Genomic DNA, 56,057 nt, shown 5'->3' with positions numbered 1-56,057 from the left:
GCTGCGCCACCGCGGTGCCGATCGGTCCGGTGGAGGCCCCGATCACGGCTGTGGCCTTGCGGGCGATCACGTTCTCGCCGTGCGGCCGGCTCGCCCAGTCGATCGCGTTCTTCAGCGCGCCCGGGATGGAACGGTTGTACTCCGGCGTGATGAACAGCAGCGCCTGCTGCGCCGCGATCGTCGCCTTGAACGCGCGGGCGACCTCCGGGAAGTCGCCGTCGTAGTCGCGGCTGTAGAGCGGGAGGTCCGCGATCCCGATCTCGGTGAAGACCAGCTCGTCCGGCGCGAGCTTCAGGAGGGCCTTCGACAGCCTGCGGTTAATGGACCCCGACGAGATGCTGCCGACGATGTAGCCGACCCGGTAAGGCGGTTGGAGCTCGTTGACCGTTGCCATGCCGCCAGCTTGCCCCCGGGCCGTGCGCCCTGTCGAGCCCTGCCGCCGAGCCCCGCGCGCCCGCATCTGAGTCCTACGGACACCGGAATAGGGCATCTTCCCGATGTGGGAGGGGGGCCTTAGCGACGAGTCTGAGGTCATCGCAAGAAGCAGTACGACGAAGGGTGTGGGGATCATGATGCTGTCCGAGGAGTTCGTGGCGTCACGGGTGTACGCGGGGGATGTCCGGCGGGCCGAGCACGACCGGGAGCTGGTGCGCCGGCACCGCGAGGAGCGTGCGGAGCGCCGGGCGGAGCGCGCGGCCGGGCGCCGTGCGCAGCGCGAGGCGCGGGCGATCCCGGAGGCCGCGGAGCCGGTCGCGGCGCCGCGCACGACCGCGTTCGGGCAGGCCTCGGAGCCCGTGCCGGAGGTCGCCGGCGACCAGCGGCGGGAGCTCGCCCACGCCGGGCGGTGACCCCGGTTCTGCCGTCGGCGAAGCGGGTCGGGCGGGGGGTCCGGATGTCGGTGGTCCATGGCACGATGAGGCCATGCGATCACCGGCGTCGAGCCCCACGATGATCGGGCGCGAGTCCGATCTCGAGGCGCTGCGCGACGAGCTGCAGGGGGTCCGTCTCGACGGCGGACTCCGCGCCGTCGTGATCGGCGGCGAGGCGGGCATCGGCAAGTCCCGGCTGCTCGCCGAGTTCCTCGCCGAGGCAGAGGAGTCGGCGACGGTCCTGCTCGGCCGGTGCGTCGACTTCGGCAATGACGGCGTGCCGTATGCGCCGTTCGCCGCCATCCTGCGCCGGCTCATCGAGGTGCGCGGGCTGGATGCCGTGCTCGAGGCGGCGGGCCACGGCGCAGGGGTGCTCTCGGTGCTGCTGCCGGAGCTGGCCGACGACTCGGCGGTCCCCGCGCGCACCGGCGCGGAACGCCTGTACGAGCTCGTCACGGTGCTGTTCGAGACGCTCTCCGCCGACCGGCCGATCGTGCTGGCGGTGGAGGACCTCCACTGGGCCGACACCGCGACGCTCGAATTGCTGCGCTTCGTCGTGCGCATGGCCGAGCGCGGCCACATCCTCGTGCTCCTCAGCTACCGCAGCGATGAGGTCACGCGCGGGCATCCGCTGCGGGCCTATCTCGCGGAGCTGGAGCGCACCCGGCGGGTCACCCGCTGGGAGCTCGCCCGGCTCGGCCGAGGTCAAGTGGAGGCGCTCATCGCCCGGCTGCTCGGCTGCGAGCCCGACGCCGCGACGGTCGACCGTGTCTACGAGATGAGCGAGGGTGTCCCGTTCTTCGTCGAGGAACTCATCGGCATCGACGGCCTCGCCACGGGGGAGGACCTGCCCGAGACCCTGCGCGAACTGCTGCTCGCGCGGTTCGAGAAGCTCAGCGATCCGGCCCAGCGGCTGCTGCGCCTGGTCTCCGCCGGCGGGGTCTGCGTCGACCACGAGCTGCTCAGCGCGGTGTACGACGGCACGCCGGAGGAGCTCGACGCGGCGGCGCGGGAGGCCGTGGTCGCCAACGTCCTGGTCGCCGACTCCACCGAGTACACCTTCCGGCACGCGCTCGTCCGCGAAGCCATCCACGCCGACCTGCTGCCGGGGGAGCGCACCCGCTTCCACATGCGCTTCGCGGAGGCGCTGGAGGCGAGCCCGCAGCGCTCGGCCACCCAGCTCTCCACGCACTGGCTGGCCGCCCACGACGTGCGGCGAGCCTTCACGGCCTCCTTGGAGGCGATGAGCGAGGCGCGGATGTCGTACGCCTACGCGACCGCCGCCGCGATGGGCGACCGCGCCCTGGAGCTGTGGGACAGCGTGCCGGACGCCGACGAGCTGAGCGCGCGGTGGCTGAAGTCGGGCGGCCGCACCGAGCTGCTGGCGCGCACCGCGTCGGCCCTGCGCAACGCGGGCGACAACGAGCGCGCGCTCGCCCTTGTCAACGTGGCGCTCGAGACGGCGCGTGACGTGGCGCCTGCACGGCAGGCGCGGCTGCTGCGCGACAAGGCGCAGTACCTCCAGAACCTCAACCGCATGGGCGTGCTGGAGCTGCTGCAGAGCGCCCTGGACACGGTTCCGCCCGGCACGCTGCCGGACGGGGACGGCCTCCGGCGGCAACTGCTCGCCGAGCTCGCCGCCCGGTACATGCTGGCCGCCCGGTTCGACGAGGCGGTGACCGTGGCGACCCAGGCGATCCAGGAGGCCGGCGAGGCCGCGGACGCGCTCCGCTCGGTGGCGCACAACATCCTCGGTAGCTCGCTGGTGTCCATGGGTGCGGTGGACCGCGGGCTGGCGGAGCTGGACGAGGCGCGCCGCCTCGCCGAGCACGACACCGCCGCGGAGCTGCGCTACGCGGTCAACGCCTCCGACGCGATGAACAACCTCGGCCGCTACGCGGAGGCGGTGCGGCTCGCCGAGTCCGGCGTCCGCGAGGCGCGGGAGCGCGGAGTCGAGCGCACGTCCGGCGTGATCCTGTCCTCCAACACCGTGGAGCCGCTCCTGGCCCTCGGCGAGCTCGACCGGGCCGAGGCGCTCCTCGACCCGGCCCTCGCCCTGGACCCGCCGCCGAGCTTCCGCGCGCACCTGCAGCGCATGAAGCTGTGGATCACGCTGTGGCGCGGCGACCTCGAGACGACGGAGGCCCTGCTGCGTCGCTGGCACGGCGGGCTACGCACTCTGGGCGAGCTGGAGGTGCAGTCGGAGCTCGGCGTCGCCCGGCTGACCGCCGAGGTGGCGATCGCCCGCGGCGACGCGTTCGACGCGTGGGAGCACACCGCCCCCGTGCGCGCAGCGACCCACCGGCCGCTCCCGGCCTACGACCTGCCGGTCCTCGCGGCGGCGGCGCGCGCCCTCGCGGACGTGGCCTTCCGGCCGCCGCAGGAGCGCGAGGAGCGCGATGCCCCTGTCGACGTCTCCGTGGAGGCGATCCGTCTCGACGCCGCGCTCTCCGCGATCGAGGCGTGGCCGACCGCTGTCGCGTGGGGCCCGCTCATCCGCGCCGAGCTGGCGACCGCGTTGGCCGCTGCCGGGGTGCCGAGCGACGACGGCGCGGGGGCATCCGCCGACGCGTCCGCACCCGACCGTTTCGACGGCGCCCGCACCGCTTGGGATGCCGCGGTCGAGGCGACCGCGTCACCGCTCGCGCCTGCGCACCTGCACCCGTACGCCCTTGTCCGCGCCGCCCGCGTCGCACGCGCCGCAGGCGACCGCCCCACCGCGGAACGCTTGGCTGTCGCGGCCCGCGACGAGGCCGACCGCACCGGCTTCGGCCTCCTCGCCGACGCGGCGTCGGCCCTCGTGTCGTCGCGCGCCAACCGCGCGGTCGGCGGCCCGCCCGCCCTCGGCCCCGGCGCCCCGCTCACCGACCGCGAGGAGCAGGTCCTCGCCCTCATCGAGCAGGGCCTGAGCAACAAGCAGATCGGCGAGGCCCTCTTCATCTCCGCCAAGACCGCAAGCGTCCACGTCTCGAGCATCCTCCGCAAGGTCGGCGCCGCAAGCCGCACGGAGGCCGTCTACCGGGCGTCCCGCGCCCCGCGGTGAGGGGGCGGGTGGGCGCTCAGCGCTCCGCCGCCACCGCGCACACGATGCACAGCTCCGTCGTCGGGCGCGCCTCCAGCCGTTGAACGCCGATCGCACGGCCGCAGGTCGCGCACGTGCCGTAGCGTCCCAGCCGGATCCGTTCGCGCGCGGCGTCCACCGCCGCGATGTCCGCGGCGGTCTCCGAGCGGAGCGCCTGGAGCCGGCTCCACTCCGAGCTCAGCGTCGACCCTTCCGGGTCGTGCTCGTCGTCGGCGGTCGACTCCGACCGCGACGACAGCAGCGAGCCGAGCGCCTCGGCGAGCCGTTGCGATTCGGCGACGTCCCCTTGGCGTCGCTCGTCCAGCATCCTGGCGAAGCCGTCCAGCTCATCCGTGGTCAGTCCGACGTCCTGGATGATGTACAGCTCTCGTGTCTCCGGTGATTCGGTGTGCATCCACGCACCCCCTTCCGATCCCGCCGTGTCAGCGTACGCCTGGGTTCCGGTATCCGACGTAGGCTCGGCGCGTGCCTTCGTTTCGTGTGATCATCCCCGTCGGGCGGCTGCGGCCCGACGTCGCGCCGGCCGATGTGGAGCCTGCAGCTGCGGCCGCCGTCGCCACGCTGACCACGGTCGAGGCGACGAGCGTCGACATCGTCAGCCGGGAGGCCCGCCTCACCGTGCGCTTCACCGCCGACGGCGCACACGACGCGTTGCGTGTCGCCGAGCATGCCGTTGCGGCCGTCGGAGCGCTGGCGCAGACCGGCGACTGGCGACTCACCGAACGGGTGGGCGGCCGCTGGTTCCGCCGGGCCTGACCCGCGCGGCTCACACCGTCGCGGGCAGCGATGCCTCGATCAGTCCGACGATCCGCGGGTCGTCCGGCTCCATCTGCGGGCGGAAACGGTGCACCGCGCCATCCGGCGTGATGACGAACTTCTCGAAGTTCCACTTCACTTTGCCGGCCTTCCCGTCCTCGTCCGGGTGCGTGGTCAGCTCCGTGTAGAGCGGGTGGGCGTTGCGGCCGTTCAGCCGCACCTTCTCCATCATCGGGAACGTGACGCCCCACGTCGTCGAGCAGTACTCCTTGATCGCGTCCGTCGAGCTGAGCTCCTGGAGGAACTGGTTGCTCGGGAAGCCGATCACGGTGAACCCGCGGTCGCCGTAGGTCTTCTGCAGCGTCTCGAGCTTCTCGTACTGCGGAGCGAGTCCGCAGCGGGAGGCGACGTTGACGACGAGGACGACCTTGCCCGCGTAGGCGGCGAGGCTGGTCGGAACTCCGTCGATGGTGTGGAACGGGATGTCCATCAGGGTCATGCTCCGAGCCTACGTCCCGCCGCGGACGCGAATCGACCGATGCGGCGAAGACCCAGCTACGGGCGGGCCGCTCACAGAGAGATCGGACGTACGCCCGGGTTCGCCGTGCTCAGACGCTCGCGAGCGGCGCGGCCGGATCGGACGCCCACTCGTTGAGCGACCCGTCGTAGACGGTCACGTCGTCCCGGCCGAGCAGCGCCAGAGCGAGGGCATCGGCGGCCGCCGCGATCCCGCCGCCGCAGTAGGCGACGATCGGCTCGGGCGTGGCGAGCACGTCGGCGAACAGGGCGTGCAGCGCCGCGCGCTGAAGGAACGCGTTCGTCTCGCGGTCCACGAGTCGAACGGCTGGCGCGCTCACGCTGCCCGGGATGTGCCGGGCGGCGAAGTCCTTCGGCGGCGTGCCGCATACGAGCGTCCCCGGCCGGTCGCCGGCGAGCACTGCAGCGACGTCGTCGCGGTCGCTCCAGAAACCGGGCCGCTCGCGGGGGACGAAGCGGTCCGCGGGTTCGGGCGTCACCGTTCCCGATTCGATCGGCCTGCCCTCCTCGCGCCACTTCGTCACGCCGCCGTCGAGGACCGCGACGCGCTCGTGCCCGAACGAGCGGAACAACCACCACAGCCGCGAGGCCCATTGGCCCACCGCGCCGTCGTAGACGACCACGGTGCTGTCCGCGTCCACCCCCAGCGCGGACGCGGCGGCGGCGAACGCCTCGGCACCCGGGCGCGTGAACGGGAACGGCGCGGTCGGGTCGCTGAACACATCGAGCAGGTCGGCGAACACCGCTCCAGGGAGGTGCCCCTGCTGGTGCCGCTCGTTCCCGCTGACGTAGCCCGTGCGACCGTCGGCGTCGGTGACCGCGACCACGGAGGCGTCGATCACGATGAGACCGTCCGCTCCGAGGTGATCGCAGAGCCACTGGGTGGACACCAGCGGCCCGGCGAGCGCGGCGCCCAGCGCTGTAGTGCGCACCTCGCCGTTCCCGTGGGCACGGCGGGAGTCGTCGCGGCGGGCGGCGTCGGTGAGGGCGCTCCGATCGGGGACGTTCGGCTCGTCGGATCGCTCGGTCGTGAGGGTCATGCGACCCACGCTAACGGGGGCCTCCGACGCCGCCCTAGGACGCGCGCAACCGTGCGTAACGGGCGAGCCGGTTTGTTACGTCGCCGGTCAGCACTCGATGACGTTGACCGCGAGGCCGCCCTCGCTGGTCTCCTTGTACTTGGTCGACATGTCGAGGCCGGTTTGGCGCATCGTCTCGATCACGGTGTCGAGCGAGACGAGGTGGGATCCGTCGCCGTGCAGGGCCAGCCGCGCGGCGGAGACCGCCGTGGAGGACGCGATCGCGTTCCGCTCGATGCACGGGATCTGGACGAGCCCGCCGACCGGGTCGCAGGTGAGGCCGAGGTGATGTTCCATCGCGATCTCGGCCGCGTTCTCGACCTGGGCGGGAGTCCCGCCGAGCACCGCGCAGAGCGCGCCCGCCGCCATCGCGCAGGCCGAGCCGACCTCCGCCTGGCAGCCGCCCTCGGCTCCGGAGATCGACGCGTTCGCCTTGAACAGCGAGCCGATCGCGGTCGCCGTCAGGAGGTACTTGCGGATGCCGTCGACCGAGGCGCCCGGCACGAACCTCAGGTAGTAGTGCGCGACCGCGGGCACGATCCCGGCTGCACCGTTCGTCGGCGCGGTGACGACGCGGCCTCCCGAGGCGTTCTCCTCATTGACGGCCAGCGCGAAGGCGTGCAGCCACTCCAGCGACGTCGCGCGGCCCGGCTCGTCCTGGACCCGCTCCAGGTGCTCCCGCATCGCGGCCGCCCGGCGCTTGACGCCGAGCCCGCCCGGGAGGGTGCCGTCGCCGGCGAGGCCGCGCGCGACGCATTCGGCCATGGCCTCCCAGATCAGGTCGAGGCGCGCGTCGGTGGCCTCCGCGCCGTGCAGGGCGACCTCGTTGCGACGGGCGACCTCGCAGATCGGGATGTCCAGCCGGGCGCAGATCGCCATGAGCTCCTCGGCCGAGTCGTACGGCAGCGGGTGCGCTGCGCGCGCGGCCAGGTCCGCCTCCTCGCCGTCACGGCGGATGAAGCCGCCGCCGATCGAGTAGTACGTCTCCTCGAGCAGGGGGAGCGGCTCGCGCGTGCCGTCCGCGCTGCGGCCCCAGGCGCGCAGGGTGAGCGCGTTCGGGTGACCGGGCAGGCGGGTGCGCGGTTCGAAGTCGATGTCGTCCTTGGCGAGCGGGATGTCGCGCACGCCGGCCAGTCGCAATGTCGCGCTGTCGCCGATCCCGGACCAGGCCCCGCGGACGTCCTCGGGGCGGCAGTTCTCCGGCTCGTTGCCGCGGAGACCCGCGATCACCGCGTCCGGCGTTCCGTGCCCGATCCCGGTGGAGCCGAGGGAGCCGTACAGGGTGCATGTCACCTGGTCGACGCGGTCCACGAGCCCGTCGGCGACGAGGCGGTCGGCGAACGCCTTCGCCGCCCGGAGGGGTCCGACGGTGTGCGAACTCGAGGGCCCGATGCCGATCGAGAACAGGTCGAAGGCGGAGACGTACGCTGTCACTTCACCAGTGTACGTCGCCGTTCGCGCGGGATTCCCGCGTGAACGTGCACATCGGCGCAGGATTCTCGCGCAGAACTCAGGTATCGCGAACGTGCACCCGAGGGTCTCCCGGCGGGCACCAGGTGGTCTCCAGGCCGCCCTCGACGGGCGTGTACTCGACGAGGAACTGGCCGCCCTCGTCCGGTCCCTCCACCACGACGCCCGGGCGGTCCCCGAGCCAGACGGTCGTTCCGACGCCGATGTCCATAGCGGTCACACTACTCGCGTGCGCCGGGCCTGAAGCAACTTAAGTTGACAAATCGAATTAAGCAACTAAAGTTGCCTCCATGAACCCTCCCACCTCGGCTCCGGACCCGCTCGGCGGGGTCGCCGACGGCCTCGCCGCCGTCGTCGCCCTGCGCGAGCTGGCCGACCGGCTCGAAGACGCGGAGGTCGAACACGCCCTCCGCGACGGCTGGAGTTGGACCCAGATCGCCGACGCGCTCGGCGTCACCCGCCAGGCCGTGCACAAGAAGCACCTGCGCCGCGTCGCCGCTGCAGGCATCGCCCTGAGGAGACGAAATGTCTGACATCCCACCCGGAACCGCCAACAACGCGCCGGGCCAGCCCCTCTCCAAGGCCCTCCGCACCGTCGTGCTCGCCTCGGTGACCGAGGCGCAGCGCCGCAACGCGACCCTCGTGGAGGCGGAGCATCTGCTGCTCGCGCTGTCCCGCGACGGCAGCGGAACGGTCCGCGACGTCCTCGCGTCGGCCGGCCTCGACCCTGCGGGCCTGGAGTCCGCCCTGCTCGCCGAGCGGGAGGCCAGCCTCCGCGTGGCCGGAGTCACGCCGCCCCCGGAGGAGCGGCTCGTCGCCTCGCCCCGCGTCGCCCGTCCGCGCTGGGGCGCATCGGCACGGGAGGCGCTCACCCGCGCCCACCGCGTCGCGTCGGCCCACCGCCGCCAGCGCTCGGGAGAGGCCGACCTCGTGACCGCGATCTTCGGACTCGAACTCGGCACGGTCCCTCGGGCGCTGACGTTGGCCGGCGTGGACCGGCCTGCGGTCGTCGCGGCGCTCCGCGGGATGGCCTGAGCCATCCCGTTGTAAGCGCCGCGTAAGCGGCCGGTAAGCGCCGTGCAAGCGGCCTCGGCGACCATCGACTCATCCACCTCATCAGGAAGGACCACCATGACTCGCAGCACCGAGTGGGCCGTCGAGGCCCACGGGCTCGTCAAGGTCTTCGGCGACAACCGGGCGGTCGACGGCGTCGATCTCACCGTCCGCGCCGGCACCGTCTACGGCGTCCTCGGCCCGAACGGCGCCGGGAAGACCACCACTATCTCCATGCTCGCCACCCTGCTCCGCCCGGACGGCGGCGACGCGTTCATCTTCGGTCACGACATCCGCAAGGAGCAGCAGGTCGTCCGCCAGCTCCTCGGCGTGACCGCCCAGTTCGCCTCCGTCGACGAAACGCTCTCCGCCAACGAGAACCTCATGATCTTCGCCCGCCTGCTCGGGCTGAGCGGCCGGGAGGCCAAGGCCAAGACCGCCGAGCTCCTCGAGGAGTTCGGGCTCTCCGACGCGGCCAAGCGACCGCTCAAGAAGTTCTCCGGCGGCATGCGCCGGCGTCTCGACCTGGCGGCCAGCCTCATCGCCCAGCCGCCGCTCATCTTCCTCGACGAGCCGACCACCGGCCTCGACCCGCGGACCCGTGCCCAGATGTGGGACACCATCCGCCGCCTGGTCGCCACCGGCTCCACCGTGCTGCTCACCACGCAGTACCTCGACGAGGCCGACCAGCTCGCCGACCGGATCGCGGTCATCGACCGCGGCCGTGTGGTCGCCGAGGGCACCGCCGACGAGCTCAAGGCGTCGGTGGGGGAGTCGTCCCTGCAGCTGCGCCTGGCCGACCCCGCCGACATCGAGGACGCCCGACGCGCCATCGCCACCGTGCTCGGCGTGGAGGCCGTCGTCTCGCCCGAGGGCTCCCGGCTCACCGCGCCGATGCGCGACGCCGACGCCGTCACCGACCTGTTCGTCACGTTCCGCGAGGCCGGGATCCACCTCCAGGAGATGTCCGTTCAGAAGCCGACGCTCGACGAGGTGTTCCTCACGCTGACCGGCCACGGCGTCGAAGAGGAGACCGCCACGGACGAGGAGTCCGCCGAGGCCGAGCAGGCCGCCACGTCAGAAGGAGTCAGGGCATGAGCGCCATCGCCACCATCACCCCACCCGCCGAGCGGAACCTGAAGAACCACGTCAGCCTCAGCCAGACCCTGGCCAACACGGTCACGATGGCCCACCGCGGCCTCCTCAAAATCAAGCGGACGCCCGAGCAGCTGTTCGATGTGACGCTGCAGCCGATCATCTTCACGATCATGTTCGCGCTGCTGTTCGGCGGCGCGATCACCGGGAGCGTCTCGGGCTACCTGCCCTACCTCATCCCCGGGATCCTCGCCCAGACCGTCATCACGACGTCCGTCGTGACCGGCGTGCAGCTCCGGGAGGACATGGACAAGGGCGTCTTCGACCGCTTCAAGTCCATGCCGATCGCGCGCATCGCACCCCTGTCGGGCGCGCTGCTGGCCGACACGCTGCGCTACGCGATCGCGACCACGATCACCTTCGTCACCGGGTTCTTCATGGGCTACCGGCCCGCGGCCGGCCTCGGCTTCGTGATCCTCGCCGGCCTGCTCGTCATCGTCTGCGCCTGGGCGATCAGCTGGATCTTCGCGTTCTTCGGCGTGATCGCGCGCACGGCCGGTTCGGTCCAGGGCATCTCGTTCCTGGTGCTGTTCCCGCTGACGTTCTTCTCGAACGCCTTCGTGCCGGTGAACACGCTGCCGCAGTGGCTGCAGTGGTTCGTCAACATCAACCCGGTCTCGCACCTGGTGACCGCGGTGCGCGACCTCGCGAACAGCGGCACCTTCGGCGTGGACGGCTGGTGGGCGCTGCTCGGCGCGGCGGTCATCGTCGCCGTCTTCGCCCCGCTCACGGTGCGCGCCTACATGCGGAAGGCGTAAGCCTCCCGACCCGGACAGCGGCCGTCGCACCCTGCGGAGGGGTGCGGCGGCCGCTTTTATGCGTGGGTGTCTCGCGGTGCCCCCGCCCCGACCTCAGGGCCGCACAGCCCCCAGCACCGCAAGCCCGCGCACCGCCGCCGCATCCCGCCCGATCGCCGCCCAGGTGCAGACGAGCGGGATCCGACGCTAGTGAGAGCAGATTCTCGGTCTCCGGTCGTAGGTGGAGGCATCGGTTCACCAGTGTGCGCTTGGTCAGATCGACGAGCTCGTCGCGCAGCTGCGAGGGTGCGCCGATCATCACGCCGAACAGGGCGTTGAAAGCCTGGGTGCGTGCTTTGACCGCGCCAGAGCGCGCGACCCGCAGGGTGCGGATCACCTCGATCGCGCCGGACTTGCCCTTGGGGACAGCGGTGGAGGTCTCGCCGAGCACCGCGCGGGCGATCTGCTCCGCGTCCAGGCGATCGGACTTGCCGTCCATGCGCCTTGCGATCCGATTCGGGCGGTTCACCTCGATGACGTGTTCACCGCTTCGCGTCAGTTCGCGGGCGAGCGCGGCGCCGAACGAGCCGGTGCTTTCCACTCCGATGGAGGTCAGGCTGCCGTAGCTGCGCATCCAGGACCGAAGAGCGTCGTAGCCGGGTCCGGTGGCGGGGAACTCGTGGTGGCCGAGCAGCCGACCGTGGTCGTCGATCGCTGCTGCGTAGTGGGTGTGCTTGTGGGTGTCGACTCCGCCGATGACCGTGACATCGGTCAATTCAATTGTCATGCTGAAGGTGCTCCTTCCGTGCGCGCTCGTTGAACGGACAGGGCGAGCCGGTCGGGCGGGTCGACAGAACTGTGATGGGGCTTCTAGTCCAAGCTCCTATCAGGTCAGATCCGGTCGGCCGGCGCGCTCCTTGAGACTGCAGCGGCCCCGGTCGACAAATCGAACGAAGGACACCATGGTCAGTTCTTGGCCTGAGTCAGACCGAAACCGTCGCAGCCCCATGACAAGTCTTCACAGATCTTGCCGTTGGTCTGAGGGCGTCGTGGGCGCGTGAATTTGGGTCGGATGCCGAGCTCGCTGCAGGCGCGCCGCCAGGCGTGTGAGCGGTAAGCGGGGCCGTTGTCCGAAAGCACGCGTTCGACGATAACCTCGCGGTCGGCGAACCAGGACACGGCCCGGCGGAGCACTTCGGTTGCGGTGGCAGCGGTCTCGTCGTCGTGGATCTCGGCGTAGGCGACGCGGGAGTGGTCATCGATGACGGTATGGACGAACGCGTGCCGCATCTTCGGGTTGTAGTGCTGGTTGCGTTCCTTGCCCGGTGTCGCGGCGCGGTTCCGGTCGCCCTGGGCTCGGCCGACGAACCGCCAGCCGCCGCCGTCGGGGATGTTGCCGAGCTTCTTCACATCGACATGAGTCAGCCGGTTCAATCTGCATCGGACCAGCACCGCGTGAACCGTCGACGCCGGCATGTTCAGCCGGCCGGCGATCTGCACCGGCCCCAGGCGCTTCTTGATCCGCAAATGCACGATCTTCTTCACCAGCAGCTGCGGCGTCCGGTTCGGATGCGCATGCGGGCGCGAAGACCGATCGGCCATTCCGTCCGGGCCGAGCTCGACATACCGGCGCGCCCATTTCGCCGCCGTCGGCCACGAAACACGGAAGTAGTCAGCCGCCGCAGCAACCGTCCACCCGTCGTCGATGATCAACCGCGCAACACGCAGCCTTTGGCGTGGCGTCAAAGCCGCATTACCGTGAGACACGAGAACCTCCTGGTCTTCGAGTGAGTGTCTAAGCAACTCCCACTCTGGCCCGGAGGTTCTCGCTATGTCACGGGTGCCAAATCAAACAACGTCCCTGGGCACTACAGCTAGACGCGGCTGTTCTCCACCGCGGGCTGAGCCCGGCCGCCGAGCCAGGTGGGCACGGCGATGTTCTTGAGACGCAGGGCCCTCGACTCGACCAGATACCAGGACGCCGTGGCCAGGCCCGCGGTCACCACCAGGACGATAGACAGGTATACGGGGAGCCCCAGGGCGTTCAGCCCGAAGAACGACGCCAGCTGCAGCACCGGCCACCCGTAGACGTACATTCCGTACGACAGGTCCCGCTTGGTTCCGACGTTCGTGAGCGGGAGCCGCGCGCCCGCCCAGATGATGACGTACGCGAACGCCAGGACGCCGATCTGACGGAATCCGACCGTCGAGTAGGTCACCCCGGCGACCACGAGGCAGACGCCGAACAGCCACCATGACAGTCGGCGGCTCAGCAGCACGTCGCGCCAGAGGTAGATCAGCGAGCCCAGCAGGAAACACACGGTCAGGGTGGGCTGGCGGGGCTCCGTCATCCCGAGCAGGTTGAACAAGACCACCTGCTGCCACACCCAGGCGGCGACGAAGAGCACGGTCACCACACGGCGGTTGAGTACGCGCATCGCCGCGAGAGCCATGATGATCAGGTAGCAGGCGAACTCGTACGTCAACGTGTAGAGGGGGCCGTCCCAGAGCGTCGGGTAGGGGTTCGACGCGAGAGTGTCGCCGATCTGCACCTGGTTGTTCGCCAGCAGGAGGTTGTTGACGAAGAACCCGATCGGGTTCGGCGTCGTCCACGGATACTCGGTGAGCCCGTGGGACGCGCGCCAGACGATCGGTGCGAACACCACGACGATGAGGGCGAGACAGATCCAGTACGCGGGCATGATCCGGAGCAGGCGGTGCCAGAGGAATCGTCCGGAGGAGAGCCGCTCGCCGCTTCGCGTGATGAGGAATCCGGAGAGCGCGAAGAAGCCCTCGACGGCCAGGAAGCCGAGGTTGTTCGATGTGCGCCCCGGATCGTGACCGAAGCCGCCGAGTGGCCACGCGTGCGAGACGATCACAGCGGTCGCCAGAGCAAGGCGCATGAAGCCGATGCTGTTTCGGCGCGGATCGAAAATCGTCACGGTGCACGATTCTCGCACAGGTCGGCCGAGACACGCTTGCCCGGGGGTCCCTGACTCAGGGCCGCACAGCCCCCAGCACCGCAAGCCCGCGCACCGCCGCCGCATCCCGCCCGATCGCCGCCGCTGCGGCCTCCGCCGCCGCGAGCCGGTCCTCGCCCCAGGTGCGCCGCACCCGCTCGGTCAGCGGCCGGCGGTGGAGGCTCTCGATGTCCTGCCGTGAGTTGGCCCGCGCCGCCAGGGCGAACAGCTCCAGGCCGGCGTCGACCCAGTCGGTCCCGCGTTCGGCGCCCACCTCCGCGTCCAGCATCCAGATCGCGAAGCCGAGCAGACCGGTGCCGATCACCGGCTTGTCGAGGTACGGCGGGCTCAGCCGGGCGTTCACCAGGACGCGCACGCGCAGCCGGCGGGCCGCCTCGGCGGTCTCCGCGCGGCTGAGCGGGTCCGCGCCCTCCGGATCCGCCGCCTCCGCCTCGTGCGCGCGCAGCCGGGCGGCGATGAGCGCCGCGCCCAGGATCGTCAGCCACGGGTTGGTCACGGCGTCGCGTTCCACGGTCGTGTCGTCCGAGTAGACGCCGATCGCCTCGTCGTAGAGGCGCACCGCCCGCGCGTGGTCGCCCTCCGCGAGCGCGATCTCCGCCATCCCGGCGAAGCCGATCCCGTAGTAGTCGACGTAATCGAAGCCCGTGCGGTCGACCTCCTCGTTCAGATAGCTCTCGAGGAGCTCACGGCCGCGCTCCACGTCGCCCGCGGAGATCGAGTTGACCGCGATCAGCCAGTCCAGCTGACGGAGGTCGCCCGCGGCGCGCAGGGTGGCGAGGCCCTGATGGGCGCTCTCGGCCCAGGCGAGCGCCTCCTGCGGGTGAGCGAGCTGGCTGTGCAGCTGGGCGAGGGCCTGCGCGGCCGTCGCCCGCGACCAGGTGTCCTGCGCCTCGATCGCCTTCTCGTGCGCGCGGGTCGCCGTCGCCAGTGCGTCGTCGAGCTCGCCGGCGTTCTCCTGGAGCTGCGCGGTCAGGAGGGCGCCCATCGCGGCGAGTTCGGGGTCGGCGGAACGGCTGAACTCGGCCAGCAGCCGCATCCCGGGCTCGACGTGCCCGGCGGCGAGAACGAGCCCGGCGATCGCGCTGAGGCGTGGATCGGCGAAGGGCGCCTCCCGGCGGAGCCTGCGCAGTCGAGAGATCGCGCGGACGGCGGTGCGCAGGCCCGCGTACAGGAAGGTGGCGCCGATCAGCGTGTAGCAGGCGGCGGCGGCCTCCCGGTCGTCGCCCTCCGGCTCCCACTTCGCGAGCGCGTCCAGCACGGCGGGCCCGAAGCCCAGCACCTCGCTGTGCGCGCTGCGCAGCGACCAGTAGTACGCCAGCAGTGCGAACACGCCGGCCGTGGTGGCCGGCCGGTCGCCGTCGAGCGCCGAGCGCAGCACCGCGACCAGGTTGTCCTGCTCGGCGGTCACGCGCGCGAAGGTGGGCACCTGCTCCGCGCCGTGCATGCGCACGAACGTGTCGCGCGCGAACGCGACCGCCCAGGCGTCCACCCCGGCCTGCACCGCCTCGGCCTCGCCCGCCGCGGTCAGCTCCAGGTCGCCGAACTCGCGGACGGTCTCCAGCATCCGGTAGCGCAGGATGCCGGTGTCCGGGTCCTCCGCGACGTTCACCAGGGACTGCGCGACGAGAGCGTCGAGGTCGTCGAGCACCGAGGTGGACTGGGCTCCCGCGACCGCCTCTGCCGCCTCGGCGCTGAACCCGTCGGGGAACGTCGAGAGCCGGCGCATGAGCGTCTGCTCCGAGCCCGCCAACAGGTTCCAGCTCCAGTCGATGACGGCGAACAGCGTGCGGTGGCGCTCCGGCGCCGTGCGCTCGCCGCCGGTCAGCAGCGCGAACCGGTTCTCCAGCCGGCGCTCGATCTCCTCGACCGCGAGCGAGCGCGTGCGGGCGGCTGCCAGCTCGATGGCGAGCGGGAGGCCGTCGAGCCTGGCGCACAGGCGGGCCACGGTCTCCGGCGGCAGCACGACCCCGGGACGGGCGGCCCTGGCGCGCTCGCGGAACAGCTCGACCGCGGGGCCGTCATCGTCGGAGGGCAGCGGGCCGAGCGCGTAGACCCGTTCGGCGCCGATCGCGAGCGGGGCCCGGCTCGTCGCCAGCACCCGCACGGTCGGCGTCGCCGAGAGGATGTCCTCGACGTAGGCGGCGGCCGCGTCCACGATGTGCTCGCAGTTGTCGACGATGAGGAGGGTCTCCCGCTCGGAGAGCAATCCGAGGATGCGCGATCGCAGGTCGAGCTGGGCTCCCGGCTCGGCGAGGCGCGCAGTCCTGGCCTCCCGGATCCCGAGGGTGGAGGCGAACGCCAGCTCGATGTCGTCGCCCGAGCGCACGCTGGCGAGCTCGACGAGGACCACCGCGGGCGTGTGGATGGCGCGGTGCCCGACCTCGTGCGCCAGCCGGGTCTTGCCGAGGCCGCCGGCGCCGAGGATGGTCGTCAGGCGGGAGGTGGCGACCAGGTCCTCCACGGCCTCCAGGTCGTATTCGCGTCCCACCAGGGCGTTCGGCGCTGTGCGCAACCCGATGCGGACCCGGCGCGGCGCGGCCGGCTCGCGCTCGTCGTCCTCGGCGAGCAGGCGGGCGTTGAGGGAGACGAGTTCGGCGCCGGGACGCGTCCCCAGCCGGTCGAGCAGCGCCTCCTTGAGCTCGGCGAAGGCGAGCAGGGCGTCGCTGCGCCGGCCCGCATCGGCGAGCGCGCGGATCCGCTCGGCGTGCAGGGACTCGTCCATCGGACGCATCCGCAGCAGCTCCTGCAGGTCGGCGAGCGCGGTCGTGGGGTCCCCGCTCCGCCGGGCCGCGCGGGCGCGGACGATCAGCAGCTCGGTGCGCAGCTCGTCGGCCGTGCGGGCGAGCTCCTCGCCGAGCCGGGAGCCCGCGAGCTCCAGCCCCGGTTCGCCGCGCCAGAGCGCCAGACCCGCGTTCGCCTCGCGGAGGGCGTCGACGGGAGCGTCGGCGGCGAGGGCGTCCCTGGCCCGGTCGAGGCGGTGCGCGGCGAGGCCCAGGTCCGTTCCGTGCGCGCCGACGGCCAGCGCGTAGCCGCTCGGCGTGGACTCAAGGAGGCCGTCGGCGCTGGCCGTGCGCACCCGCGAGACCAGCGTCTGGAGGGCCGCGCGCTCCTGCCGCGGGGGAGCGTCGTCCCAGAGGTCCTCCACGAGCGCGGGGACGGAGAGGCCGCCGCGGGCCAGCACGAGGGCGACGATGAGGCTCTTGCCGCGGGTGCCGGCCGGCTCGGCGAGCGCGCCCGCCCGGTCCTCGACGAGCACCGGGCCGAGCACGGCGACGCGGGGACTGGCTGGCGCGGATTCCACTCGCCGATTTTAGCCACCACGGGGCCTTCCGCGTCGCGCCGCGCGTAGGCTCTGGCCATGGCGTTCGACTGGTCGCAGTTCTACGAGAAGCAGGGCGGACGCGGGGTGCGGCCGACATTCGAGTCGGCGGTCGCGGCCTGGGACGGTCCCGCGGGTACCGCGGTCGACCTGGGCTGCGGCGACGGGGTCGAGTCGCGGGAGCTCGCCGAGCGCGGCTGGCAGGTGCTCGCCATCGACTCGGATCCCTCGGTGGACGAGCGCGTCCGCGCCGGGCTGTCCCCGGACGCCTCCGGCCGTGTCTCGACGCGCTGCGCCACCTTCGAATCGCTCGGCGAGCTCCCGCGCGCCGATCTCGTCTATGCCGGATTCGCGCTGCCGTTCTGCGATCCCACGCGGTTTCCGTACCTGTGGGCCGACATCCGGGACGCGATCGAGCCGGGCGGAGTGTTCGCCGGCGAGCTGTTCGGGCCGCACGACGAGTGGTTCGGGCGGCCGGGCATGAACTTCCACGACCGCGCGGGCGTGGAGGCCATGCTGACCGGGCTGGACGTGCTGCAGCTGGTCGAGGACGACCGGCGCGGGATGTCGTTCGAGGGGCCGAAGCACTGGCACGTGTTCCACATCGTGGCGCGGGCGTGAGGGTCTTGCACCCGGTTTTCCTCCACAGCCTCTGACTCCCGTCGACCTCTCCGCAGATTCCGTCGAGGCCGCTCCCGAGCGTCTCCACCCGGCCAGCATGGATGCATCAGCCAACCCACACAGAAAGGACCACATGCAAAATGCATCCACAACCGCTAAACTGCATGCATGCCCATTTCAATCACCATCCGCTCCGTTCCGGACGAGGTCCGCGACGAGCTCGCGGCGCGTGCGGCGCGTTCGGGGCGCTCACTTCAGGAGTATCTCGTGCATGAACTCACCCGAATCGCCGGCAAGCGAACGGTCGACGACGTCCTCGACAGCATCCGGAGGCGCGCGGAACACTTCCCGCCGCTCGACCGCGATGCCGTGTCCGACATGATCGCCCGGAGCCGCGAATGAGCGCGGCGGCGGCGGTGCAGCGCCCGCGCGCCCACGCCGCGTATCCCTCGGCTTCACCGGGCGATCCGCTCCCGGGCGACTTCGGTCTGCCGGAGACAGTCGTCGTCGACACGTGCGCCGTGATCGACCTCCTCGTCGATCCCGGCGAGAACGGCCGGGCCGTGGCCGAGCGTCTGCGCGGCCGCGACCTGGCCGCGCCCGATCTGATGTTCGCCGAGGCGGCCAACGTCCTGCGAAAACTTCGGCTGCGTGGCGCGCTGAGCGACGCGGAGGCCTCGATGGCCTACGCGGAACTCCTCGAGCTGCCGATCGAGCCCTGGCCGTTCGAGACCGTCGAGCAGCGGGTGTGGGATCTGCGCGCGACCATGAGCGCCTTCGACGCGACCTTCGTCGCACTGTCCGAGCTCCTCGCGGCCCCGCTCGTCACGGGCGACCGGCGGCTCGCGCGGGCGATGGACGCGGCTCCCGCGCCGGGTGCCCGGCGCGTGGAGGTGGTGGAGTGAGTCAGCGGGGAGCCATCACCGCAGGGTCTTGCGCGCGGTGATTTGGCCGGTGTCGAAGCCGAGGAGGTGGAGTCCGCCGTGGAAGCGGGCGTGCTCGATCTTGATGCAGCGGTCCATGACCATGGTCAGGCCGAGCGATTCTCCGTACTCGGCGGCTTCCTGGTTCCAGATGCCGAGCTGCACCCAGACGGTCGGGGCGCCGACCGCCACAGCCTCGTCGATCACGCTCGGGATGTCGCTCGCGCGACGGAACACGTCGACGATGTCCGGCACCTCGGGGAGGGAGGCGAGGTCGGGGTAGGCCTTCTGGCCCAGGATGGTGTCCGCGTTCGGGTTGACGAAGTACACGCGGAAGTCGCTGGACTGCAGCAGGTACGTCGCGACGAAGTAGCTCGATCGTGCCGGGTTGGCGGACGCTCCGACGATCGCGACCGACTTCGCGCCGCGCAGGATTCGGAGGCGCTCCTTGGCGTCCGGGCCGGTCCAGGTGCGCTGCGACTTCAGGAGCTTGGCCAGCGGCGAGTCGGCAGGGAGGGAGCAGCTCAGGCCGTTGACGAGCTGGACCTCGGTCGTGGTCGCGTCCGCCGTGGTCGGATCCCCGGTCGGATCCTGGGTCGTGGACGAGTGGTCGATCGTCGTGGTGGTCATGCCGCCGCCTCCTTCACCGCCGCGCTGAGCGCCTGATCCAGATCGTAGATGATGTCGTCCACGTCCTCGATGCCGACGCTGATGCGCACGACGCCGGGGAGGACGCCCGCGTCGATGAGCTGCTGCTCGGTGAGCTGGGCGTGCGTGGTGGAGGCGGGGTGGATGACGAGCGTCTTCGCGTCGCCGATGTTCGCCAGGTGGCTCGCGAGGTTCAGCGACTCGATCAGTCGCTGGCCGACCTCGCGCCCGCCCTTGACGACGAACGAGAACACGCTGCCCGGCCCCTGCGGGAGGTACTTCAGCGCCCGGTCGTGGTGCGGGTGCGCGGGCAGACCGGCCCAGAAGACCTTCTCGATCCGCGGGTCCTCATCCAGCCACTCGGCGACGGCGCGGGCGTTGTCGACGTGCGCCTGGATCCGGTACGGCAGGGTCTCGACGCCCTGCGCCAGCAGGAACGCCGAGTGCGGCGCGAGCGACGGGCCGATGTCCCGGAGCTGTTCGGCGCGCAGGCGGGTGAGGAAGGCGTACTCGCCGAAGTTCCCCGACCACTGCAGGCCGCCGTACGACGGCACCGGCTGGCTGAACAGCGGGAACTTGTCGGTGTGCCAGTCGAAGCGGCCGCTCTCCACGACGACACCGCCAAGGGTCGTGCCGTGGCCGCCGAGGAACTTGGTCGCCGAGTGGATCACGACGTCGGCGCCCCACTCGATCGGGCGGTTGAGGTACGGCGTGGCGATGGTGGAGTCGATGATGAGCGGGATGCCGGCCGCGTGGGCGACCTCCGCCAGGCCTTCGATGTCGGCGATCTCACCGGACGGGTTGGCGATCGTCTCGGCGAAGACGAGCTTCGTGCGGTCGGTGATCGCAGCCGCGTAGTCGGCGGGGTCGGAGCTCTGCACGAAGGTCGTGTCGACTCCGAAGCGGCGCAGCGTGACGTCGAGCTGGGTGATCGAGCCGCCGTAGAGGTTGGCGGACGCGACGATGTGGTCGCCCGCGCCGGCCAGGGACGCGAAGGTGATGTACTGCGCGCTCAGGCCGCTCGCAGTCGCGACGGCGCCGATGCCGCCCTCCAGGCTCGCGACGCGCTCCTCGAACGCGGCCACGGTCGGGTTCTCCAGGCGCGAGTAGATGTTGCCGTACTTCTGCAGGGCGAAGCGCGCCGCGGCGTCGGCCGTGTCGTCGAACACGAACGCGCTCGTCTGGTAGATCGGGAGGGCGCGGGCTCCCGTCACCGGGTCGGGGATGTTGCCCGCGTGGATCGCACGCGTCTTGAAGCCATATTCGCGATCAGCCATGCGGCCACGCTACCCGAGGTCGCCGGAGGGCGTTCGGCGGGCTCCGTAACACGCGGTCATCGGCTGACGGCCCTGCACGGGACCTGCTCAGGCCGCCTCGCTAGGTTGGGCTGAGATCGCGACAGCGATCCCGGACGACGGTTCAGTACCCGGCACGCGACAAGACTGGCCAGGGAGTCGTCATCGTGTCGTGGATCGTCCTCATCCTCTCCGGCGTGCTCGAAGCGGTCTGGGCCACGGCCCTCGGGAAGTCGGCCGGTTTCACCCGCCTCGTACCCAGTCTCGTCTTCGTCGTCGGCCTGCTCGCCTCGATGGCGGGCCTCGCGTACGCGATGCGCGCGATCCCGACCGGAACGGCCTACGCCGTCTGGGTCGGCATCGGCGCGGCGCTCACTGTGCTCTACGCGATGGTGTTCGGCGACGACGGCTTCTCGATCGTGAAACTGCTCCTCGTCCTCGGCGTCGTCGGCTGCGTGGTCGGACTGAAGCTCGTGCACTAGAGAGGGATCGTGGGCCCGTCCGCCCGTGCTCACGCGGAGATCCACACCGCCCCGAGGGCCAGCGCGGCGATCAGCGCCCACGACAGGATGCCGGTGGCGAGCGCGCGCCAGCCCGTCCCGAGGAGGGTGCGCAGCCGGACCGCCGTCCCGAGGCCGAAGAGCGCCATCGCCAGCAGGATCGTCTGCAGCGTGTCCGCGCCGTCGGTCACGCCCGGGGGCAACGGCACGAATGAACGGATCAGCACGGCGACGATGAACCCTGCCACGAACAGCGGGACGATCGGCGGCCGCCGGACGCTCGGGTCGCCCTCCACCAGCCGGCGGCGCTCGACGATCGCCGCGATGGCCACGGTCGGCGCGAGCATAAGCACGCGGGTGAGCTTGACCACGATCGCCACGGCCAGGGCGGCGGGGCCGGCGATCTGCGCGGTCGCGACGACCTGCCCGACGTCGTGGACGCCGCCGCCGACCCAGTGGCCGAACTGCAGTCCGGAAAGGCCGAGCGGATGCCACAGCAACGGGAGCACGAAGATCGCAAGTGTCCCGCACAGGGTCACCAGCGCCACGGGCGTGGCCGCCTCCTCGTCCTTCGGCTTGACCACGCCGCTCATCGCGCCGATCGCCGAGGCCCCGCAGATCGAGAAGCCGGTCGCGATCAGCAGAGGCTGGTGGCCCGGCAGCCGGAAGAGCCGGCCGATCAGGAAAGTCCCGGCGAAGCTGAGGCCCACGATGCCGACGGTCGTCAGGATCGCGAGCCAGCCGAGACCGGCGATGTCACCCAGGCTGAGCTTGAGGCCCAGCAGGACCACGCCGATCCGCATCAGCCGCTTCGCGCTCACCGCGAGCCCCGGCGCCAGCACCCCGCCGAGCGCACCGCGCGCCGCCGGGACATGCCCGACGACGATCCCGAGCACGACCGCCGCCGTGAGCAGTGGGACGGCGGGCGCCAGCCAGTGGATGCCCCACGCCGCCGCCGTCGCGAGGGCGGCGACCGCGACGCCGGGCAGCCAGGAGACCGAGGCACGCGCGGGGGAGGCGGGCGGAGTGACGGGTGAGGACACCCGTCCATTCTTGCCTCAACGCACACGCGCTCCCGGCAGGGGCGCGGCCGGTATGTGTGTGCGCGGTGTCCCCGCGCGGTGCGGTCGGCTACGAAGTCCCAGCCCCCACCCCCTCACAGCCCCGCCAGCAACCGCGCTCCCTCCGGCACCCCGAGCCCTGTGCACGCGTCCCAGCCCGACCCCGCCGCATACGCCCCGTTGTCACCGGACGTGATGTCGCGGAACCCGGCGGCGACCTGCCCGGCGCGGGTGGAGTCGTACAGCTTCGGCTGCACGAGCCCGAACCGCGAGCCGGTCGACTGGGCGAGGCGGGCGATCAGCGCCGCCCACAGCGGCGCGACCGCGCTCGTACCGCCGATGACGACGTCCTTGCCGTCGACGCGCACCTGGTAGCCGGTCTGGGGGTCGGCGACCGCCGAGACGTCGGGGACCCCGCGGCCTCCGGGGCCGTTGGCCGCGCCTCCCGCATCCGTTCCCCCCGGTCCCGAAGGGACGCCGACGTTCCGCTGCCAGGTCGGCAGGGCGAAGACCGCGCTGACGCCGCCGCCGGTCGCGCCCCTGCCGGTGCCGTTGTTCCAGACCGTCTCGGACTGCACGGCGCCCGTCGAGGCGTTCGCCTCCAGCCGGGTGCCGCCGCAGGCGAGCGCGTGCGGGGAGGACGCCGGGAAGTCGACGTGCGCCTTGCCGTCGCCGACGCGGTCGCTGCTGCCGTCGTCGCCGGCCGCCACGGTCGTGGTGACGCCGAGGGCGGCCGCGTCCTGGAGTGCCTGGTCGAAGGCGGTGCGCGCCTGCGCCGTCCACTGGTCCTCCGACTGGCCCCAGCTGATGCTGATCGCTGCGGGTGTGGGCGACGCGTGCGCGGCGGTGCTCACCGCGTCGAGGAAGCCGGCGTCGGTGTTGGGGGCGAAGTACACCACCAGGGACGCTCCGGGAGCGAGGGCGCCCGCCACCTCGATGTCGAGCATGACCTCCCCGTCCGCCCCGTTCGGGTCCTGGCCCGGGATGTTGGCCGCGCCGTCCACGCCCACGGCGGTGACCGACGGGGTCGGGATGCCGAGGCCGGCGAAATACGTGTCCAGGTCGGACTGCTCGTAGCCGCCGCCGAGTTCGATGATCGCGATGGTCTGGCCGGTGCCGTCGACGTCCGCCGGGAAGTCGTAGACCTTGCCGAGCTGCGGCGGCGTGTAGCTGGTGCTGACCGCGGCGGGGCGGGCGATCCGGAACTGGGCGCGCGCCTGCGGGCGGTCGTCGAGGCCGAGCACCGCGATGACGACGCCGTCGAGCTGCGCGGGGATGCTGAGGCCGCCCGAGCGCTGGCGGTAGCTCGGGGCGTCCTCCCCGGCGTCGGCCGGCCGCGACTCGGCGAGGTCGGTGCCGAACACGCGGGCCAGCACCGAGACCGGTCCGGAGATGCGGACGCGTCGTTCGGCGGCGTTCTCCTCGTCGATGGTCACGCCCAGCCGAGCCAGCGTGGAGGTCACCAGCCGGAGGTCCTCGGGCGAGGCTCCGTAACGGTCCCCGAGCTCCTGCGCGGTCAGGTGCGACTCGAACACGTCGTCGGGGAGGGGCGCGCGGCGGCGCAGGATCAGCGTCGCCTGGGCGGGCGCCTCCGGAGCCAGTGCTCCGCGCGCCTGATAGCCGACGCGTTCGGGCCGTTCGCTGCCGGGAAGGGGGACGAGGTTCAGGGGCTCTTCGGCATCCATACCCCACGGTCTACCACCCGGGGCCGACAGCGGAAGACCCTGGCTGCGCCGCCGACGACCGCCCGGCTCAGACCCAGCTCGGCAGCCACATGTGGATCTGCCAGAACCAGAACGGCACCTGCTGGGCGGTCCAGATCGGCCAGAAGAAGGCGCTGACCGCCGTCGCGAGCGCGAGGAACACGGTCGTCCAGGCGATGCCGGTGCGCCGTCGCGGCTCCGGGTCCGTGCGTTTGCCGAGCACGAGTGCGATGACCGCCGCGAGCGCGAGGATCAGGTACGGCTCGAACGCGATCGCGTAGAACTGGAAGATCGTGCGGTTGATGTAGAGCAGCCACGGCAGGTACCCCGCCGCGAGCCCGGTGAGGATGAGGCCGGCCTGCCACTCCCGGTAGCGGGCGAGCCGGTAGACCAGGTAGAACACCGCCGCGGCGGCGGCCCACCAGATGATCGGGTTGCCGAGCGACGTGATCGCCGCCGAGCAGCCTCCCGGCGCGGTGCAGCCGGCCTGGCCGTATGCGTTGCCGGTGTAGTACATGCTCGTCGGCCGGATCATGAACAGCCAGGTCAGCGGGTTGGACTGGTACGGGTGCGGCACGTGCAGGTTGATGCTGTAGTTGTACATCTCCGTCTGGTAGTGCCAGAGGTTCTGGAACCACAGCGGCACCCAGGAGAGCGCGCCCGTCCACTGCGCGTGCACCGACTGGGCCCAGCCGCGGTAGTAGCCGCCGCTGGTGACGAGCCAGCCCGTCCAGGTGGCGATGTAGGACGCGACCGCGATCGGGACCATCAACACGAAGGTCGCGGGAGCCTGCTTGAGCACGGCCCCGCTGATGTAGAAGGCCACGCCCTCCCTGCGCCGTGCCACCAGGTCCACCACGACCACGTAGACGGCGAAGAACGCGAGGAAGTAGAAGCCGCTCCACTTGACCCCGGCGCAGAGGCCGGTGAGGATGCCGGCGGCGATCAGCCAGGGCCGCCACCACAGCACGGGCCCCCAGGCGGGGTCGTGTCCCGTGCGGCGCGCGGCGAGCAGCTTCGCCGCCAGCCGGTTCGCGTGCCAGCGCCGGTCGAGCAGGACGCAGCCGAACGCGAGCAGCGCGAAGAACATCACGATGTTGTCGAGCAGGGCCACCCGGCTCATCACGATCGCGTGCCCGTCGATGGCGAACAAGAAGCCGGCGATCGTGGCGATGATCGTGGAGGAGAACAGCGCCCGGGCGATCAGGAACACGATCAGCACGGCCAGGATGCCGACGACCGCGGTCGACAGCCGCCAGCCGAACGCGTTGCCCGCGCCGGTCGCGGCCATCCCGAGCGCGATGATCCACTTGCCGAGCGGAGGGTGTGCGACGAACGAGGGCGAGGAGTCGAAGATGTCGGTGTTGCCTGCCGCGAAGGACTGGTCGGCCTTGTCGGGCCAGCTCCCCTCGTAGCCGAGGTGGAAGATGCTCCAGGCGTCCTTGACGTAGAAGGTCTCGTCGAACACGAGCACGTGCGGCGTGCCGAGGTCCCACAGCCGCAGGATCGCGGCCAGCAGCGTGACCCCGATCGGCGCGCCCCAGTACCAGAGCTTCAGCCGCAGCGGTGTGCGCAGCATGCGCGCCCACCAGTCGTCCAGCCGGCTGCCGATACGCGGCGGCGCGACATGCGCGGCCGACCCGTGCCCGGCGGGCTGTGGGGTCGCGCCCGCCGCGGTGTCGCCTGCCGCGGTGTCGCCCGCGAGGGGTGAGGGGGAGGTCACCAGGACATCCTGACAGACTGGACCCATGATCATCCTCGCCGCGACGCCGATCGGAAATCTGGGCGACGCCTCCGCCCGCCTGGTCGAGCTGCTCCGGACGGCGACCGTGGTGGCCGCCGAGGACACCCGGGTCACCCAGCGGCTGCTCGCGGGTCTCGGGGTGGAGAACCGGCCGCGGCTGATCGCCCTGCACGAGCACAACGAGCGCGACCGTGCCGCCGAGCTGGTCGAGCTCGCCCGCGACCAGGACGTGGTGGTGCTCTCCGACGCCGGGATGCCGACCGTCTCCGACCCCGGCTTCCCGCTGGTGGAGGCCGCGGCCGCCGCGGGCGTCGGCGTCACGGTGGTGCCCGGCCCGAGTGCGGTGCTGACCGCGCTCGCCGTCTCCGGGCTGCCGACCGACCGGTTCACCTTCGAGGGCTTCCTGCCGCGCAAGCACGGCGAGCGCAGTTCGGCGCTCCGCGCGCTCGCCGCCGAGCGCCGCACGATGGTGTTCTTCGAGTCGCCCAACCGGCTCGCGGCCTCCCTCGCCGACCTGGCGGAGGTCTTCGGCGCCGACCGCCGCGCGGTGGTCTGCCGTGAGCTGACGAAGCTCTACGAGGAGGTCCGCCGCGGCACGCTCGCCGAGCTGGCCGCGTGGGCGGAGGACGGCGTGCGCGGCGAGATCGTCGTGGTCGTCGCCGGCGCGCCCGTGCGGGAGGCCGACCCGGCCACCGCGCTCGCCCAGGTGCAAGCGCTCGTCGCCGACGGCGCCCGGCTCAAGGAGGCCGCCGCCGAGGTCGCCGAGGCCACCGGCCTCTCCCGCCGCGACCTCTATCAGGCGGCCCTCGACGCCAAGCGCTGACCACGCTCGCCGATCCGCCGCCGAGGGGCACGTCGTTGTCACTTTCGGCGCCCGGAAGTGACAACGACGTGCCCCGCGCGCAGCAGGTCGGTAACAACGGCGGGAGGGGGCGCGGGCGGCCGTAGGATAGTCACCATGTCCGACGGCTCCGCGTTCTACATCACCACGCCGATCTTCTACGTCAACGACGTCCCGCACATCGGGCACGCCTACACGGAGGTCGCCGCGGACGTGCTCGCGCGCTGGCACCGTCAGGCCGGCGACGACACCTGGCTGCTCACCGGCACCGACGAGCACGGGCAGAAGATCCTGCGCACCGCGACCGCGAACGGCACCACCCCGAAGGAGTGGGCCGACCGGCTGGTGACGAACGAGTGGCTGCCGCTGCTGAAGACGATCGACATCGCCAACGACGACTTCATCCGCACCACCGACGAGCGGCACGAGAAGAACGTGCAGAAGTTCCTGCAGAAGCTGTACGACGACGGCTTCATCTACGCGGGCGAGTACGAGGCGCTGTACTGCGTCGGCTGCGAGGAGTTCAAGCCGCAGAGCGAGATCGTCGACGGCACGGGGGAGTACGAGGGCCAGAAGGTCTGCGCCATCCACTCCAAGCCGCTGGAGCTGCTGCAGGAGAAGAACTACTTCTTCCGGATGAGCGAGTTCGCCGACCGGCTGCTGGCGCTCTACGAGGACCGCCCCGAGTTCGTGCAGCCGGAGTCGGCGCGCAACGAGGTCGTGTCCTTCGTGCGCCAGGGTCTCAGCGACCTGTCCATCTCGCGGTCGAGCTTCGACTGGGGCATCAAGGTGCCCTGGGACGAGTCGCACGTCGTCTACGTCTGGTTCGACGCGCTGCTCAACTATGTGACCGCGGTCGGCTACGGCCAGGACGACGCGACCTTCGAGCGCCGCTGGCCGGCGACGCACCTGGTCGGCAAGGACATCCTGCGCTTCCACGCCGTCATCTGGCCCGCCATGCTGATGGCCGCAGGGCTCGAGGTGCCGCACCGGGTCTTCGGGCACGGCTGGCTGCTGGTCGGCGGCGAGAAGATGTCCAAGTCCAAGCTCACCGGCATCGCGCCGACGCAGATCACCGACACCTTCGGCTCCGACGCCTTCCGCTACTACTTCCTGCGCGCGATCAACTTCGGCCAGGACGGCTCGTTCAGCTGGGAGGACCTCGCCGCGCGCTACCAGGCCGAGCTGGCGAACGGCTTCGGCAACCTGGCGTCGCGGGTGATCGCGATGGTCACGCGCTACTTCCAGGGTGTCGTTCCGCCCGCGGTGAGCTACGAGGAGGCCGACCTCCACGTGCAGCAGGTCGTCGCGAAGGCCGCGGCCGAGGCCGACGCCGCGATGAGCACGCTGGCGATCCACGACGCGCTCGCCGCGGTGTGGACCGTCGTGGACGAGCTCAACGGCTACATCACGATCCAGGAGCCGTGGTCGCTCGCCAAGGACGACGCCAAGCGCGAGCGCCTGCAGACCGTGCTGTACACGGCCGCCGAAGGGCTGCGCGCCCTCGCAGTGCTGCTGTCGCCGGTCATCCCGAAGGCGACGGCGAAGCTGTGGACGGCGCTCGGCGTGACCGCGGAGCTCGGCCCGCTCGACGCGCAGCCGCTGCGGAAGGCGGGCGAGTGGGGACGGCTTCCCGCCGGCACCGAGGTCAACGGGCTCGAGGCGCTGTTCCCGCGCATCGAGGCGGACGTGGTGCAGGGGGCATGACCGACCCCGCGTTCATCCGGCAGCGACACGTCACCGACGGTCGCGACCTCGCGTACCCGCCGCTGCCGGAGGCGCTCGTCGTGCCCGTCTACGACAACCACACGCACCTGGAGATCGCCGACGGCGACGACCCGCTCGACTACCGCGAGCAGCTCGACCGCGCGTCCAGCGTGGGCGTGCGCGGCGTCGTCCAGGTCGGCAACGACGTGGAGACCTCCCGCTGGTCGGCGGAGATGGCGGCGATCGAGCCGCGGATGCTCGCCGCTGTCGCCCTGCACCCCAACGACGCCCCCGACTACGCCGAGCGCGGCGAGCTGGACGACGCGCTCGCGGTGATCGCCGAGCTCGCCTCCCGGCCGCGGGTGCGCGCCGTCGGCGAGACCGGGCTCGACTTCTACCGCACGGAGGCGGGGCCGCGCCGCGACGCGCAGTTCGCGTCGTTCGAGGCGCACATCGAGATCGCCAAGCAGAACGACATCGCCCTCCAGATCCACGACCGCGACGCGCACGCCGCGGTCGTGGCGACGCTGAAGCGCGTCGGGGCGCCGGAGCGCACGGTCTTCCACTGCTTCTCCGGCGACGTGGAGCTGGCGGAGATCTGCGCGGACAACGGCTGGTACATGTCCTTCGCCGGCAACGTCACCTTCAAGAGCGCGCCGAACCTGCGTGCAGCGCTCCAGGCCGCACCGCGCCACCTGATCATGGTCGAGACGGACGCGCCCTTCCTCACGCCCGCGCCGTTCCGCGGGCGGCCCAACGCGCCGTACCTCATCCCGCACACGGTCCGCGCCATGGCCGAATACCTCGGAACCGACGCCTCCACCCTCGGGGCGCAGATCAACTCGAACACGGAGCTCGTCTACGGCCGCTGGGACAGCGAGCCCGTCGGGCCGCCGCCGTCGGGCCCGATCGGGACCATCGCGTGAGCGAGCTGCGCCTGCTGGGGCCGGCGGAGATCCGCGACCTCGCCGAACTGCTCGACGTCACCCCGACCAAGAAGCTCGGCCAGAACTTCGTCATCGACGGCAACACCGTGCGCCGCATCGTGCGGGTCGCGGAGGTCGAGCCGGGTGACATCGTGGTCGAAGTCGGACCCGGCCTCGGATCGCTCACCCTCGGCATCCTGGAGGCGGGCGCGCGCGTCGTCGCCGTGGAGATCGACCGCCGGCTCGCGGCGCAGCTCCCGGTCACGGTCGAGCAGCTGGCGCCCTCCGCGATCGAGCGGCTGACCGTCCTCCACCAGGACGCCCTCACCGTGACGGAGCTGCCGGAGCAGCCCGCGCGGCTGGTCGCCAACCTCCCGTACAACGTGTCGGTGCCCGTGCTGCTGCACTTCCTCGAGACCTTCCCGACGCTGCGCTCCGGCGTGGTGATGGTGCAGGCGGAGGTCGGCCACCGGATCGCGGCGGGCCCCGGCTCCAAGGTCTACGGCGCGCCCAGCGTGAAGGCCGCCTGGTACGGCGACTGGCGCACCGCGGGCAACGTCAGCAGGCAGATCTTCTGGCCGGTCCCGAATGTGGACTCCGTGCTGGTCGCCTTCGATCGTCGCGCCGAGCCGCGGGGCGACGAAGAGCTCCGCCGCCGCACATTCGCGGTGGTCGACGCCGCGTTCCAGCAGCGCAGGAAGACCCTCCGTCAGTCGCTGTCCGTCGTGTTCGGGACCCCGACGGCCGCGGCGGAGGCCCTCGAAGCGGCCGGGATCAGCCCGTCGCTGCGGGGCGAGCAGCTCCAGCTCGACGACTTCGTGAGACTCGCCGCCGGCGCCTGATCCGCGTGGCCCGCGCACGGCTCCGCACTGTGTAGGTTTGAGGCATGGTCGAGGCTGGTACGGGGTGGGACGTGGATGCCGTGCATGTGCGTGCGCCGGGCAAGATCAACGTCTTCATGCGGGTCGGCGCGGTGCGCGACGACGGCTACCACGACGTCGCGACCGCCTACCAGGCGGTGTCGCTGTACGAGGACGTCCGCGCCTATCGCGCGGACGACTTCTCGGTCAGCTTCACGGGCAGCGTCGACACGAGCGGCCTCCCGACCGACGGCACGAACCTGGCCATCAAGGCCGCCAAGCTGCTGGCCAAGAAGACCGGCTACCCCGGCGGCGTGCGGCTGGAGATCGAGAAGCACGTCCCGATCGCGGGCGGGATGGGGGGAGGCTCGGCCGACGCCGCGGCGACCCTGGTCGCCTGCGACGCCCTCTGGGGCACCGAGCTCGGCCGCGAGGAGCTGCTCGCGCTGGCCGCACGGCTCGGCGCGGACGTCCCGTTCGCGCTGATCGGCGGCACGGCGATCGGCACCGGCCGCGGCGACCGGCTCAGCCCGGCGCTGGCGACCGGGCAGTTCCAGTGGGTGCTCGCGCTGCCGGACGGCGAGCTCAGCACCCCAGCCGTCTACAGCGAGCTCGACCGGCACCGGCAGCGGCACGTCGGCGAGATCGCCCCCGCCGAGCGCAGCCCCAGCGTCGACGCGGGCATCCTCCATGCGTTGCGCGCGGGGGACCCGGCCATGCTGGCGGAGACGCTCACCAACGACCTGCAGGCCCCGGCCATCCACCTGGCGCCGAGCATCGCCGAGGTGCTGGAGATCGGTGAGCTGAACGGTGCGCTGGCCGGGATCGTGTCCGGCTCGGGCCCGACGGTCGCGTTCCTGACGGCGGACCTCGACAACGCGCTGGACCTGCAGATCGCGCTGAGCGCCTCCCGGATCCGAGCGGTGCGGGCGACCGGCCCCGTGCACGGCGCGCGGATCGTCGGCGACTGAGCCGCGCTCACCGCACCTGTCGAGCAGCCCGGGAGCCGGGCCATGTCGGGCCACATCCCGTCAGTCCCGGGCGTACTCGGCAGCTGGTGAGGCGTACTGGCGCGCGTTCGGGCGCACGCCTGAGCCCGAGGATGCCCGATCCGCATCGCACGTCGGGTTGAGACGATTCGTCAGATTCGGAGTCGTTTCCGTGCGGGTGCGGGTCGGGCATCCCGGGTGATCACAACGTTAGCGAGGGTGCCGCGTGTCCTCATAGTGGGGGACCGCAAAACCGTCAATTCTTGACGGGTCGGTCACTCCTGACGGGTCGCCGGCGGGGGAGCGCGAGGGCGCGCAGCTCCCGGCGGGAGCGCATCCCGAGCTTGGCGAGGATGTTGCGCACGTGGAAGTTGACGGTCGTCACCGACACGTAGAGACGCTCGGCGATCTCCTTGTTGGTCATCCCCGCGGCCAGCGCATGGGCCACCTGGCGTTCGCGGGTCGTGAGGGACGCGAGCGGGTCCTCGACGCGCCCGCCGTCGGCGTCGCGGCGCCCCGCGGAACGCACCGTCTCGAGGTGCTGGACGGCGCGCGCGAGGTAGGTGCTGGCGCCGAGACCACGGAAGGTCGTGGCGGCGCATTCGAGCAGGGCCTCGGCATCCTCCGCTGACCCGACCGTCGATCCGGCCGTCGTCAGCAACCGGCCGGCGTCCAGCGCGGCGACCGCCTCGGGGAGGGGGAAGCGCGACTCGTGCGCGGCCTCCCGGTAGGCGGCCAGGGCGTCGGCGAGCCGGCCCTCGGCCTCCAGCACCCGGCCCTCCAGCCAGCGCAGCGAGCCGTAGTAGGGCCGCCAGAGTCCGGGGCCGGCGCAGCGCTCGTACGCGGCGCGGGCCTCGGCCGCGCGTCCGAGCATCGCGAGCGCGTCCACACGGTAGCTGAGCCAGCCGAGGGTGGAGCCCCTGGTCCCCGCCTCTTCGGCCTCCACCGTCGCCTGCAGCTGCTCCTCGGGCCGGGCGAGCGCGCGGGCGAGCTCGGCCCTGGCGAGGTACGGCAGGTCGCCGTCGTACGAACCGACGATGCGCGGATCGGCCCGCGCCGCCGACCGCAGCCGCTCGGCGACGGGCCCGGTCTCGCCGCGGCCGGCGCGGACGAGCGCCGACGTCCACAGGGCGATCGGCCAGCAGGACAGGTCGGTCTCGTCCAGGGCCAGCGCCACGGCGGTGTCCGCGAGGGTGACCGACTCCTCCCACTCGCCGACCAGGAACAGCGTGTGCGCGTAGATCGTGCGGACGAAGCCGGCCGTCCAGCTCGACGGGAACCGGCGGACCAGCTCGTTCGCCCTGGCCAGGTCGGCGCGGGCGCGCTCGATGTCGCCGCCGAGGATGAACACCCGCGAGCGCGCGACCAGCGCGTCCACGGCGGCGGGCGACTCGTGCTGCGCGAGCAGCTCGTCCAGCTCGGCCGTGAGCGGTGCGAAGAGCTCGGGTCGGCGCGCGTGCGCGGCCGAGTTGAGCGCCCAGCCCAGCAGGCGCACCAGGTGCTCGTCCGGCTCGGCGAGCCAGCGCAGGGCGGGATCGACGACTTCCTCCGGCCGCGGGCACTCCGCGATCTGCGCGCGGGCGGTCTCCAGGTGATCGAGGACGCCGGCGAAGTCGCCCATCGCCATCAGCACCTTGGGGAGCGCCTCGGCGACGTGGGTGCGGATGGCGCGCTCGTCCGGGGTGGTGGCCGGCGCCGCCTCCAGCTGGAGGGCCAGCTCCAGAGCGCCCGGCACGTCGCGGGAGAGGGTCCGCAGCTCCAGCAGCACCGCGTCGCGCGCCGGGGACGGCGGAAGGGCCTCGATCGCAGGCCGCAGCTCCAGGATCTGCTCGTGCAGCCGGAACCGCATGGCGAGCAGGCCGAGCTCGATCAGCGCGCGCTCCAGCTCGCGGTCGGTGGCGAGGTGCACGGCCGAACGGGCGTAGCTCATCGCCTGCTCGGCGTGGCCCTGGTCGGCGGCGGCGAGCGCGGCGGTGAGCAGTTCGTCGACCAGGCGCGGGTCGGCGGTGTCCGCGGCCTCCACCCGGTGCCGCAGCGCGCGGTGGCCGTCCAGCACCTCGGCGGCGACCCGGTGGATCTCGACCCGGCGCTCGACGGTCAGCTCGGCGGCGAGCGCGTCGGCCAGCAGCGCGTGCGCCGGCTCCACCCACAGCACGCCGTCGCGGGTGCGGCCGAGGACCAGCCCCCGCGTCACCGCTCCCGGGAGGTCGAGCCGCGTTCCGAGGCGCGCGGCGATGCTGCCGACGACCGGCGCGGGCAGCGGGTCGCGCAGCACGGCGACGAACTCGGACGCCCTGCGCACCGACGGGTCCGCGCCCTCCAGCGCCGCCGAGATGGCCGACGCGAGCGGCATGATCGCGGTGTCGGGCAGGTCCCAGCCCGCCGGGTGCAGCGCCTGCTCGAACGTGTCCCGGAGCTGGCCGAGCAGCACGCTCAGCAGCAGCGGCGAGCCCTGCGTCGCCTCGGTGAGGCGGGTCGCGGTGCGGCGGGAGACGGCATGGCCGAGGATGTGCTCGGCGAGCTCCTGGGTGTCGGAGACGGCGAGCGGGGTGAGGTCGATGCGGGCGTGGTTGACGGAGGTCGCGGCCAGATCTTCGAAGAGCGCCGCGACGCTGTTGGGCTGCGGACGCGACGCCGCCGTGAACAGGAAGCCGCGATCGGTCAGGCGCCGGACGACGAACCGGAGGGCGCGCGCCGACGGCTCGTCCACCCACTGGGCGTCGTCCACGATCAGGCAGACGGGACCGGCCAGGCCGTCGATCGCGTCCAGGAGCAGCCTCCCCACGGTGAGGGCGTCGTCCTCGGGGGCGGGAGGGCGGATGGCGCTCTTCGCGCCGCTCAGCGCGGTCAGGCCGCGCACGAGGGTCTCGACGGTCGCGTAGGCCAGGTCGGACTCGAACGAGTCGGCGCTCACCCGGAGGACGGTCCAGCCGTCCAGCCGCTCGGCGATGTCGGCCAGCAGGGCGGTCTTCCCGAGCCCGGCCTCGCCGGTGACGAACACGGCGCCGCCGCGGTCGACGGCCCGGTGGGCGACGAGCAGGATGGTCTCGCGGGCCCGGTCACGACCGAAGAGAGGGCGTACGATCGCCAGCTCGTCTGTCACGGTCAGCCCCCATCGCCCGCGCGGGTCGGAAGCGCGCGGTCCGGTCTCTCGATCATTGCACAGCGGGGTGTCCGGTCGGTTTCCCCCAAGGTGGGGGAGCGGCAGGGGGAGCGGCAGGGGGAGCGGCGGCGCGGCGGTAGGCTGGAGAACCCTATGGCTCATCTCCTCGGCGCCGAATCGCTGCACCTCGAATACCCGACGCGGGTCGTCTTCGACTCGGTGACCCTGGGTGTCTCCGAGGGCGACCGCATCGGCGTCGTCGGCCGCAACGGCGACGGCAAGTCCACCCTCCTCTCGCTGCTCGCGGGCCGCATCGAGCCGGACTCCGGCCGGGTCACCCGGCGGCGCGACGTGACGGTCGGGATGCTCGACCAGCGCGATGACCTGCCGGACGCGCTCACCGTCGGGCGCGCCATCGTCGGCGACCGCGACGAGCACACCTGGGCCGGCGACCCCCGCGTGCGCGACGTGCTGGCCGGGCTGGTCGCCGACGTCCCGTGGGATGCCACGATCGCCGAGCTCTCGGGCGGCCAGCGCCGGCGGGTGGCGCTCGCGGCCCTCCTCGTGCACGATCATGACATCCTGTTCCTGGACGAGCCGACCAACCACCTCGACATCGAGGGCGTCGCGTGGCTCGCGACCCACCTGAAGCGGCGCTGGCCGTCCGGCTCCGGGGCGCTCGTGGTCGTGACGCACGACCGCTGGTTCCTGGACGAGGTGTCGACCGCGACCTGGGAGGTCCACGACGGAATCGTGGAGCCGTTCGAGGGCGGCTATGCGGCCTACATCCTGCAGCGCGTCGAGCGCGACCGGATGGCCGCGGTCGCGGAGACCAAGCGGCAGAACCTGATGCGCAAGGAGCTGGCCTGGCTGCGCCGCGGGGCGCCGGCGCGCACCTCCAAGCCGAAGTTCCGGATGGACGCCGCGGCCGCCCTGATCGACGACGAGCCCGCCCCGCGCGACACCGTCGAGCTCACCAAGCTCGCCACCGCCCGCCTCGGCAAGGACGTGGTCGACCTCATCGACGTCACCGTCGAGTTCCCGCCCAAGACCGTGCTGCGCGACGTGGAGTGGCGCATCGCCCCCGGCGAGCGCACCGGCATCCTCGGGATCAACGGCGCGGGCAAGTCCACGCTGCTCGGCCTCGTCGCCGGGACGGTCGAGCCGACCGCCGGGCGGGTCAAGCGCGGCAAGACCGTCAAGATCGCGACGCTCACCCAGCAGCTCGACGAGCTGGACGCTGTGCGCGACCAGCGGGTCAGCGCCGTCGTCGCCGACAAGCGCACCACGTATCTGGCCGGCGGCAAGGAGATCTCGCCCGGCCAGATGCTGGAGCGCCTCGGCTTCACGAACGCCCAGCTGTCCACCCCGGTCAAGGACCTCTCCGGCGGCCAGAAGCGCCGCCTCCAGCTCCTGCTGATCCTGCTGGACGAGCCGAACGTGCTCATCCTGGACGAGCCGACCAACGACCTCGACACCGACATGCTGGCCGCGATGGAGGACCTCCTCGACGGCTGGCCCGGCACGCTGCTGGTCGTCTCGCACGACCGCTATCTGGTGGAGCGGGTCACCGACCAGCAGTACGCGGTGCTCGACGGGGCGTTCCGGCACCTGCCGGGCGGTGTGGACGAGTACCTGCGGCTGCGCAGGGAGCGGAGCGCGGCGCCGGCCACCGCGGCCGCTGCCCCTGCGCCTTCTGCCACGGCTTCCCCGGCCCTGTCCGGCGCCGCTCTGCGCGCGGCCGAGAAGGAGCTCTCCGCGATCGACCGCCGCCTGGCGAAACTGTCCGGCCAGGTGGCCGCCCACCACGAGTCGATCGCCCGCCACGACCAGAGCGACTACGTCGGCCTGGGCCGCCTCACGGAGGAGCTGCGCACCCTGGAGGGCGAGATCGCCGACCAGGAGACCCGCTGGCTGGAGCTGAGCGAGCACCTCGAGGGCTGACCCGCCGGTCCCTGGCGTGGCGGCGGCGCGAACGGAGGAGGTGCGCGGCGGAGGCGGTCCGGGCTCCTCCGTTAGGTGACGTCGGCCGGCGTGGCGGGGCCGATGTCCTCCGCTGCGAACAGCTCCATGCGGACGTTGTAGTAGGCGTCGGTCGGGCCCAGGCGGCGCATGCCGATCCGCTCGCAGACGCGCTGCGAAGCGGCGTTGTCGGGGTAGGTGACCGCGATCACCCGCGGGAGGTCGACGAGCGCGGCGGCGAGGAGTGTGCCGGCGGCCTCCGCCGCGTAGCCGTGGCCCCAGTGGTCGGGGTGGAAGTGCCAGCCGATCTCGGTGTCGCCGGAGGGCCGCAGCGGCTCGGGACCGGAGGCCGGGATGGGCTGCAGCATCACCGTGCCGACCTGCGTCCCGTCGGCAAGCTCCACCACGCGGAACGCGCGCACGTCGTCCTCCAGCGCGCGCAGCCGGGCGATGCGCCGCACGGCCTCCACCCGCTCCGTCAGGACGGCGGGCGCGCGGCCGAGGAACCGCGCCACCTCCCACCGGGAGTACAAGTCGAATGCGAAGTCCGCGTCGTCCTCGCGCCACGGGCGCAGTGACAGCCGGTCGGTCGCGAGCTCGGTCGGGATGTGCACCCGCATCACCATAGCGCCGGTTCGCGCGCGGTTAGACTCGCGGCATGCCGACCCACAACGTCGTGAAGGAGGCCGTCGTGAAGGAGGCCGTCGTGAACCAGGCCGCGCCCGTCCTCAACCAGGCGCCGCCGCGCGTGGACCTGGACGAGTTCGCCGCGAACCTCCCGCTGCGGGAAGCCGTGGAGCGTTACGACGCCGACTGGGCGGTCTCCGACCTCGGCGCCGTCGGCCGGCTGGTCGGGTCGGCGGAGTTCCAGGCCGACGCCGAGCGGGCGAACGTGCGCGAACCGCAGTTGCGGACGTTCGACCGGTGGGGCTCCCGCATCGACGAGGTCGACTACGACGAGAGCTACCACCGGGTGATCCGGGAGGCCGTGGCCGCGGGAGCGCACACCTCCGCGTGGGCCGAGCCGCGCCCCGGTGCGAACGTCGCCCGTGCAGCGACTTTCATGCTGTTCGCCCAGGTCGAGCCGGGGCACGCCTGCCCCGTGTCCATGTCGCACGCGGCGGTGCCCGCGCTCGCCGCCTCCCCGGAGCTCGCCGCCGAGTGGGTGCCGCGGCTGCTGTCGCGGGAGTACGACGGGCGGCTGGGCGCAGGAAAGCCGTCGGCCCTGTTCGGAATGGCGATGACCGAGAAGCAGGGCGGCTCGGATGTGCGCGCCAACACCACGCGCGCGCTCGCCGACGGCGACGGGCGCTGGCTGCTGAGCGGCCACAAGTGGTTCTGCTCCGCGCCGATGTCGGACGCCTTCCTCGTGCTCGCCCAGGCGGCGGGCGGGCTCAGCTGCTTCCTGGTGCCGCGGGTGCTGGAGGACGGCACGCGCAACGTCTTCCTGATCCAGCGGCTGAAGGACAAGCTCGGCAACCGCTCGAACGCCTCCAGCGAGGTGGAGTTCGCCGACACGGTCGGCTACCTCCTGGGCGAGGAGGGCCGGGGCGTGCGCACCATCCTGGAGATGGTGAACCGCACCCGCCTGGACTGCGTGCTCGGCAGCGCGGCTGGGATGCGGCAGGCCGTCGCCGAAGCGGCCTGGCACGTCCGGCACCGCGCGGCGTTCGGCCGCCGGCTGGTCGAGCAGCCCGCGATGACGGCCGTGCTCGCCGACCTGGCGCTCGAGTCCGAGGCGGCAACGGCGGTCGCGCTGCGGCTCGCCCGTGCGCACGACGACGACGCGTCGGAGGCCGAGGTCGCCTTCCGGCGACTGGCCACCGCGGTGAGCAAGTACTGGGTCTGCAAGCGCGGCCCGGGGCACGCCTACGAGGCGATGGAGTGCCTGGGCGGCAACGGGTACACCGAGGCGTTCCCGCTGGCCCGGCGCTATCGGGAGCAGCCGGTGATGGCCATCTGGGAGGGCTCCGGCAACGTGATCGCACTGGACGTGCTCCGCGCCCTCGGCCGGGAGGCCGCGAGCGCGGCGGCGTTCGACGCCGAGCTCGCGGCGGCGCGCGGCTCGTACGCCGCGTACGACGCGCACCACGACCGGCTGCGCCGCACGGTCGCGGAGACCGCGGAGGGCGCGGAGGAGTCGTCGGCGCGCCGCATCGTGGCTGCTCTCGCGGTGGCGTTGCAGGCGTCGCTGCTCATCCGGCACGCGCCGCCCGCGGTGGCCGACGCGTTCGTCGCGGCGCGCCTCGGCCCGGACCGCGGCTCCCTCTACGGGGAGCTCCCGTCCGGCCTCGACCTCGCCGCTCTCACCGCGCGCGCCTGACCGGCTACTGCACCTCTCGCGCTACTCGCCGGCCCCCGACGCCGCCGGCTCGTCCGCGTCGAGCGGGATGGTCGCCGGGGCCGCAGGCGAGGCGGCCACGGCCGGCGCCGCGCCGATCGCCCGGTAGAACTCGCCGACGGCCTTGCGGTTGTACCCGGCCCAGTCGAACGCGCTCTCCGGGACCTCGTGGCGCAGGAACGTCCGCATCCCGTCCGCCACGCCGTCCACCGACTGCGGGACGACCAGGCCGCTCCCCGCCGGGAGGGCGTTCTTCGCCGACGCGAACTCCACGGTCACGATCGGGAGCCCCAGGACGAGCGCCTCGAGGATGACCATCGGCTGGCCCTCGTAGTCGCTCGACAGCACGAAGCAGTCCGCCTTCGCCATGATGGCGTGCGGGTTGCGCTGCATCCCGGTCAGGAAGACCGAGCCCTGCAGCCCGAGCTCGTCGACCACACCCTCCAAGTGGGCCTGGAGCGGGCCGGAGCCGACGATGACCAGCCGGGTCTGCGGGTTCTCGGCGTGCACCTGCGCGAACGCCCGGATGAGGCGCTCCTGGTTCTTCTCGGGCGAGAGCCGGCCGACGTTGACGAAGGTCGAGACGCCTCCCGACGGCGCGAGCAGCGCCTCGGCCCAGTCGGGGATGCTGCCGGTCTCCTCGTCGAAGGTCAGCACGTGGAGGTCGCCCTGCGCGTTCTCGAGGATGTGCTCGGCGTCCACGGTGTTGAGCGCCGAGCGGAACTTCTCCGCCGGTGCGAACTCCGCCAGGGACGCCCGGTTCACCTCGGAGAGCGTGGGGGAGACCGACACCAGGTGGTCGTACTGCGCGTACAGGGTGAAGAGCTGGGTGAGCGAGTGCAGCATCCGCTTCTCGCCGTTCACCTCGCGGTGGGCGTCGGCGGCGAGGTCGTTGTGCAGCCAGATCGCGCGCTGCGCCTCGGGCGAGTGCAGGAGCAGGATCGCCCAGAACGGGCCGTACCCGGAGAAGTCCACCACATAGTCGAAGCGGCTGTCGCCGAAGCAGCGGTACCACTCGTCGTTCCACAGCTCGTTCTGGGCCGGCGTCTCGGCGTGCTGCGACGTGCGGCCGCGCCGGAAGTCGAGGTGCCGCGCCAGATGCCGCAGCTTCGCGCCGTTCATGCCGCCGACGCGCGGGAACTGCCGCACCGCCGGGTGGATCTGCTGCTGCTTGCCGATCACCGCCTGCGACCTGCTCTGCGCGAAGAACGCGGACACGTCGTAGCGTTCGTGGTCGATGTTGTTGAGCAGGTTGAGTGCGGAGGTCGTGATGCCGTTCGGGCGCATCCCGCCCAGGTACAGCAGGATCTTCTCGCGGCCGTCGTCGTCGAGCGACGTGCGCAGCCGGTAGCCGTCGCGCACGCCCCGGAACACGATGTCGACGACCCGCTCGGCGGCCGAGCCGTCGTCGAACGGGGTGAACCGGCGTTGCATGTCGAGGTAGCGGTCGCGCGCGTCGGCGGGCACCCGGTCGCCGTCCTCGGCCACCGCGGCGAGGGCGTCGCCGAGCTCGCGGGCGGACATGAGCACCGGACCCGGCCACTCCTCCGGCTCGAAGTAGAGGCCGCGCGTTCCGGCGTAGTCGGCGAGGTCGGGCGTGAAGAACAGGATCGGCCGGCCGGTGCGCAGGAAGTCGAAGAAGATGCTGGAGTAGTCGGACACCAGGATGTCGGTGGCCCCGAGCACGAGGTTGGTCGGGATCTCGTTGGGCACGAGCATCCGGGCGAGCTCCGGCCGGTCTGCGGCCAGCGCGTGCACGCTCTGGTGGGTCTTGACGAGCACGGCGTACCGGCTCGTGTCGATGCGCTCCTCCACCTGGGCGATGTGGGCCAGCATGGCGTCGAGGTCGTCCTCGGGGCGCCCGAAGACCTGGCCCTTCCAGGTCGGCGCGTACAGCACGATCTTGCGGTCGCCGAGCGGGATGCCGGACGCGATCAGCCGCCGGCGGACGTCGTCGCGCTGCGCCTCGTCCAGGAACTGGCGGTCGAGGCGCGGGTAGCCCTCCTCGACGATGGTGCCGCGGAAGATGCCGTCGAGCTTGTAGCCGGTGCGGTACATCTGGTCGGTCATGAACTCGCTGGTCGACAGCAGGTAGTCCGCCTGGACGAAGTTGCGCACGATGTTCGCCGTCGCGAGTGCGCCGTCCTCGATGTCGTAGCCCATCCGCTTGAGCGGCGTGCCGTGCCAGGTGTTGAGGTACACCTGCCCCGGCCGCTTCGAGAAGTCGTAGGGGAACGTCGCGTTGTTCACCAGGTACTGGCTGGTCGCGAGCGCCCGGTAGTAGGCGGAGGAGCCGTAGCGCACGAACGTGACGCGCGGGTCGTCGGCGAACTCCTCGACGGCCGCGCGGTACTGGTGGAGGTCGGACAGCGCCCAGATGTGGGTGAGGTGCTTCAGGTCGGGCGCGGCCAGCAGCTGCCGGAACAGCGCCTCCGGGTTGTCGAGCATCCCGTTGCCGGAGAACGACTCGTAGAAGACGGAGCCGAGGACGAGGGGCTGCCGCCGCCAGTGCGCGTGGATCTCGAAGCGGGCTGCGCGCTTCACACGGGAGGGGAGGCGCTTCAGGGAAAGTCTCATCGGCGACGAGTTTATGAGAGCGGGATAACAGTCACCTGAGAAGGCGGGTAGGGAGCGCCGTGAGCGCGGCGGCTCACGCGCCCGCGTCGAACCCCAGGCTGAGCTTGCGCAGCAGTCCGGCCAGCCGCTCCTGCTCGACCGGGGACAGCGCCTCGAGCAGGTCGGCCTCCGCGTCCACCAGCCGCGTGATCGCCGCGTCCACCCTGGCCAGCCCCTGCGTGGTCATCTGCACCAGGATGCCGCGGCCGTCGTTCGGGTCGGTGCGGCGCTCGACCAGGCCGCGCGCCACGAGCCGGTCGATCCGGTTCGTCATCGTGCCGGACGAGACCAGGGTCTGCTGGAGGAGGGACTTGGGGCTGAGCTGGAACGGCGAGCCGGCGCGGCGCAGCGCGGAGAGCACGTCGAACTCCCACGAGTCGAGGTCGGAGCGCTCGAAAGCGCCTCGCCTGGCGCGGTCGAGGTGGCGCGAGAGCCGGTCGACGCGGGAGAGCACCTGCAGCGGCGCGAAGTCGAGGTCGGGCCGCTCGCGCAGCCAGGCGCCGACGATGCGGTCGACCTCGTCGCGCGCACCAGCGCGCGTGCCGCCGTCGTTCGCCTCCGCCATCCCTCCATGCTATTGGCCGGACGGCCCGTCCGGCGGCAGCGCGGACCGAGTCTGGCAGACTGTCTGTGCGCGTTGCGCGATCCGCCTTGGTGTAATGGCAGCACGACAGCCTTTGGAGCTGTGAGGTCCAGGTTCGAGTCCTGGAGGCGGAGCGACGTCCCGACCCGACAGCCGCACGAAACTCATCGCATCCGGAGCATCATGACCGATCAGAATCTCGCCATCGTCGTCCTCGCCGCGGGCCAGGGCACGCGGATGAAGTCCGCCACCCCCAAGCTGCTGCACCCGCTGGGCGGCATCCCCGTCATCGGCCACGTCCTCGCGACCGCACGCGACCTCGACGCCGCCCGCGTGGTCGCGGTGGTGCGGCACGAGCGCGAGCGGCTGGCCGAGGTGATCTCGGCCGACCTCCCCGACGCGGTCATCGTCGACCAGGACGAGGTCCCCGGCACGGGCCGTGCCGTCGAGCAGGCCATCGCCGCCCTCCCCGAGGGCTTCACGGGCGACGTGCTCGTGGTCAACGGCGACGTGCCGCTGCTCGACGCGGGCACCCTGCGCGAGCTGGTCGCGGCACACCGCGCAGGCGGGGCCGCCGCGACGATCCTCTCGTCGTTCCCGGCCGATGCCACCGGCTACGGACGCATCGTCCGCACGCCCGAGGGCCACCTCGACCGCATCGTGGAGCACAAGGACGCCACGGAGGCCGAGCGCGCGATCGGCGAGATCAACGCGGGCATCTACGTCTTCGGCGCCGCGGCCCTGCGCGACATGCTCGCCAACCTGACCACCGACAACGCCCAGGGCGAGAAGTACATCACCGATGTCATCGGCCTGCTTCGGGAGGCCGGCTTCGACGTCGACGCGCTGCCCGTCGCGGAGTCCTGGCTGGTCGACGGCATCAACGACCGCGCCCAGCTCAGCGAGGCCGCCGCCCGGCTCAACGCGCTGCTCGTGCGCACCTGGCAGCTCGCCGGCGTCACCGTGCAGGACCCGGCGACGACGTGGATCGACGTGAAAGTGACCCTCGAGCCGGACGTCACGATCCTCCCCGGCACGCAGCTCTGCGGGGCGACCGTCGTGCGCTCCGGCGCGACGATCGGCCCGGACACGACGCTGGTCGACACGGAGGTGGGGGTCGGCGCGACCGTCAAGCGCACCGACGCGACCCTCGCGGTCATCGGCGACGGCGCGACGGTCGGCCCGTTCTCCTACCTCCGCCCCGGCACGGTCCTCGGCGCGAACGGCAAGATCGGCACCTTCTCCGAGACCAAGAACGCGGTCATCGGCGAGGGCACCAAGCTCGCCCACTTCAACTACGTCGGCGACGCCGAGGTGGGGGAGAAGGGCAACCTCGGCGCGGGGGTCATCACCGCCAACTACGACGGGGTGAACAAGCACCGGACGGTCATCGGCTCGCATGTGCGGATCAGCACGAACACCGTGCTCGTCGCGCCCGTTAGGATGGGTGACGGAGCGTACACCGGTGCGGGAACGGTCGTCCGGAAGGACGTTCCGGCTGGGGCGCTCGCCATCACTGTCGCGCCACAGCGCAACATCGAAGGCTGGGTCGCCGAGAAGCGGCCGGGCACCGAAGCCGCGCGCGCCGCTGAACAGAGCGGGGCGGCGCAAGAGAGCGGAGAGTAAGTGTCAGGGATCACTGCGACCGGCCAGAAACGACTCGTTCTGATCTCGGGGCGTGCCCATCCCGAGCTCGCCGTGCAGATCGCCGAGCACCTCGGCAGTGAGCTGGTGCCCACCGACGCCCGCACCTTCGCGAACGGCGAGATCTACGCCCGGTTCGACGAGAGCGTGCGCGGGTCGGACGCGTTCGTGATCCAGTCGCACACCTCCCCGATCAACGAGTGGCTCATGGAGCAGCTCATCATGGTGGACGCGCTGAAGCGCGCCTCCGCCAAGCGCATCACCGTCGTCGCGCCCTTCTACCCGTACGCCCGCCAGGACAAGAAGGGCCGCGGCCGCGAGCCGATCTCGGCCCGCCTGGTCGCGGACCTGTTCAAGGCCGCCGGCGCCGACCGGATCATGTCGATCGACCTGCACGCCGCCCAGATCCAGGGCTTCTTCGACGGCCCGGTCGACCACCTCTTCGCCATGCCCGTGCTGCTGGAGCACATGCGGCGCGAACTCGACCCGTCGACACTGACGGTCGTCTCGCCCGACATGGGCCGGGTGCGCGTCGCCGACATCTGGAGCGACAAGCTCGGCGTCCCGCTGGCGATCATCCACAAGCGCCGCGACCCGCTGGTGCCCAACCAGGTCTCGGTGCACGAGATCGTCGGCGATGTGAACGGCCGCGTCTGCCTCCTGGTCGACGACCTGATCGACACCGGTCGCACGATCGTGAAGGCCGCGGAGGCGCTGAAGGCCGCCGGCGCGATCGGCGTCGTGGTGGCGGCGACCCACGCCGTGTTCAGCGACCCGGCCGTCGAGCTTCTGCAGTCGGAGGCGATCGACTCCGTCGTCGTCACGGACACGCTGCCGCTGCCCGCGCACAAGCGCTGGGACGGACTCACCGTGCTGCCGATCGCGCCGCTGCTGGCGAACGCGATCCGCGAGGTCTTCACCGACGGCTCGGTGACCTCCATGTTCGACGGCGCCGCCTGACCCACCCGGTCCTTCCACCGAGGGGCACGTCGTTGTCACTTTTCGCACCGAAAAGCGACAACAACGTGCCCCTCGGCGGTGTTATGGGAGGGCGTGCGGGGCTGAGGGGATGAGGCCGAGGGGGGCGACGAAGGTCGCGTCGCCCTCGGTGTTCAGCGCGTAGCACTGCCATCCCGGGCCGGCGGGCGCGAACAGCTCGAAGCGGGCCGAGGAGTCGACCGAGTCCGGCTGGTAGTGCCGCGCGTACACCTGGCAGGTGTAGTTCGCGGTGTCGGTCTGGATGCTGATCGTCAGCATGATCCCCGGCAGCAGCAAGGCGGCGACCGCCACGACGACGAACACGCGTGTCGCGATGACCCGGCGCCGTCCGCGCAGCGGCCGATCCGACGGGTCGTACTCCGCCAGCTCCGGGTGATCCTCGAACGTCACGTTTACGAGTCTGAAGCGCGCGTCCCGCGAATGCAACACACGACGAAGGGCACGTCGTTGTCACTTCCGAGGGCGGAAAGCGACAACGACGTGCCCTTCGGCGATGGCGTCAGTGCGAGGAGCCCTCGGACTCGATCTCGCTGCGGTCGCCCGACCACAGGGTGTGGAAGGTGCCGTCCTTGTCGACGCGCTTGTAGGTGTGCGCGCCGAAGAAGTCGCGCTGGCCCTGGACGAGCGCGGCGGGCAGGTGGGTGGTGGCGAGCGAGTCGTAGTACGACAGCGCGGAGCCGAAGCCGGGCACCGGGACGCCGTTGAGGGCGGCGGTGGCGACGATGCGACGCCAGGCGGCCTCGCCCTCGCGGACGGCGTCGGCGAAGTACGGCGCCTCCAGCAGTGTGGCGATGTCCGGGTTCTCGTCGTAGGCGTCGGCGATGCGGTTGAGGAACTGGGCGCGGATGATGCAGCCGCCGCGCCAGATCTTGGCGACCTTGTCCTTGTTGATGTGCCAGCCGTACTTCTCGGCGCCGGCGATGATCGCGTCGAAGCCCTGCGCGTACGCGACGACCTTGGACGCATAGAGCGCCTTGGAGACGTCGTCGGCGAACGCGGCGACGTCGTCGGCCTTCTGCACCTCGGGACGGGAGGTGATGGTCGCCTGCACGGCGGCGCGCTGCGCCGGCTTGGAGGACACCGCGCGGGCGAACACGGCTTCGGCGATGCCGCCGACCGGGATGCCCAGGTCGAGGGCGTTCTGCACGGTCCAGACGCCGGTGCCCTTGGAGCCGGCCTGGTCGAGGACGATGTCCACGAACGGCTTGCCGGTCTCCGCGTCCACCTGGCGCAGCACCTCGGCGGTGATCTCGATCAGGTAGGACTCCAGGTAGCCGTTGTTCCACTCGGCGAACACGTCCGCGATCTGCGCCGGCGTCAGGCCGCCGATCGTGCGGAGCAGGTCGTAGGCCTCGGCGATGAGCTGCATGTCGGCGTACTCGATGCCGTTGTGGATCATCTTCACGAAGTGGCCGGCGCCGTCGGTGCCGACGTGGGTCACACACGGCTCGCCCTCGGCGACCGCGGCGATCGACGCGAGGATCGGGCCGAGGGTCTCGTACGACTCCGCCGACCCGCCGGGCATGATCGACGGGCCGTTGAGTGCGCCCTCCTCACCGCCGGAGATGCCGGCGCCGACGAAGTGGATGCCGGTCGGGGCGATGCGCTTCTCGCGCTCGATGGTGTCGTGGAAGTTCGCGTTGCCGCCGTCGACGATGATGTCGCCCGGCTCGAAACGCTCCACCAGCTGGTCGATCACGGCGTCGGTGCCGCGGCCGGCCTGAACCATGATGATGGCGGTGCGCGGCTTGGAGAGCGACGCGACGAACTCGTCGATCTGCTCCGACGACACGAACCCGGCCTCCGGGTGGGCGTCCACCAGCTCCTCGGTGCGTGCGTAGGTCCGGTTGAAGACGGCGACGGTGTTGCCCTCGCGCGATGCGAGGTTGCGGGCCAGGTTCGACCCCATCACAGCCAGACCGACGACTCCGATATTGGCCGTTGGGTGGTTCTCGGGCACGGAGGACTCCTTCGTTGAGACGGTTTGGTTCCAGCGTAGCCGTCCGTCGACACTGTGATTCGTTGTATGACGCACAGCGCCCGGTCGGACCTGTGAGGTCTCAGCCGAGCCGGAACGTCGCGCGCGGAATGTCGTCCACGAGCCGGCGCGCGAGCGTGAACGCGTCCTCCTCGGCGAGCTGGTGCGTGACGACGAGGGAGGCCAGGAACGAGGCGTCCACCCGCCGGGACATGTCGTGCCGGGCCGGGATCGAGCAGAACGCCCGGGTGTCGTCGATGAATCCGCTGGTCTTGGTGAAGCCCGCACTGTCGGTGATCGCGCGTCGGTAGCGGAGGATCGCCGCCGGGGTGTCGAGGAACCACCACGGCGCCCCGGCGTAGACGGACGGGTAGAAGCCGGCCAGCGGGGCGATCTCGCGCGAGAACGTGGTCTCGTCCACCGTGAACAGCACCAGCCGGAAGACCGGGTTCGTGCCGAAGTCGCGCAGGATCGGCGTGAGCGGCTCGGTGAATGACCCGACGGCGGGCAGGTCGTGCCCGGTGTCGGGACCGTACGCGTCGAACGTCGGCCGGTGGTGGTTGCGGTGCACGCCGGGGTGCAGCTGCATGACCAGGCCGTCGTCGGCCGCCAGCTCGGCCAGGCGGTAGAGCAGGTTGCGCCGGTAGGCGACGGCCTCGGCGGCGGTGAGCGAGCCGTCGAGCGCGGCGCGGTGGATGCGGGAGGCCTCCGCCTCGGCCAGCGGCTCGCTGCCCGTGTCGATGACGCCGGTGTCGGTCGCGGTGCCCCCCGCGGCGGCGAACGCGGCGCGCCGGACGCGGAGGGCGTCCAGCAGGCCGCGGTAGCTCGACGTGTCGACGTCCGCGCGCGCGGCGAGGCGGTCGAGCCGCTGCGCCCAGCCGGGCTCGTCGGGGTGCATGTACCGGTCGGCGCGGAACGTCGGGACGACCCGCCCGGTGAAGGTCGGGTCGGCGGCGAGGCGGGCGTGCGCCTCCAGATCGTCCGCCGGGTCGTCGGTGGTCGCGAGGACCGCGATGCGGAACCGGTCGAACAGGGCGCGCGGGCGGAACCCGGGCGATGCGAGCGTGGCCGACAGCTGGTCGTAGAGCACGTCGGCGTTCCGCGCGGAGGGCTGCTCGGTCAGCCCGAAGACCTCGCTGAACTCCGACTCGAACCAGAACCGCACGGGCGTGCCGAGGAAGGCGTCCCAGTGCTCGCAGAGGGTCCGCCAGATCGAGCGTCCGGAGGCGGGCGAGGGCACGCCGTCGCGGGCGAGCCCGAGCTCGCCGAGCGGAACGCCGACGGCGTGCAGCATCCGCGTCACGTAGTGGTCGGGGGTGATCAGCAACGCCGCCGGGTCGGGGAAGGGCTCGTCGTCGGCCAGCAGGGCGGCGGGCACGTGACCGTGCGGGGAGTAGATGGGGGCGTCGGCCACGGCGGCGTGCAGCCGCCTGGCCAGGTCGCGCTCGGCGGGGTCGGCGGGGAAGAGCCGGTCGGGGTGCGGGGCGAGCGCGGTCATCCGCGTCCTTTCGTGGGTGTGTGCGCGAGGGGCGCCGGGCCGGTCGAGTCCCGGACCGTCAGGTGGGTGGGGAGCGTCGCCGCCTGCCGGCTGACCGGGGCGGCGCTCTCGTCGAGCCGCGCGAGCAGCATGGCGACGGCGGTGCGGCCCGCCTGCTCGATCGGCGCGGTCAGCGTCGTCAGGGGCGGGTTGCAGAAGTCGGCGCCGAAGATGTCGTCGCAGCCGACGAGCGAGACGTCGTCGGGCACGCGGACCCCGCGTTCGCGGAAGCGGGCCAGCATCCCGATCGCGAGGAGGTCGTTGAACGCGATGCACGCCGTCGCCCCCGCGTGCAGGACGGCGTCCGCGGCGGCCGCGCCGGCGTACTGGCGCGGCGCGAACGGGCCGACGCGCAGGGCCTCGACGCCGTAGCGCTCCGCCGTCCGGACCAGCGCGCGCCAGCGGCGCTCGTTCGACCAGGAGGTCTCCGGCCCCGACGCGTAGACGATCGAGCGGTGACCGAGCGACGCCAGGTGCCCGACCGCCTGCTCGACGCCGTTGGGGGTGTCGATGAACACGTTGGCGACCCCGCGGGTCTGCCGGTTGATCGCGACCAGGGGCACCTCGGCTGCCAGGGCGGTCAGGCGCCGGTCGGTGAGGCGGGAGGCGGCCAGGATCGCGCCGTCGAACGACGGGCGCAGCTTGTGCAGCATCCCGTCCTCCAGGTCGTCGGACTCCTCGGTGTCGACCAGCAGCTGGGTGTAGCCGGCGGCCTTCAGCTGCTGCTGCGTGCCGCGGATGATGCCGAAGTAGAACGGGTTGGTGACGTCGGAGACCAGCACCGCGATGCACCGGGTGCGACCGCTGGTGAGCGCCCGCGCCTGCGAGTTCGGGATGTAGTTGAGCTCCCGCGCAGCGCGCTCGATCCGCTCGCGCGTGACGGCGTTGACCCGGCCGGGATTGGCGAGCGCACGGGAGGCGGTCGAGGTGGCGACGCCGCTCGCTGCGGCCACGTCGGCGAGGGTGGCCGGGCGGTCCGTGCCGTCGGGATACCCGCGAAGCTGAGGGCTCATGCGCCCATCACAGCACACCGTGGCAATTTTTGGCAAACGGTTGCAGCAACGATTGCCGCCTCCCTAGGCTCGGCCGCAGCCCTCCGGCGTGTACCGCATCCGAGGGGGCTGGATCCACCGATCACCGTCCTCAAAGGAGAGTCACACGATGAGATCACGTTTCGCGTTCGCCGCAATCGCGGGAATCGCCGCCGCAGGGCTGGTCCTGACCGGCTGCTCCGGCGCCGCAGGCAGCGGCAGCGGCAGCACCGCCGGCAGCGGAAAGGTCGACGGCCACGGCAAGACGCTGGACGTCATGATCGCCGCGAACGCGCTGTACCCCACCGAGCAGCAGCAGTGGTTCAAGGACGTCTCGGCCCAGTTCCAGAAGGAGACCGGGGCCACCGTCAACTTCGAGACGTTCGCCTCCGCGAACGACGAGCTGACCAAGATCCAGACCTCGGTCCTCAGCGGGCAGGGTCCCGACATCTACGACCTGGGCACGACCTTCACGCCGACGGCGTACTCGACGGGCGCGTTCGTGAAGCTGAGCGACGCGGACTGGGCCAAGGTCGGCGGACGCGACCGGTTCGTGCCGGCCACCCTCGGCATCTCCGGTCCGGACAAGTCCAACGAGGTCGGCATCCCGTTCCTCAGCCGTCCCTTCGTGCTGGCGTACAACAAGGACCTGCTGAAGGCCGCCGGCATCGACAAGCCGGCCGACACCTGGGACGGGCTGGCCGAGCAGGCCAAGAAGCTCACCTCGGGCGACGTGCACGGCATGGCGGTCGCCTACGCCGACAGCTTCGACCCGTGGAAGTTCGTCTGGGCCATGGCGATGCAGCAGGGCAACACCATCCTCGACGTGAAGTCCAAGAAGGCGACCATCGACGACGACGCCGTCAAGAAGGCCTACGAGACCTACTTCGGCTGGCTCACCGACGACAAGGTCGTCGACCCCGCCGCGATCGGGTGGAAGAACGCCCAGGCCGTCGCCGCGTTCGCCAGCGGCAAGGCCGCGTTCCTGCCGATGGTCTCCTCGTCGTCGCAGGTCTCGCTCGACAAGTCGCCGGTGGCGGGCAAGTACGCCTACGCCGTGATGCCGACCGTCCCGCCGGGAGCCACCAAGCTCCCGTCCGACGGCAAGGCCGCCGCCACGATCATCTCGGGCGACAACATGGTGGTCGCCAAGTACTCCAAGAACCAGGATCTGGCCTTCGCCCTGGTCAAGATGCTCACCAGCACCGACAACCAGGTGAAGTACACCAAGACGTTCGGCGACCTGCCCACCAACGCCGACGCGGCGAAGCAGATCGAGCAGGGCAACGACCTGATCACGCCCATCCTGGAGGCCGGCACCAAGGCCTACGGCACGCCGTTCACCGGAGCGTGGGGCGACACGCAGCTCGCGCTCGTGAACGTCGTGGTGCAGTCCATCCCCGGCCTGTCCGCGGGCAAGGTCTCCTCGTCAGACCTCGAAGCGAAGCTCAAGGCGGCGCAGGAGACTGCGCAGAACTCGCTGAACAAGGCGAAGTGACGCGGAGCCCCTGATGTCGAACTCAACGATGACCCCGCCCGCGGGCGTGGTCACGACGGGCGCGTCGCCCGCGGGGTCCGCCCCCGCGGGCGGCCGCCCGGGCCGCCGCCGCCGCGGCGAGCGCAACCGGCCGCTGTGGATGCTGCTGCCCGGCGGCATCCTGATGCTGCTGATCATCGTGGTGCCGCTCGTCGTCGCCGTGCTGATGTCCACGCTCGACCTCGACCAGTACACGCTGCAGAGCTGGTTGCAGGCGCCGTTCATCGGCCTCGGCAACTACGTCGAGGCGATCACCGCCTCGCCGCTGCTGCGCTCGATCGGGATCAGCGTCTCGTTCGCCGTGATCGCGGCGGTGGTGACCATGCCGATCGGGCTGGCCGCCGCCCTCGCCACGCAGAACCGGTTCCGGGGCCGCGCCCTGGTGCGGTCGCTGTTCCTCATCCCTTACGTGCTGCCCGCATTCGTGGTCGGCACGCTGTGGCGCACGATGCTGCAGCCGGGCGGCGTGGTCGACAGCATGCTCGGCGCGGTGGGCATCCACAGCGGGCTCTGGCTGAACGGCCCGCTCAGCTACTGGTCGCTGATCATCGTGCAGATCTGGACGTCGTGGCCGTTCTTCTACCTGCTCGTGCTCGCCGGCCTCCAGTCGGTCGACCACGAGGTCCACGAGGCCGCGGCGATCGACGGCGCCACCTGGTGGATCAAGCTGCGCTACGTGGTGCTGCCGTACCTGCGCGGGCCGATCCTGCTCGCGCTCATCATCGCGTTCCTGCACAACATCAACGCGTTCACGCTGCCGTTCGTGCTGTTCGGCGTGCCGGCGCCGCAGGACGTGGAGGTCCTGCCGGTCGTCACCTACATGACCAGCTTCCAGAGCTTCCGCTTCGGGCTCAGCGCGGCGATGGCGATCTGCTCGCTGATCCTGATCGCCATCCCGCTGTTCGTCTACCTGCGGGCCGTGAAGCTCGACTCCGGAGAGGAGGAGCAGCGATGAGCACGGAGACCCGCGCGCTGCACGCCGTGTCGGCGCCGAGATCGGCCCGCGCGTTGCGACCATCCGGAGGCCCGTCGGCCGACGTCACCCGGCTGCTGCCGCGTCCGCTGCTGGTCGCGATCATCGTGGTGCTGCTGATCGTGGTGCTCGGGCCGGTGCTGTACATGCTGTTCGCGTCGGTGAACTCGGATGTGTCGGTCGCGTCCGGCGCGTTCCTCCCGACCGAGCTGCACCTCGACAACTACCTCAAGGTCTGGAGCACGGTCGATCTCGGCACCGGGCTGATGAACAGCGTGATCATCTGCGGCGCCGTCGCGATCGTCTGCGCGTTCCTCGCCGTCGCCACGGCCTACGTGCTCGTGCGCTACGAGTTCCGCGGCCGGCTGACCTTCCTGCGCGGGCTGCTCGGCCTGCAGTCGATCCCCGGGACGCTCATGCTGTTGCCGGTGTTCGTGCTGTTCTCCTCGACGGCGTCGCTGCTCGGCGTCCAGATCATCGGCACGCGCTGGGCGGTGTTCATCACCTATCTCACCTTCGCGCTGCCGTTCTCGACCTGGGTGATGGTGACCTACCTCCGGGGCCTGCCGAAAGCGCTCGAGGAGGCGGCCCGGATCGACGGCGCGTCGTCGTGGCGCATCCTCACCCAGATCGTGGTGCCGCTGAGCTGGCCGGGGATCGTCGTCTCGGGGATCTTCGCGTTCCTGCTCGGCTGGAACGACGTGCTGTTCGCGTCGGTCCTCACCAGCCCGGAGTCGCGGACCGCGGCGGTGGCCCTGCAGGTCTTCGGAGCCACTCAAGAGGGTGGAGCGATCCCCCTGTATGGGCAGATGATGGCTGCGTCGCTGATCTGCGCCGTCCCCGTCGTCGTCCTGTACCTCGTTTTCCAGCGCTACCTGATCGGTGGCCTCACCAGCGGAGGAGTGAAGTAAGTGTCAGAGGTTTCTTGGGCCCTGTCCGGATTCGGCGACGAGATCGACCCCGACCCGGCGATCCAGGTCGCCGTCCTTCAGGCGCTCGGCGCCAACCACATCGAGGTGCGCAGCGCGTGGGGCGTCAACATCGTCGACCTCGACGACGCGCAGCTCGACGCGCTCGCGGGCATCCTCACCGGCCGCGGCATGCGCGTCTCGGCGATCGCGTCGCCGATCGGCAAGGTCGACGTCGCGCTGCCGGTCGAGCACGAAGTGGAGCGGCTGGGGCGCGCGATCGCCGCGGCGCAGCGCCTCGACGCCCGCTACATCCGGCTGTTCTCGTTCTATCGCGCCGAGGGCGTGCCGGTGGAAAGCATCCGCGACGACGTGCTGGTGCGCATGCGGGCCCTGGCCGACGCGGCCGAGGCGGCCGGGGTGGTGCTGCTGCACGAGAACGAGAAGGACATCTACGGCGACACCCCCGAGCGCTGCCTCGACATCGTCGAGTCGGTGGGCTCGCCCGCCCTCAGACTGGCCTGGGACAGCGCCAACTTCGTCCAGGTCGGCGTCGGCCGCCCGTTCGACCAGGGCTACGCGCTGCTGCGCCCGCACCTGGAGTACCTGCAGGTGAAGGACGCGCTGGCCGCGACCTCCGCGGTCACGCCGGCAGGGGAGGGCGACGGCCAGCTGCTGGAGACCCTCACCGCGCTGCGCGACGACGGCTACACCGGCTTCGCCTCCCTCGAACCCCACCTCACCGACGTCAACGCCCTCGGCGGCTTCTCGGGACCGGCGGCGTTCGGCGTCGCCGGCCGCGCCCTCCGCCGCCTGACCGACCGGATCGGAGTCACCCTCGCATGAGCATGGACAACACCCCCCTGCACGTCGCCATCGTCGGCTGCGGCATCATCGGCCTCAACCACGCCCGCGCGATCCTCCGGCATCCCGGGTTGCGGCTGTCGGCGCTCGTCGACGCGATCCCGGAGGCGGCGACCGCGCTCGCCGACCAGCTCTTCTCCGACTTCGGCGCCGACCGCATCCCGCAGTTCGGCTCGCTGTCCGCCGCGCTCGCCGGGGCGGACGTCGACCTGGTCGTCATCTGCACGCCGAGCGGCCTGCACGTCGTGCTCGCGGAGGAGGCGCTCGCCGCGGGGAAGCACGTCGTCATCGAGAAGCCGCTCGACGTGTCGCTGCCGCGCGCCCGCGACATCCTGGAGCTGTCGCGGCGCGCCGAGCAGGACGGCCTGGTGGTCTCGGTGATCAGCCAGCACCGGTTCGACCCGGCGTCGACGGTGGTCGCGGAGGCCGCCCACTCCGGCGCGTTCGGCCGGCTGACCAGCGGGCTCGCCTCCGTCGCCTGGTGGCGCAGCCAGGAGTACTACGACTCCGGCCAGTGGCGCGGCACCTGGGAGCTCGACGGCGGGGGAGCCGTGATGAACCAGGGCGTGCACACCGTCGACCTGCTGGTCTGGTTCCTCGGCCGGCCGGTCGAGATCGACGCCCGCACCGCGCTGCTCGCCCACGAGCGGGTCGAGGTGGAGGACATCGCCGTGGCGACGATCCGCTTCGAGTCGGGCGCGCTGGCGGTGCTGCACGCGACGACCGCGGCCTACCCCGGCTTGTCGGTGCGCCTCCAGGTGCACGGCGACCGCGGCTCGGCGATCATCGACGACGACCAGCTCGAGTACTTCGGGACGGTCGAGTCCGACGGCAACCGCGCCGCCGACCTCGTGCCGGCGAGCGAGCTGCGCGGCGGCGACCGCGGGCCGGACCAGTTCGTCGTCGGGCACCTCCGCCAGTACGAGGACATCGTGGCGGCGATCCGCGAGCGCCGTGCGCCAGGGGTGACCGTCGCCGACGCGTTCCTCTCGCTCGCCGTGGTGCGCGCGGTCTACCTGTCGGCCACGCTCGGCCGCCCGGTGCGGCTGGACGACGTGCTCGACGGCTCGCTCGACGACGTCGCCGTCTCGACGGGGGTGAACGCATGAAGTTCTCCGTGTTCACCGCCTCCACCCCGGACTGGACGCCCGAGCAGGCCGCCCGCACCATCGCCGCGCAGGGCTGGGACGGCATCGAGTGGCGCGTTGTCGACCAGCAGCCCGCGGACGAGCCGGGCTTCTGGGCGGGCAACCGCGCCACCTGGCCGCTGACCGGCCTGGAGGCGTCGCTGCCCGAGATCGCCCGACTGACCCGGGAGGCCGGGCTGGAGTTCTCCGGGCTCGGCGGCTACGCCGGCTGCGGCGACCACGCGAACGTCGACCGGATGCTCGCGGCGACCGCCGAGCTCGGCGCGCGACAGGTGCGCGTCACCATGCCCCGCACCGACCTCGGCGACTACCGCGAGCTTTTCGCCGCCGCGCGCGCGGACCTGGAACGCGCAGCCTCCGTCGCCGCATCGCTCGGCGTCAAGGCGCTGGTGGAGCTGCACCACGAGACAATCACGCCGTCGGCCTCGGCCGCGCTCCGGCTGCTGGACGGCCTCGACCCGGAGGCCGTCGGCGTCATCCACGACCTCGGCAACCTGCTGATCGAGGGCCAGGAGCGCACGCTGTCGGCCCTCCAGCTCCTCGGCCCCTACCTCGCGCACGTGCACGTCAAGAACGTCGCCTGGCTGCCGGGCGAGCCGGAGGCCGACGGCACGGTGCGCTGGCGGCACGAGTGGGCTCCGCTGCGCTCGGGCGCGGGAGACGTGGACGCGTACTTCCGCGCGCTGCACGAGTTCGGCTATGACGGGTGGGTGACCTGCGAGGACTTCTCCACCGCGGTTCCGCTCGAGCAGCGCACCCGCGAGAACCTGGCCTACCTCCGCGACGTGGAGGCGCGCACCCGCGACGCGGTGCCCGCATGACCGAGCCCCCCGGCATCGCCTCCGCGGGCATCGCCTCCGCCCGTCGCGCGCGCCATCCGGTGCGGGTGGCGCACCTCGGGCTGGGCGCGTTCCACCGCGCGCACCAGGCCTGGTACACGCAGCGGGCGAACGAGGCGGGCGGCGACGGCGGAGGCTGGGGCATCGCGGCCTTCACCGGCCGCAGCCCCGACGCCGCGCGGGTGCTCGCCGCGCAGGACGCGGTCTACACCCTCGTCGAGCGCGGGCCGGAGGGCGACCAGGCGACCGTGGTGGAGGCGCTCAGCAGCGTCCACGACGGCGCCGACGTCGAGGCCTGGCGGCGCGTGCTCGCCGATCCGCAGGTGGGCGTGCTGACCCTCACCGTGACGGAGGCCGGCTACCGTCCGGAGTCCACGGCGCCGGCGCGTGTGCTGGACGGCCTCCGCGCCCGGTTCGAGGCGGGCTCGGGCGGCATCGCCGTGGTGAGCTGCGACAACCTGCCGGACAACGGGCGGGTGATCCGTGACGCCGTGCTGGCGCTCGCCGAACCGGGGTCGGAGCTGGACGCCTGGATCCGCGCGGAGGTCTCCTTCGTCTCCTCGATGGTCGACCGGATCACGCCCGCAACGACCGACGCCGACCGGGAGGCCGCCCAGCGGCTCACGGGCCTGGCCGACGCCGCCCCCGTGGTCACGGAGCCGTTCGCGGAGTGGGTGCTCGCCGGCGCCTTCCCCGCGGGCCGGCCGGCCTGGGAGGCGGGCGGCGCGACGTTCGTGGCCGACATCGCCCCGTACGAGCGCCGCAAGCTCTGGCTGCTCAACGCCGGGCACTCGCTGCTCGCGTACCACGGCCTCGCGGCGGGCATGCGGACCGTCGCCGACGCGGTGGCGGACCCCGCGCTGGCTGCCGAGCTGGAGCGGCTGTGGAGGGAGCAGCGCACCGAGCTGCCCTTCGACGACCGGGCTGTGGACGACGCGCTCGACGCCCTGCGCTCCCGGTTCGGCAACGCCCGCATCGAGCACCGCCTCGCGCAGATCGGCACCGACGGCTCGCAGAAGCTCGGCCCGCGCGTGATCGACCCGCTGCGCGCCCGGCTCGCGAACGGGCGAGGGCCCGGCCCGGCCCAGCTCGGCGTCCTCGCGGCGTGGAGCCGGCACCTCGCCGGCCCCGACGTCCG

The 56,057-nt window shown here is 71.8% G+C and carries 49 protein-coding genes, 1 tRNA gene, 1 pseudogene and 1 riboswitch (1 of these 52 running past the window's edge); of the genes and pseudogenes, 28 read left to right on the top strand and 23 right to left on the bottom strand.

Translation table 11 applies throughout. The features are described 5' to 3' along the window. Nucleotides 1-394: the 5' portion of an NADPH-dependent FMN reductase gene (locus AC3A3H_RS03910; protein ID WP_487613231.1), read on the bottom strand. It extends 200 nt beyond the left edge of the window; 394 of the gene's 594 nt are visible here — the first part of the coding sequence; it begins with the start codon at nt 392-394; the stop codon falls past the left edge of the window. A gap of 175 nt (nt 395-569) precedes the next feature. Here AC3A3H_RS03910 and AC3A3H_RS03905 point away from each other — a divergent pair, with 175 nt between their 5' ends. Next, the gene (locus AC3A3H_RS03905; RefSeq protein ID WP_487613230.1) at nt 570-848 is read left to right on the top strand and encodes a hypothetical protein; all 279 of its coding nucleotides are present in this window, start codon (nt 570-572) and stop codon (nt 846-848) included. A gap of 73 nt (nt 849-921) precedes the next feature. Next, nucleotides 922-3,912 carry a helix-turn-helix transcriptional regulator gene (locus tag AC3A3H_RS03900; protein WP_487613229.1) on the top strand — a complete coding sequence of 997 codons (2,991 nt, stop codon included), beginning with the start codon at nt 922-924 and terminating at the stop codon, nt 3,910-3,912. A 16-nt stretch (nt 3,913-3,928) separates the two neighbouring features. On the opposite strand, the gene AC3A3H_RS03895 is transcribed toward AC3A3H_RS03900, so the two are convergent. Continuing rightward, the gene (locus tag AC3A3H_RS03895) at nt 3,929-4,345 is read right to left on the bottom strand and encodes a TraR/DksA family transcriptional regulator (RefSeq protein ID WP_487613228.1); all 417 of its coding nucleotides are present in this window, start codon (nt 4,343-4,345) and stop codon (nt 3,929-3,931) included. A gap of 71 nt (nt 4,346-4,416) precedes the next feature. Between AC3A3H_RS03895 and AC3A3H_RS03890 the strand changes: the two genes are divergently transcribed. Further along, nucleotides 4,417-4,707, top strand: a complete 291-nt coding sequence (locus tag AC3A3H_RS03890; RefSeq protein ID WP_487613227.1) for a hypothetical protein — start codon at nt 4,417-4,419, stop codon at nt 4,705-4,707. Nucleotides 4,708-4,717: 10 nt separating this feature from the next. Here AC3A3H_RS03890 and AC3A3H_RS03885 read toward each other — a convergent pair whose 3' ends face one another. The 4 genes from AC3A3H_RS03885 to AC3A3H_RS03870 form a co-directional block, all read right to left on the bottom strand. Further along, nucleotides 4,718-5,206, bottom strand: coding sequence for a glutathione peroxidase (locus AC3A3H_RS03885; RefSeq protein ID WP_487613226.1), 489 nt, complete (start codon nt 5,204-5,206; stop codon nt 4,718-4,720). Between the two features lie 109 nt (nt 5,207-5,315). Next, a complete protein-coding gene (locus AC3A3H_RS03880; protein WP_487613225.1) occupies nt 5,316-6,284 on the bottom strand; it encodes a sulfurtransferase in 969 nt (322 codons plus the stop codon). A gap of 87 nt (nt 6,285-6,371) precedes the next feature. After that, complete coding sequence (locus tag AC3A3H_RS03875) at nt 6,372-7,757, bottom strand: L-serine ammonia-lyase (RefSeq protein ID WP_487613224.1); 1,386 nt, start codon at nt 7,755-7,757, stop codon at nt 6,372-6,374. 76 nt (nt 7,758-7,833) lie between these two features. Beyond that, the gene (locus tag AC3A3H_RS03870; RefSeq protein WP_487613223.1) at nt 7,834-8,004 is read right to left on the bottom strand and encodes a hypothetical protein; all 171 of its coding nucleotides are present in this window, start codon (nt 8,002-8,004) and stop codon (nt 7,834-7,836) included. Between the two features lie 79 nt (nt 8,005-8,083). On the opposite strand from AC3A3H_RS03870, the gene AC3A3H_RS03865 reads away from it, so the two are divergent. From AC3A3H_RS03865 to AC3A3H_RS03850, 4 genes are all read left to right on the top strand, one after another. Continuing rightward, nucleotides 8,084-8,326 (top strand): helix-turn-helix domain-containing protein, encoded by a 243-nt coding sequence (locus tag AC3A3H_RS03865; RefSeq protein WP_487613222.1) that lies wholly within the window; start codon nt 8,084-8,086, stop codon nt 8,324-8,326. Then, nucleotides 8,319-8,828: a Clp protease N-terminal domain-containing protein gene (locus AC3A3H_RS03860; RefSeq protein ID WP_487613221.1), complete on the top strand. Its 510-nt coding sequence runs from the start codon at nt 8,319-8,321 to the stop codon at nt 8,826-8,828. The genes AC3A3H_RS03865 and AC3A3H_RS03860 overlap by 8 nt, the downstream gene beginning before the upstream one ends. A gap of 96 nt (nt 8,829-8,924) precedes the next feature. Continuing rightward, on the top strand, nt 8,925-9,944 hold the full coding sequence (locus tag AC3A3H_RS03855) for an ATP-binding cassette domain-containing protein (RefSeq protein ID WP_487613220.1): 1,020 nt from the start codon (nt 8,925-8,927) through the stop codon (nt 9,942-9,944). Then, nucleotides 9,941-10,759 carry an ABC transporter permease gene (locus AC3A3H_RS03850; protein WP_487613219.1) on the top strand — a complete coding sequence of 273 codons (819 nt, stop codon included), beginning with the start codon at nt 9,941-9,943 and terminating at the stop codon, nt 10,757-10,759. Before AC3A3H_RS03855 ends, AC3A3H_RS03850 begins: the two co-directional genes overlap by 4 nt. Here AC3A3H_RS03850 and AC3A3H_RS03845 read toward each other — a convergent pair. The 4 genes and pseudogenes from AC3A3H_RS03845 to AC3A3H_RS03830 form a co-directional block, all read right to left on the bottom strand. Beyond that, nucleotides 10,728-11,513 (bottom strand): IS110 family transposase, encoded by a 786-nt coding sequence (locus AC3A3H_RS03845; protein ID WP_487613218.1) that lies wholly within the window; start codon nt 11,511-11,513, stop codon nt 10,728-10,730. The genes AC3A3H_RS03850 and AC3A3H_RS03845 overlap by 32 nt on opposite strands. Nucleotides 11,514-11,761: 248 nt before the next feature. Then, a pseudogene (locus AC3A3H_RS03840) lies at nt 11,762-12,505 on the bottom strand (DDE-type integrase/transposase/recombinase); the annotation flags it as partial. 107 nt (nt 12,506-12,612) lie between these two features. Then, entirely contained in the window at nt 12,613-13,680 is a 1,068-nt protein-coding gene (locus tag AC3A3H_RS03835) for an acyltransferase family protein (protein WP_487613217.1), read from the bottom strand. Nucleotides 13,681-13,735: 55 nt separating this feature from the next. Beyond that, entirely contained in the window at nt 13,736-17,020 is a 3,285-nt protein-coding gene (locus AC3A3H_RS03830) for an ATP-binding protein (protein ID WP_487613216.1), read from the bottom strand. 57 nt (nt 17,021-17,077) lie between these two features. On the opposite strand from AC3A3H_RS03830, the gene AC3A3H_RS03825 reads away from it, so the two are divergent. The 3 genes from AC3A3H_RS03825 to AC3A3H_RS03815 all read left to right on the top strand — a co-directional run bounded on the left by AC3A3H_RS03825 (nt 17,078) and on the right by AC3A3H_RS03815 (nt 18,564). Further along, on the top strand, nt 17,078-17,659 hold the full coding sequence (locus AC3A3H_RS03825; protein ID WP_487613215.1) for a class I SAM-dependent methyltransferase: 582 nt from the start codon (nt 17,078-17,080) through the stop codon (nt 17,657-17,659). Nucleotides 17,660-17,827: 168 nt separating this feature from the next. Beyond that, a complete protein-coding gene (locus tag AC3A3H_RS03820; protein ID WP_487613214.1) occupies nt 17,828-18,061 on the top strand; it encodes a FitA-like ribbon-helix-helix domain-containing protein in 234 nt (77 codons plus the stop codon). Next, entirely contained in the window at nt 18,058-18,564 is a 507-nt protein-coding gene (locus AC3A3H_RS03815) for a type II toxin-antitoxin system VapC family toxin (RefSeq protein WP_487613213.1), read from the top strand. The genes AC3A3H_RS03820 and AC3A3H_RS03815 overlap by 4 nt, the downstream gene beginning before the upstream one ends. A gap of 15 nt (nt 18,565-18,579) precedes the next feature. Here AC3A3H_RS03815 and AC3A3H_RS03810 read toward each other — a convergent pair whose 3' ends face one another. Further along, nucleotides 18,580-19,110: a CoA-binding protein gene (locus AC3A3H_RS03810; protein WP_487613240.1), complete on the bottom strand. Its 531-nt coding sequence runs from the start codon at nt 19,108-19,110 to the stop codon at nt 18,580-18,582. A gap of 98 nt (nt 19,111-19,208) precedes the next feature. Next, the gene (locus tag AC3A3H_RS03805) at nt 19,209-20,507 is read right to left on the bottom strand and encodes an O-acetylhomoserine aminocarboxypropyltransferase/cysteine synthase family protein (RefSeq protein WP_487613212.1); all 1,299 of its coding nucleotides are present in this window, start codon (nt 20,505-20,507) and stop codon (nt 19,209-19,211) included. Nucleotides 20,508-20,616: 109 nt separating this feature from the next. Continuing rightward, nucleotides 20,617-20,681: riboswitch (guanidine-III (ykkC-III) riboswitch) on the top strand. 11 nt (nt 20,682-20,692) lie between these two features. Between AC3A3H_RS03805 and AC3A3H_RS03800 the strand changes: the two genes are divergently transcribed. After that, nucleotides 20,693-21,007, top strand: coding sequence for a DMT family transporter (locus tag AC3A3H_RS03800; protein ID WP_487613211.1), 315 nt, complete (start codon nt 20,693-20,695; stop codon nt 21,005-21,007). A 29-nt stretch (nt 21,008-21,036) separates the two neighbouring features. Here AC3A3H_RS03800 and AC3A3H_RS03795 read toward each other — a convergent pair whose 3' ends face one another. From AC3A3H_RS03795 to AC3A3H_RS03785, 3 genes are all read right to left on the bottom strand, one after another. After that, nucleotides 21,037-22,068, bottom strand: a complete 1,032-nt coding sequence (locus AC3A3H_RS03795; RefSeq protein ID WP_487613210.1) for a YeiH family protein — start codon at nt 22,066-22,068, stop codon at nt 21,037-21,039. A 113-nt stretch (nt 22,069-22,181) separates the two neighbouring features. Beyond that, nucleotides 22,182-23,771 (bottom strand): S53 family peptidase, encoded by a 1,590-nt coding sequence (locus tag AC3A3H_RS03790; protein ID WP_487613209.1) that lies wholly within the window; start codon nt 23,769-23,771, stop codon nt 22,182-22,184. A 67-nt stretch (nt 23,772-23,838) separates the two neighbouring features. Next, complete coding sequence (locus tag AC3A3H_RS03785; protein ID WP_487613208.1) at nt 23,839-25,512, bottom strand: dolichyl-phosphate-mannose--protein mannosyltransferase; 1,674 nt, start codon at nt 25,510-25,512, stop codon at nt 23,839-23,841. A 25-nt stretch (nt 25,513-25,537) separates the two neighbouring features. On the opposite strand from AC3A3H_RS03785, the gene rsmI reads away from it, so the two are divergent. The 5 genes from rsmI (at nt 25,538) to AC3A3H_RS03760 (ending at nt 30,838) form a co-directional block, all read left to right on the top strand. Next, complete coding sequence (gene rsmI, locus AC3A3H_RS03780) at nt 25,538-26,356, top strand: 16S rRNA (cytidine(1402)-2'-O)-methyltransferase (protein WP_487613207.1); 819 nt, start codon at nt 25,538-25,540, stop codon at nt 26,354-26,356. 135 nt (nt 26,357-26,491) lie between these two features. Then, on the top strand, nt 26,492-28,081 hold the full coding sequence (metG, locus tag AC3A3H_RS03775; RefSeq protein ID WP_487613206.1) for a methionine--tRNA ligase: 1,590 nt from the start codon (nt 26,492-26,494) through the stop codon (nt 28,079-28,081). Then, a complete protein-coding gene (locus AC3A3H_RS03770) occupies nt 28,078-29,007 on the top strand; it encodes a TatD family hydrolase (protein WP_487613205.1) in 930 nt (309 codons plus the stop codon). The genes metG and AC3A3H_RS03770 overlap by 4 nt, the downstream gene beginning before the upstream one ends. Then, on the top strand, nt 29,004-29,849 hold the full coding sequence (rsmA, locus tag AC3A3H_RS03765; RefSeq protein WP_487613204.1) for a 16S rRNA (adenine(1518)-N(6)/adenine(1519)-N(6))-dimethyltransferase RsmA: 846 nt from the start codon (nt 29,004-29,006) through the stop codon (nt 29,847-29,849). The genes AC3A3H_RS03770 and rsmA overlap by 4 nt, the downstream gene beginning before the upstream one ends. Before the next feature lie 44 nt (nt 29,850-29,893). After that, nucleotides 29,894-30,838: a 4-(cytidine 5'-diphospho)-2-C-methyl-D-erythritol kinase gene (locus tag AC3A3H_RS03760; RefSeq protein ID WP_487613203.1), complete on the top strand. Its 945-nt coding sequence runs from the start codon at nt 29,894-29,896 to the stop codon at nt 30,836-30,838. Between the two features lie 274 nt (nt 30,839-31,112). Here AC3A3H_RS03760 and AC3A3H_RS03755 read toward each other — a convergent pair whose 3' ends face one another. Next, a complete protein-coding gene (locus AC3A3H_RS03755) occupies nt 31,113-33,959 on the bottom strand; it encodes a helix-turn-helix transcriptional regulator (RefSeq protein ID WP_487613202.1) in 2,847 nt (948 codons plus the stop codon). Between the two features lie 153 nt (nt 33,960-34,112). On the opposite strand from AC3A3H_RS03755, the gene AC3A3H_RS03750 reads away from it, so the two are divergent. Then, nucleotides 34,113-35,903 carry an ABC-F family ATP-binding cassette domain-containing protein gene (locus AC3A3H_RS03750; protein WP_487613201.1) on the top strand — a complete coding sequence of 597 codons (1,791 nt, stop codon included), beginning with the start codon at nt 34,113-34,115 and terminating at the stop codon, nt 35,901-35,903. 71 nt (nt 35,904-35,974) lie between these two features. Here the strand turns inward: AC3A3H_RS03750 and AC3A3H_RS03745 are convergent, their stop codons facing one another. Then, entirely contained in the window at nt 35,975-36,535 is a 561-nt protein-coding gene (locus tag AC3A3H_RS03745) for a GNAT family N-acetyltransferase (protein ID WP_487613200.1), read from the bottom strand. Between the two features lie 44 nt (nt 36,536-36,579). Between AC3A3H_RS03745 and AC3A3H_RS03740 the strand changes: the two genes are divergently transcribed. Beyond that, complete coding sequence (locus AC3A3H_RS03740; protein ID WP_487613199.1) at nt 36,580-38,244, top strand: acyl-CoA dehydrogenase family protein; 1,665 nt, start codon at nt 36,580-36,582, stop codon at nt 38,242-38,244. A 21-nt stretch (nt 38,245-38,265) separates the two neighbouring features. Here AC3A3H_RS03740 and AC3A3H_RS03735 read toward each other — a convergent pair whose 3' ends face one another. Beyond that, complete coding sequence (locus AC3A3H_RS03735) at nt 38,266-40,839, bottom strand: CDP-glycerol glycerophosphotransferase family protein (RefSeq protein WP_487613198.1); 2,574 nt, start codon at nt 40,837-40,839, stop codon at nt 38,266-38,268. Between the two features lie 73 nt (nt 40,840-40,912). After that, nucleotides 40,913-41,443, bottom strand: coding sequence for a MarR family winged helix-turn-helix transcriptional regulator (locus AC3A3H_RS03730; protein ID WP_487613197.1), 531 nt, complete (start codon nt 41,441-41,443; stop codon nt 40,913-40,915). An 80-nt stretch (nt 41,444-41,523) separates the two neighbouring features. Here AC3A3H_RS03730 and AC3A3H_RS03725 point away from each other — a divergent pair. The 3 genes from AC3A3H_RS03725 to AC3A3H_RS03715 all read left to right on the top strand — a co-directional run bounded on the left by AC3A3H_RS03725 (nt 41,524) and on the right by AC3A3H_RS03715 (nt 44,065). Beyond that, a tRNA-Gln gene (locus AC3A3H_RS03725) sits at nt 41,524-41,595 on the top strand. Between the two features lie 49 nt (nt 41,596-41,644). After that, entirely contained in the window at nt 41,645-43,087 is a 1,443-nt protein-coding gene (gene glmU, locus AC3A3H_RS03720; protein WP_487613196.1) for a bifunctional UDP-N-acetylglucosamine diphosphorylase/glucosamine-1-phosphate N-acetyltransferase GlmU, read from the top strand. After that, nucleotides 43,088-44,065: a ribose-phosphate diphosphokinase gene (locus tag AC3A3H_RS03715; protein ID WP_487613195.1), complete on the top strand. Its 978-nt coding sequence runs from the start codon at nt 43,088-43,090 to the stop codon at nt 44,063-44,065. Nucleotides 44,066-44,146: 81 nt separating this feature from the next. Here the strand turns inward: AC3A3H_RS03715 and AC3A3H_RS03710 are convergent, their stop codons facing one another. The 4 genes from AC3A3H_RS03710 to AC3A3H_RS03695 all read right to left on the bottom strand — a co-directional run bounded on the left by AC3A3H_RS03710 (nt 44,147) and on the right by AC3A3H_RS03695 (nt 48,632). After that, the gene (locus AC3A3H_RS03710; RefSeq protein ID WP_487613194.1) at nt 44,147-44,494 is read right to left on the bottom strand and encodes a hypothetical protein; all 348 of its coding nucleotides are present in this window, start codon (nt 44,492-44,494) and stop codon (nt 44,147-44,149) included. Between the two features lie 109 nt (nt 44,495-44,603). Continuing rightward, complete coding sequence (gene gndA / locus AC3A3H_RS03705; protein WP_487613193.1) at nt 44,604-46,064, bottom strand: NADP-dependent phosphogluconate dehydrogenase; 1,461 nt, start codon at nt 46,062-46,064, stop codon at nt 44,604-44,606. 100 nt (nt 46,065-46,164) lie between these two features. Beyond that, nucleotides 46,165-47,580: a glucuronate isomerase gene (uxaC, locus tag AC3A3H_RS03700; RefSeq protein ID WP_487613192.1), complete on the bottom strand. Its 1,416-nt coding sequence runs from the start codon at nt 47,578-47,580 to the stop codon at nt 46,165-46,167. Further along, entirely contained in the window at nt 47,577-48,632 is a 1,056-nt protein-coding gene (locus AC3A3H_RS03695; RefSeq protein ID WP_487613191.1) for a LacI family DNA-binding transcriptional regulator, read from the bottom strand. The genes uxaC and AC3A3H_RS03695 overlap by 4 nt, the downstream gene beginning before the upstream one ends. A gap of 148 nt (nt 48,633-48,780) precedes the next feature. Between AC3A3H_RS03695 and AC3A3H_RS03690 the strand changes: the two genes are divergently transcribed. From AC3A3H_RS03690 to AC3A3H_RS03660, 7 genes are all read left to right on the top strand, one after another. Further along, entirely contained in the window at nt 48,781-50,148 is a 1,368-nt protein-coding gene (locus tag AC3A3H_RS03690; RefSeq protein WP_487613190.1) for an ABC transporter substrate-binding protein, read from the top strand. Nucleotides 50,149-50,161: 13 nt separating this feature from the next. Next, the gene (locus tag AC3A3H_RS03685) at nt 50,162-51,142 is read left to right on the top strand and encodes a carbohydrate ABC transporter permease (protein ID WP_487613189.1); all 981 of its coding nucleotides are present in this window, start codon (nt 50,162-50,164) and stop codon (nt 51,140-51,142) included. Beyond that, nucleotides 51,139-52,071, top strand: a complete 933-nt coding sequence (locus AC3A3H_RS03680; protein WP_487613188.1) for a carbohydrate ABC transporter permease — start codon at nt 51,139-51,141, stop codon at nt 52,069-52,071. The genes AC3A3H_RS03685 and AC3A3H_RS03680 overlap by 4 nt, the downstream gene beginning before the upstream one ends. Continuing rightward, the gene (locus tag AC3A3H_RS03675; protein ID WP_487613187.1) at nt 52,072-52,914 is read left to right on the top strand and encodes a sugar phosphate isomerase/epimerase family protein; all 843 of its coding nucleotides are present in this window, start codon (nt 52,072-52,074) and stop codon (nt 52,912-52,914) included. Then, nucleotides 52,911-54,041, top strand: coding sequence for a Gfo/Idh/MocA family protein (locus tag AC3A3H_RS03670; RefSeq protein ID WP_487613186.1), 1,131 nt, complete (start codon nt 52,911-52,913; stop codon nt 54,039-54,041). Before AC3A3H_RS03675 ends, AC3A3H_RS03670 begins: the two co-directional genes overlap by 4 nt. Then, the gene (locus tag AC3A3H_RS03665) at nt 54,038-54,901 is read left to right on the top strand and encodes a sugar phosphate isomerase/epimerase family protein (protein ID WP_487613185.1); all 864 of its coding nucleotides are present in this window, start codon (nt 54,038-54,040) and stop codon (nt 54,899-54,901) included. The genes AC3A3H_RS03670 and AC3A3H_RS03665 overlap by 4 nt, the downstream gene beginning before the upstream one ends. After that, nucleotides 54,898-56,057, top strand: a 1,160-nt coding sequence (locus AC3A3H_RS03660) for a mannitol dehydrogenase family protein (protein WP_487613184.1), incomplete at its 3' end; no start/stop codon positions are given. The genes AC3A3H_RS03665 and AC3A3H_RS03660, both read left to right, overlap by 4 nt.

It is taken from the genome of Leifsonia sp. Soil_N53 (assembly GCF_057655165.1).
Note: the sequence above shows the minus strand (reverse complement) of the source record. Positions and strands in the feature narration are given on the sequence as shown.

What these genes read in the sequence shown, in the direction of transcription:
- AC3A3H_RS03905 (WP_487613230.1), top strand. Translation starts at nt 570, where the DNA reads ATGATGCTGTCCGAGGAGTTCGTGGCGTCACGGGTGTACGCGGGGGAT.
- AC3A3H_RS03900 (WP_487613229.1), top strand. Translation starts at nt 922, where the DNA reads ATGCGATCACCGGCGTCGAGCCCCACGATGATCGGGCGCGAGTCCGAT.
- AC3A3H_RS03895 (WP_487613228.1), bottom strand. Translation starts at nt 4,345, where the DNA reads ATGCACACCGAATCACCGGAGACACGAGAGCTGTACATCATCCAGGAC.
- AC3A3H_RS03885 (WP_487613226.1), bottom strand. Translation starts at nt 5,206, where the DNA reads ATGACCCTGATGGACATCCCGTTCCACACCATCGACGGAGTTCCGACC.
- AC3A3H_RS03880 (WP_487613225.1), bottom strand. Translation starts at nt 6,284, where the DNA reads ATGACCCTCACGACCGAGCGATCCGACGAGCCGAACGTCCCCGATCGG.
- AC3A3H_RS03870 (WP_487613223.1), bottom strand. Translation starts at nt 8,004, where the DNA reads ATGGACATCGGCGTCGGAACGACCGTCTGGCTCGGGGACCGCCCGGGC.
- AC3A3H_RS03865 (WP_487613222.1), top strand. Translation starts at nt 8,084, where the DNA reads ATGAACCCTCCCACCTCGGCTCCGGACCCGCTCGGCGGGGTCGCCGAC.
- AC3A3H_RS03860 (WP_487613221.1), top strand. Translation starts at nt 8,319, where the DNA reads ATGTCTGACATCCCACCCGGAACCGCCAACAACGCGCCGGGCCAGCCC.
- AC3A3H_RS03855 (WP_487613220.1), top strand. Translation starts at nt 8,925, where the DNA reads ATGACTCGCAGCACCGAGTGGGCCGTCGAGGCCCACGGGCTCGTCAAG.
- AC3A3H_RS03850 (WP_487613219.1), top strand. Translation starts at nt 9,941, where the DNA reads ATGAGCGCCATCGCCACCATCACCCCACCCGCCGAGCGGAACCTGAAG.
- AC3A3H_RS03825 (WP_487613215.1), top strand. Translation starts at nt 17,078, where the DNA reads ATGGCGTTCGACTGGTCGCAGTTCTACGAGAAGCAGGGCGGACGCGGG.
- AC3A3H_RS03820 (WP_487613214.1), top strand. Translation starts at nt 17,828, where the DNA reads ATGCCCATTTCAATCACCATCCGCTCCGTTCCGGACGAGGTCCGCGAC.
- AC3A3H_RS03815 (WP_487613213.1), top strand. Translation starts at nt 18,058, where the DNA reads ATGAGCGCGGCGGCGGCGGTGCAGCGCCCGCGCGCCCACGCCGCGTAT.
- AC3A3H_RS03805 (WP_487613212.1), bottom strand. Translation starts at nt 20,507, where the DNA reads ATGGCTGATCGCGAATATGGCTTCAAGACGCGTGCGATCCACGCGGGC.
- AC3A3H_RS03790 (WP_487613209.1), bottom strand. Translation starts at nt 23,771, where the DNA reads ATGGATGCCGAAGAGCCCCTGAACCTCGTCCCCCTTCCCGGCAGCGAA.
- rsmI (WP_487613207.1), top strand. Translation starts at nt 25,538, where the DNA reads ATGATCATCCTCGCCGCGACGCCGATCGGAAATCTGGGCGACGCCTCC.
- metG (WP_487613206.1), top strand. Translation starts at nt 26,492, where the DNA reads ATGTCCGACGGCTCCGCGTTCTACATCACCACGCCGATCTTCTACGTC.
- AC3A3H_RS03770 (WP_487613205.1), top strand. Translation starts at nt 28,078, where the DNA reads ATGACCGACCCCGCGTTCATCCGGCAGCGACACGTCACCGACGGTCGC.
- AC3A3H_RS03760 (WP_487613203.1), top strand. Translation starts at nt 29,894, where the DNA reads ATGGTCGAGGCTGGTACGGGGTGGGACGTGGATGCCGTGCATGTGCGT.
- AC3A3H_RS03750 (WP_487613201.1), top strand. Translation starts at nt 34,113, where the DNA reads ATGGCTCATCTCCTCGGCGCCGAATCGCTGCACCTCGAATACCCGACG.
- AC3A3H_RS03740 (WP_487613199.1), top strand. Translation starts at nt 36,580, where the DNA reads ATGCCGACCCACAACGTCGTGAAGGAGGCCGTCGTGAAGGAGGCCGTC.
- AC3A3H_RS03735 (WP_487613198.1), bottom strand. Translation starts at nt 40,839, where the DNA reads ATGAGACTTTCCCTGAAGCGCCTCCCCTCCCGTGTGAAGCGCGCAGCC.
- AC3A3H_RS03730 (WP_487613197.1), bottom strand. Translation starts at nt 41,443, where the DNA reads ATGGCGGAGGCGAACGACGGCGGCACGCGCGCTGGTGCGCGCGACGAG.
- glmU (WP_487613196.1), top strand. Translation starts at nt 41,645, where the DNA reads ATGACCGATCAGAATCTCGCCATCGTCGTCCTCGCCGCGGGCCAGGGC.
- uxaC (WP_487613192.1), bottom strand. Translation starts at nt 47,580, where the DNA reads ATGACCGCGCTCGCCCCGCACCCCGACCGGCTCTTCCCCGCCGACCCC.
- AC3A3H_RS03695 (WP_487613191.1), bottom strand. Translation starts at nt 48,632, where the DNA reads ATGAGCCCTCAGCTTCGCGGGTATCCCGACGGCACGGACCGCCCGGCC.
- AC3A3H_RS03690 (WP_487613190.1), top strand. Translation starts at nt 48,781, where the DNA reads ATGAGATCACGTTTCGCGTTCGCCGCAATCGCGGGAATCGCCGCCGCA.
- AC3A3H_RS03685 (WP_487613189.1), top strand. Translation starts at nt 50,162, where the DNA reads ATGTCGAACTCAACGATGACCCCGCCCGCGGGCGTGGTCACGACGGGC.
- AC3A3H_RS03680 (WP_487613188.1), top strand. Translation starts at nt 51,139, where the DNA reads ATGAGCACGGAGACCCGCGCGCTGCACGCCGTGTCGGCGCCGAGATCG.
- AC3A3H_RS03670 (WP_487613186.1), top strand. Translation starts at nt 52,911, where the DNA reads ATGAGCATGGACAACACCCCCCTGCACGTCGCCATCGTCGGCTGCGGC.
- AC3A3H_RS03665 (WP_487613185.1), top strand. Translation starts at nt 54,038, where the DNA reads ATGAAGTTCTCCGTGTTCACCGCCTCCACCCCGGACTGGACGCCCGAG.